Genomic DNA, 57,671 nt, shown 5'->3' on the forward strand with positions numbered 1-57,671 from the left:
GATCATCCAATAAATTGATACTCTCTTTTGTGGGATAAAAGCACGGAATCCCCAAATAATATCAGTCGCATTATCCCAAATCAAACATCGTTTAACAGGTAAAAAGTTGTCCTATGTTATAAGTCCCATTGTTGATCTGATCCATTAATTTTTCTTTCAATTCATAATTAATTGAACTCAGACCATAGTTGTAAGGAAGTAAACTCTTCAAGTTATCTAGTAAAATCGAGTTCTAATAAATATCTTTATCCGTCCTTACCACAAATTCATGATTATGCTGCTTCGCCCACAACTTAATAGAATTCACTTTCTCAAGAATGCTGGTACTCAATTCTTTATTGTGGGGATCAATTTAATTGTAGTAAGTAAGATTAACAAATTCTTCGCCAGTAGTTTTCTGCACCCACATATCGATCAGTGACTTATCAGGCTTTCCGAAATAAGAGTATTCGATTTTCATTGGTCTTTCGCAATATCTAATAATCTGGGGGTCCATTTCAATTAAAATCCAATAATCATATTCTAGCTTTCTATTGTCAAGATTAGTTATCATGAAATATTACAATCTCCTCGACAGGGGCAAAGTTTTGTCATTAGATTGAGACAAAAAAATTCCCCCGAAAAAAAACCTTAATAAATCAGGTTTCTTTTCGGGTCAAACTTGTTGTCACTGTACCTTAAAAGAACTAATCATATCTACAATTTCAGATTGATTCGCTTCAGTAGCTCTTTCCAAAGGGCTACCATTATATGAACGCATTTTACCCTTAAATTTAACCGGTATAGTAAAGTCGACGCCAACTCCAAGTAACAGCTCAACAATTTCTTTGTATCCTAACCCGCAAATCCAGAACAACAATTCTGACTTCGGGGTTGTTTGACTCTTGTAATCCGCTCCGTTCTCAAGCAAATATGCGGCTATTTTCAAATTATTTCTCCAGCAAGCCCATTTAAACGCTGCAGAAAAATACTTCTGATCGATTCCATTTTCGATAAGCGTTTTTGTCGCTTCCAGATTTCCTCCGGACAGATTTGTTGTGAAGTCAAGTAACGAGCTTTTGAGGCTATCCAGTTGATTAATATCGATTCCTTGGGCTAATAGTAATTCAATCATTTCTTTATTTCCACGTTCACATGCAAAATGTATCGGCTGCAGATTGTTCGGACCTTTGGAATGGACATCTGCGCCTGCTTCAATTAAATATCGAGTTATCTCTATGTAATTGTGACTAATTGCAATTGATAAGGGCGATTGTCTTCCGACATCTTTAATTTCTTTATCTGCACCTGCTTCGATTAGAAGCTTCACTATATCCAGATTCCCTACTCTACACGCAATTTGCAATGGTGTTCCGTTTATCGGATTCGAATAATCAGTCAGCTTTTTATTTAGACTATTCGCTTTCGCATTACTTACATACTCCCGCACCAGATCCACATTTTGGTTATAACAAGCATGATGCAAGGTTTCATTATTTTTCGTTTCTGTCATCTGTAGTTACCCCTTCAACACCCAAGTCGGATTTATCGCTATCAGCTTACCCACTAACCGTTCCGTTGCAGTCGCCGTGAGGCTCAAAACTTCTCGAAGCTCCATGGTTGATTAAAGACGAACGATGCGACGATAATGAAAGTATTCGGCACGGTCCTCCCACTCCAGCTCTTCCTCATAGGGGTCGCGATAATAGGTAGCGACAGGAACATAGCCCCATGTGACGCCCATACCGCCACAGATAAGCGCACCGCCGTCCCCGCCTTTACCGCGCACGAGTCCTTCAGGCGATACGGTCAGCTCCTGTTTGTAAGGATCGCCAAGGAATTGTAGCCCCATGCCGCTACTCTCCTCCAGATCGAAAGCTCTGTCGCTCACTGCCGGTTCGCCCTGCTCTTTCTGTTCCGGATTCAGTTCTCCGAAGTGCCTGACCTTCATGCGGTAGTCGAAGCTGTCGCCCCAAGGAAATAACGTTCGACGACCTCCGCCGTACACATATTCCCATTCCTCTTCTGTTAACAAATCGAAGCCATCGGGCAGTTCATCTTTCGCCCAAGCCTTCTGGCTGGGACTATCGGCAAAGAACCAAATGCGGATACGCCCATCCTCTTTGTCCAATCGAAAAGACTGATGCTGCTCATAGGAGCCGTAATTCGAGGACTTGACGAGCTCGAGCGCCTCCAGCACATCGCTGTCTTCCTCCGGATCCAAGTCATCCAGTTCCACCTCATACCAGGCAACAAGGCGGGTTTGGCGCTCAATTAACAACGGACCTATGTCCGCCTCTCGCACAGGCGACATTTGCTCTCGTAGTACATGCTCCAACTCCGCAGGCTCTCTGCTCAAATCCTCCAAGCCGCTCTCAAGCTCTCCTTTCGTCTCTTCATCCGGTCCGATTGCCCATTGCTCCTATCCGAGTGTAACTCGGTCACCGGGCACATATACGAATTCGCAGCCTTCATACACAAAGATACCCGTTTCCAGCTCAAGCCCGAACCGCTCGAAGCGTTCCATTTTCAGAAACGTGAAACCGGCAGGCAGGCGTGCATTTAACTCGCGCAACAGCTCCTCCTTATATTCACTTGTTTGTTTATTCCAAGTCGCCCGATCCCTTATCACGATTGTCTCCCCTTTTGTGTATAGACTACAATTCCTCCGCAAAACAGCAAATTACAAATTCCCTTCGATAGCAATTTCGTTCACATGCTCTAGCGTTGCTACCACCCACCGACCTACGTAATCAATAAATTCAGCGCTGGATGGGTTATTGATTGCTAGTATAGACCAATGGTCCAGGATCACTTGCCATTCCGATTTACTAATGGAATTCATGCCGGTATGATCAAAATTCTCAAAACCTTTCCCCTTAAGTGGATATACCTGCGTGATTCCTTCGTATAAAAGATGAAAATCCTCGCGATATATCCATAAGCCGATACCCAAACTATCCCGCCAATGCCCCTTCTCATCTTCAGCATAAGGGTACAGCCCGTAGCCGATATTCCCATCACCACGACGATGAAATTGCCGTACATCGATGAGATTATCTTTTTCGGTGATATGGAGTGTCAAAGTGGGATGATCCAAATGCTCTTTGATTTGCAAAACGATTTTCTCGAATTGCTTCTGTCGGCTGTTATCTTCCAAACGGTTAAAAAAGCTGCATTTCAATAAGAAATGCCCACCCCAGCTCTCTTGCTCTGTCCATTCAAAAAGAAACAATTCTTTAGCCGTTCGGTCCGGTCTGCCCGCATTAACCCATTCAAACAAAATCGTTTCGTCCTCTACGGCTGTAATAGATGAACCTGTCTCAACAAGAGAAAAGCGCACCGTGCCAAAATACTCTATTAGAAACGACTTGATCCGCAGTTTTTGTTCGTGAAGTGTCAGATAAGAAGTGCAAGCAATATCAAGGTCATAACGCAATAGGATAACTCCCTTTAAATCGGGGTGCTTGGTTAATCTATACTTGTAACTGGATTATTCTGCCCGATCGTCATCAGACTGTCTTTCGTGACGGTAGCCTGTTATATCATTGTACTATTGTTTCCACTTTTCACCACTACTTTTACAACGCTTTCCCACTTCAGAACATCCCGTTTTATATTTAAAATTTAGGTATCCCAAATCCGCCCCGTAAAATAATTAAACGTCTCCGCATGCAGCTTGTCCAATTCCAGCGCTTGTTCAGCGCGTGCAGCTCAGCAAGGTGAACGCCTGGCATGATAGATGTCCAAGCAACTCATGTTGTATGCCAATATACTATGCTGAAACATCACGATGCCCTGAATTTTAACTGAATTCAATTGGAGGACGGTGATGAAGTGCCCATCAAGACAAAACATACGTCAATTCACAAAGCGTGCAAAAAGAAAGTAAAAATTGTGTGCTGCGTAAAGAAACGGAAACGCCGCAGAATCCGGGTCTCCAGAATGCGGTTCGGCGGGATACAGCGGATTCTGGAAGCTTTGGAACAACGGCTGCATCAGGGGCTAACTCCTCTGAACGGTGAGCAGATCAAAGCGCTTCGCAAAGAATTGATCGCTTTGAGAGCGCAATTTGACGAATTGGGCGTTAACATTCCCATTCGGACGGCATTGCAAGAATTGACATTGGCGGAAACCAAACCGGAGGATTTCTCATTGCTAGCGCTGAGCCTCGCATTAAAAGAGATTTTCAATCGAGTCGAAACGTTCATTCTCCGGTTTGAGCTTTCGGAAGCGTCTATTTCCAGGTTAGAGAGAGAAATTTTGCAGATCCAGATCGATCTCAATCTAGCCTTACAAACCAGTCAGGGTCCTCCCGGCCCTCCGGGACCGATCGGATTGCAAGAACGGATTACGACATCATATGTCGGCAAGACCGAATCCGCTATCCATCGCTCCCGCGAAAAACAAGGCGGCCGTCCATCTGCAGATCAGAAGGAGAACCGCCTTGGCATTTTGATAGGTTAGCAACTTAGCCTACCACAGTCGCGCGTCTAGCTTAACCTCGAAGTCGTCCCATCACTACAGTATTATAGTAAAGTCCGTCTCCCAAAAGCTTGTCGTTTCTCAGCAAGCCTTCCTCCTCGAAACCGAGCCTCTTGTACAAAGCAATTGCCTTGTCGTTCGTTTCCAGCACCTGCAAAGCAACCTTAGCGACGCCTTGGCCGTCGGCCTACGCCAACGATTGCTTTAATAAGTTTGTACCGATTCCGCAGCCCCAGTAGTCTTTCAATACGCATACCCCGAAATCTACTTTATGGGCAAGTCTCTTAAGGGCACTGCCCTCGCATCTGGAGAAACCGACCAAACGTCCCCCAGCTTCGGCAACAAGAAATAGATTTCTTGGGCTTTCGCTATCCGTCAGAATAAGCCGCTCGAATGCGGAAGAGTCCAAAAAGTTTTCCCCCCGCTCCCGATCCATATTCTCAGTTTCCCCGTCGATCTGAAGCCTTAGATCGGACAAAGCCGCCGCATCGTTGGCAATCGCCGAGCGAATGCTCCTCCAGATTTGACCAAACGCAAAAGAAACGCCGACTCACATCATTTCTCACGACATGTTCGGCGATTCCTGATTTTATGTTAGGCGATGTTCACTTAAGTTTACATAATATTAATTATGTAACCGCACTGACTTCACATATCTCAAGAATGGTAAGAGGCTCCTTGGCCGGCCCCTCGACCACCTCGCCCGTAAACGAGAAACGCGATCCATGGCAAGGGCAATCCCATGTTAGGTCCCCGTCGTTCCAATTCGTCTCGCAGCCCATATGCGTGCAAGTCGTATCCACCACATGCAGCTTTCCTTCCGGATCGCGATAAGCGCCTGCTCGCTTGCCGTTAATGCGGACAGTTGCGCCTTCGCCTGGGATCAGGCTGCTTGGTAACCGATACACGATATCCATTTTACCGGCGATAAGCTGCTTAGCGACGTCCAAATTGTCGGTTACGAAGCTTTTGATATCGGGATTTGCATGCAACCGAGACGGATCGAACAATTCGCGATACCGATCCTCTTGACCCAGCACCAGATTGGTCAACAGACGTGCGGCAGCCGTTCCGTTCGTCATTCCCCATTTCCGATATCCGGTCGCGACGAAAATGCGATCCGAACCGGAAGTAATCCGCCCGATGTAGGGCATTTTGTCCAATGTAACGAGATCTTGAGCAGACCAGCGATAAGCGATCTCCCTCACGCGGTACAGAGAATCGGCAAATGTCTTCAGCGCATCGTAATGGCGGATCGTGCAGGGACTCTGCCCGGCTTTATGACCTTCGCCGCCGATCAGCACGAGCGGTTCCTGACCGTCGGCTGCAAGCCGAATCGACCGTTTCGGATTGTCCGCATTGATGTACATTCCGCCGCCATAGCTCTCCTCGATTTTAACCCCTAGAACATAGGAACGCTCCGCATGCATGCGCGCGAAATAAAACCCTTTCCAATCGGCGAACGGAAAGTGTGAGGCGCAAATCACATGGCCGCAGCGAATGCGGGCTCCCGCTTCCGTAAGTACGACCGTCGCGTCTCCATCCTCCACCTTCATCGCTGTCGTCTGCTCAAAAATCCGAGCCCCCGCCTCCACTGCTTTGTTTGTTAATGCCATTAAATAGGACAGCGGATGAAATCTGGCTTGACTAGGCATCAGCAGAGCTGCCTTGATTTCAATCGGTAGCGCAATATGATCCGTCAGCTCTCCGGAGATGCCGAGCTTCTCGTAGGCGCGGAGCTCGTTCTCGAGATTTTCGATCGCCAAATCGGACTCGGTGTAAATATAGGAAGGCTCGTCCGCCAAATCGCAGTCGATGCTTTCCGTGGCGATCGTCTCGCGCATAAAATTCATGGCCTCAAGATTGGCCTCATAGTACAGACGCGTTTTGTCCTCGCCAAAGTGGTTGATGAACTCGTCGTAGATCAGATCGTGCTGGGTGGTGATTTTGGCGGTCGTATGTCCGGTCGTTCCGTTAAGAATGCGACCCGCTTCCAGGAGAATGGTCTTTTTCCCGGCGCGGGACAGCAAATAAGCGGCAGTAATTCCGGTAATTCCGGCGCCGACGATGACGACATCGGCCTCCGTATCGCTCGTTAACGGAGGAAATTCGGGCAGACGGACAGACGACGTCCAGTATGACTGCGGAAATTCGGGAAGCTGCTTCATCCTGTGCGCTCCTTTGCTGTTCGGTTAAGAATTGGAAGCTCTGGCTTAGCTTCTCACAAACGGCAGCCACCAATTCCATTTTCCGAAACATTTCATCAGCGCCGGGACAAGGAGCATCCGCACGATAGTCGCATCCAGGAGCACAACGGCCGCAATGCCGATGCCAAGCTGCTTAACCCCCGAGACATCGGCTAGCGCGAACGGAGCCGTTACCGCGATCATGATCGCGGCCGCCGATGCGATGATGCTTCCCGAAGCCGTCAATCCTTCGCGGATCGCCCTGTCGTTGTCGCGCGTCTCCCCGTAGCCCTCATATATTCGCGATAATAGAAAAATGCCGTAATCCATACTGATGCCGAACGTCAGGCCAAAAATAAACACCGGAATCATAATCGCAATGTCGGTCGCTTCGATACCGAAACGGCCTCCTTGAAACAGCCAGGACAGCAGACCGAAGGAAGCCGCTATGGACATCAGATTCATCGCAATCGCCTTCACCGGAATGAACAAAGAGCGGAAGGCTGCCGCGAGAACGAGAAAATTGGACAGGACAACGAAGAGCAGCACGTGCTTCATACGGCCGAATACCTCGTCATGTACCTCCTGATCGTATTTCGGTTCTCCTCCAATCTTCACGTCAAGATCGGCATATTGCCTGTCCCGCTCCCGCAACCATTGCATCGTCGTATTCGCTGCTTTATCCCCCTGCAGCCATACCGAAATCCAGCGATGCCCCTGACCGCCGACCAGATGACCTTCCTTAATATCCGCTTGCACCACGTACGGATCGCGAAGCAGCTCATGACGAATGCTTTCAACAGCTTGTCTGCTGCCGGGACCCTCCTTCACCGCAAGCCACACCTGCGATACGGACGACGGTTGAAAATGAAGAGCGAACGCCTCGGCGGCCAGTCGCGATTCCTGAGACTGCGGCAGCGATTGCGGTCCCGGCACGCCAACCTCCAACGAGCGGATCGGGAACATGCAGATGAGCAGAAAGCCCATGGCAAAAGTTACAGCAGCAGCCGGCCGTCTCATAACGGCATTCGCGAGCGTCCGCCATAGCCTGCCAGAAGGGTGCGGTCTCTCCCTGCGTGAAGCCAATCTTCCGCGAAGCGCATATAGCAGCGCCGGAACGAAAGTCAGGTTCACAAGCATCGAAACGGCCAAAACGACGAGCGTCCCCAGCGCGACGGTATTGAAAATGGGCATGCGAACGTAGAGTGTGCCGAGTAGCGCGAATGCAACGCAGCCTGCGGATATTGTCACCGCTCTTCCTGAGGTGATCATCGTCCTGCGCAGCGCTTCGTCCGCCTTCTGCCCCCGGCGCTCTTCCCGGAAACGACTCACCATCAGCAGCGCGAAATCGATACATACGGCCATGCCGACCATCGGGATGACGTTGTACACGAACACGGATAGCGACAGTCCGCTGTATTGCCCGATCAAGCACATCATTCCCATGGAGACGATAACCGTGATGCCGCCCGCTGCAAGCGGAAGAACGGCGGGCAGCAACCCTCCGAGCGCGAAGACGAGCAGTCCGAACGCGATCGGCAGACCGACGGCTTCGGCTGCTTGCAAATCCGTTCGGCTCAAGCGGTTAACGTCCTGCTGCACAACCGGCTTGCCGGTCAGCGTCGCTTTGACTTCGCCGCTGCTTGTCAGTACGCCGCGAATTCGTTCCAACGCGAGCTGCTTGTCCTCCATCGAGCCGGGGAGAATGGCAAGCGTGGCGTAGGCGTATTCTCTCTGCAGCATTTCCGGCCGCTCAAGCGGAGACGATGCGACAAGCGTTCCGGATATTTGACCGATCCGGCTCATCATGATCGCAATCGACTGGCCAAAACTTCGAGAGGATCTGCCGTCGTGGTTATGGAACAAGACGATTACCGGCTCCTCCGGCATCCGCAGCTCCTGCGACAGCAGTCTTTGAACGTCCGCATATTGGCCGTCCGTCTCCAGCCCGTGATCCCCAAGCACGTCCGGCAGCTTGGCAGCAAGCGGAGTGAAACAAGCGGCCAGAATAAGCCAGAAGCCGATAATCCACAAGCGCCGTCGGATCGCTGTGTTCGTCAAGCGCTGCAGAGTCATCTGCCGAACACAAGCACAGCGTTATGGCCGCCGAAAGCGAACGTGTTGGACATCGCCGCGACCAACCTCTTAGGCTTGGCCATATTGGGCGTATAGTCCAAATCCAGGTCGCCGTCCCGCTCCTGATAGTTGACCGTCGGAGGGATAATTCCGTCTCTTAGCGCGAGCGCGGTCAATACCGCCTCCACCGCTCCCGATGCGCCCAGCAAATGTCCGGTCATCGATTTGGTCGAGCTGATCGAGACGTCATAGGCGCGGGAGCCGAACGCCGATTTGATCGCAAGCGTCTCCGTCGCGTCGTTCAAAGGCGTGCTCGTCCCATGAGCGTTGACGTAGCCGATGCTGCCTCTGGACAGGGCGGCATCCTCCAGCGCGAGGTTCATCGCCCTGGCCCAATCACTCCCGTCGGGACGCGGCGCCGCGATATGATAGCCTTCGCCGCAAGCTCCGTATCCGAGCAGCTCGGCATAAATCGGGGCGCGGCGCGCCTTCGCATGCTCCCATGCCTCCAGGACGAGCATCCCCGCTCCTTCGCCCATGACGAAGCCGTCGCGCCTTTTATCGAACGGGCGACTGCCTTGCGACGGGTCGGTCTGCAGCGACAGCGCCCGCATAGCGGCGAACGAAGCCAGTCCGATTCGGCAAATCGGAGCCTCCGCGCCTCCGGCGATCATCGCGTCGGCATCTCCTCTGCGGATGGCCCGAAAAGCCTCTCCGATCGATTGCGAGCCGGAAGCGCAAGCCGTCGTCATACACGCCGTTATCCCCTTCGCTCCGAAACGAATCGCTACGCGGCTGGCCGCCATATTGGGCAGAAACATCGGCAGCGCAAACGGAGATACGCGATCGTATCCATTTTTGACCGCTCCCGTCATTCCCGCTTCGAACGTCGCAATGCCGCCGACTCCGCTTCCGATCCATACGCCCGTCCGATGCGGATCGATGTTGTCTCCCAACACCAATCCGCTATCCCGCACCGCTTCGTCGGCCGCCGCGATCGCCAACTGCATGAAACGGTCGGTTTTTCTCGTTTCCTTGGCCTCCATCGTTTGCAGCGGATCGAATTCGTCTATTGTCGCAGCCAGCTTCACCGGTAATTGCGCCGTCAGCTCATCGGATAACCGACGAATACCCGTAACGCCATTTAACGCATTGCGCCACATTTCCGACTTATCCGTTCCGATCGGAGTCACGCAGCCCATCCCCGTTATTGCTACCCGCCTGCTCATGTGCTACCTCCCTTCGGCTAATGCCGCAGTCTCGTCGCCCGTACAAGTCTCTCCGCGATTCCCGGTATGACCGCGCCGGCTCGAAGCGCCCACGATGCCAGCGCCGGTCGAGTCAACAGTCGCTCTAGCCATCCGCCCCATCGGAGCGGACCGGCAAACTCCTCCCGGATTTGCGCCGTGTACGTCTCTTCCCATTGCTCGTAAGTACTCAATCCGTGCAAATAAGCGTCTGCCATCGGTACGCACAGCTCCGCCGAACGCAGCGCCATCGCCATTCCGTCTCCGCAAAAAGGAGGAATCGCCGCCATGGCGTCGCCCACGCACGGAAGCCCGTTCCAACCGCTCGGCTTCGCCCGCGTTCGCACCGGAGCGGCAGCGGCTTGGGTTCCGGGCACTTGCTCTGCTTTCTCCAATCTTCTGCGCAGGAGGGGGATGCGCGCCGAGGCTTCGTCCAGTATATGGGCGACCGCATTCATCGAGCCATACCGGCGATAAGCAGACGGCGTGATGATCGCGGCTGCGTTCAGTCGCCCTCCCTCGATCGGCGCAAGTCCGATATATCCGTCCCTGAAAAAATAAAGATCGACCGCCTCGTCCGTGTCGATAGTAGAGTAGTGGGTTTTGATACCCATATACGTTTCTCCGCTCGATGGCTCCGTTGTCTTGGCGCGATCATAGGAGCGTAGCGGATGCCGTCCCCAAGCCGCAATGACAGCTCGCGCCCGCACAAGCTCGCCGCCGTCCTTCGCCGAGAGCGTCACGAAGCGATCGTCGCCAATGTCCGATATTCCCGCTACCGTCACCCCGGTGTAGACGCTGGCGCCCTCGGCCCGGGCTGACTGCTGCAAGACAGAGTCCAGCGCCAGACGGCTTAACCCGATAGCCGGTCCCGGAAGCGGAATCTGCAACGATGCGCCGCCGCGATCCGTATGGAGTCGCACCGTTCGGATCGTCGCCGGCCCTAAAGCTGCGATCGCTCGACTTAGGCCCAGCTTCTTCAGCGTCCCAAGCGACTCCGGGGACAGGAACTCGCCGCACGCCTTATGTCGGGGAAACTTGTCTTTGTCGATCAGCGCGACTTCCCAGCCCCGTCTGGCCAGCGCGCAGGCGGCAGCGCTTCCGGCGATTCCCGCGCCGATGACGACGGCGTCAAATTCCGTTCTCATGGCTTTCGTCCTCCCGCAATTGAGGTACGATAACGCTATAGCGAAACAGCGGCCGCCATCGATACGACAGCTCGGGCCGATCGATCTGCTCGGCAAGCTCGCGAAAATCGCTGCCCCTGAACCCCTTTGCTACAGAAAGCGGACCGTCATGCCGGATATAGCGATTGCGCGACAACAGCCGCGTCGCCAGCCACACCGCCGCCCACGGAAGCCAGTGACGGTGAATGTCGCCCAAGACAACGCCGATTCGGGCAGCTTTACGCATTTTTCCCACCACCTCCGGCAGACGTTCCGACGGAAAATGATGCGCGAACTGCGACGCGGTCACGATATCGGCCGCTCCGTCCTTCAGCTCAAACAAATCCTGCCTCACAAAGGTCACGCGTCGTTCATAGCGGAACAGGTACTCGGCCTCTCTTCCGGCTTCCTCCGTGAGATCGGTCAAAATAACGTTCAGGTTCACGCCTCTTCGGTCGGCCCACTTCAACACGGCTCGGTTGATGTCTCCTGAACCGGAGCCGACGTCGAGGACGGTCAGCGCGGCTGGCTTGCCGGCGCCCCTCCACAATTGATTAATGCCATAAACTATCGGCCCGCTTGCTCCGAACAACCGATTCAACCGATGCAGATGCCGCAGCGCTTCGCGAAGCGGTTCTCCGCCGAAAGTAAAATCGTCCATCAGCTCCGGCTCCGAAGAGCGCCGCCTCAGTCCCTGTTCGCCTAGCATGGTTGATAGGAGAAGCGAAGCATTTCGGCGACCATTCCAGGTCCGAACGCCAGGGCGATGCCTTGCTTCGCTTGTTCATTCGCTTGGCGCTGCCGTTCTCGCAACCGATCCAGCACAAACAGAATGGTTGCCGAAGACATGTTGCCGTACTCGCGAAGCACCGAGCGGCTGGCCTCGACCTGACCGTCCGTTAGCCGAAACGCGGAGGCGACTGCGTCGATGATGCCTCTCCCTCCCGGATGGATCGCCCATAGCTCCGGAATTTCCTCACCGGCCCCGAACGTTCGGACCGCTTGGGGAACCTGCTCTGCAATCAGCGCCGGAATTTCCGGAGAAAGCCGCAGTCGGAAGCCGTAATTGCCGATCGTCCATTGCATAAGCTCTGCGCTGCGAGGAATCGTCGCCGCTTGCGCCTCATGGATCGCCAGGATCCCCCGCTGTCCGGGAACCGGCGCCGCCACCACGCAAGCCGACGCTCCATCGCCGAACAAGGCGGAAGTGAAGAGCTCCTCGCGATCGAAGGAAGGTTGGATATGTAGGCTGCACAGCTCCGTCATAACGACAAGCACCTGAGCTTCGCGATCGGCGCGAACCGTTTCCAGCGCCAGCCGCAATGCAGTCAGACCGGCCGCGCATCCCAGAAACGTAAGCGGCGTCCTGTTCACGTCCGCACGCAAGTCGAGCCTTCCGCTTAGCTCCGTATCCAGCCCGGGAAGAAACATCCCCGTGCAGCTCGCCGCAATGAGATGAGTAATGTCGCCGGGACGGATCCCGCTATCGGCCAACGCTTTCCTTGAAGCTTCCTCGGCGAGCGGAACGGATGCTTCGCGATAGAGCCCCATCCGTTCCGCTGTCGTGGGAATGCGAACTTCCGCCGAAGCGGGAATGTACCGGCAGCTGTCCGCCGGCTTCAACAATTCAGGCTCGCAGGTATAGCGACTCTCTACCCCGCAGCTTGCGAAAATCCGCTGGACCCATCTCGCGTCTGTCGGTCGATCCCTTAACGCTTCCTTTAATCGCCGCGAAGCGTCCTCTTGCTCCAGACGATAGGACGGAACGGCCGTGCCGATCCCCCTTATGGCGATATACTCCACAACGCTAAGCCCCCTTACTGAAAAATCGGACAAGAAGTCGTATTTTCAACATATGAGCGAACGAGCGAATGCATGCCAAGTACGCCAAAAAGCGCCCGCAAGAGAATAGATTCGCGGACGCTTAATTGAACAAGAATTAGACGGGGGCAGGCTCATAAGTCAACCAAGTTGATCTGAAATACATTCGATAATAAAAATGCAAGGTGTATGTATCTCCCGGAGACTGCCTCATACGCTCCTGAAATTACATTATAACGGGTTTATCTATTCAGATTTCAGGAGTGTATAGCATCGGAGGGAGATACATACACCTTACTTTAAATCGATTGTCTTAAGCAACTTTACTTATGAGACTGCCATCGTCAAGCGCAAACTATGCGAGCACCGAGCGAATAAAGCTCTCGAGCGCCGTCGTATCGGTCATGTTGGCGTTGCAGTCATGGCCGCTCGCGCACAGGTAGTTTCCCACCGCCTTGTAGTAATCGGGCGAGCTGTTTGGCGGCCTTTTCTTCGATACCGCGGAGAAAAGCGCCAGTTCGTCGTACTTACGGCAAATAAAGCAGTAGTTCTTCTTGTTCATTGGCGTATATCTGCCTTCGACGCCTATCAGCTTTCCGTCCAGCGGATAAACGATGAACAGCTTGTTCGAAGCGACGTCCAGCCAGCTTAAATACGTGATATAACGATAATCGATCGCGGCCAGGTCGGGCAGCTTCAGCTTCTTGTTTTTCGGAAACAGCTTAACGATCTGCTCTTTCGTCACTCGCGGGAACTCGGTCAGATAAGGCTCCAAGGCGTGCGTGAATTTCGCGTAATCCTCGGCCGTCTGAACGTTAACGATCTCTCCGAGCAGCTTGAGCCGCTCCCCTGTCGCTAGCGGAAACATCGCCGCAACTTCGGCTTCCGCACTCGACTTGACCGATTCGATGACCTTGCGGTCGGAAGCGGTACGTACCGCGTTTAAGACATTCTCCGCATGTTTCTTAATGGCATTAAATTGATGGTTTGCAATAAAAGTTTCGCACATTCGGACTTCAGCTCCTTATTTGTATTCGTTACAAACAAGTGCAAAGCCAAATGACGGAAACGAAGCTATGTTTGCTTATTAGGCGATAGGATGAATCAACATGCACCCCATGCAAAGTATCGCCTCCGTATCGGGCTTTGCATGAGTTCGGCTAGTCCGACAATCTTTGATTGTCAATTTCATCCTCCTCCTCTCAAGGGAGATGCGTTAATTATACAATAACCTTACGGCAAAATGTTGCCCGCTGCACGGAAAATCTCGTACCATTCCTGACGCGTCAAATGAACGTCGCTCGCTTTGCAGCAATCGATCAGCCGCTCGATGTTCATCGTGCCGGTTACCGGCTGCATGCCGGCCGGATGACGCAGCAGCCATGCGATAGCGATCGTCGTATTGCTTACGCCATAGTTGGCGGCGATCTCGTCTATCTTCGCGTTCAGCTCGGGGAACTTATCGTTGTTCAGGAACACGCCCTCGAAAAATCCGTACTGGAACGGAGACCAAGGCTGAACCGTAATGTCGTGGAGGCGGCAATAATCCAAGATGCTGCCGTCGCGATCGATCGCCGATTCATTCTCCATATTCACGTTAACGCCGTTGGAGATCATAGTCGCGTTCGTGATGCTCAGCTGCAGCTGATTGGCTACGATCGGCTGCTTCACGTGCTTCTTGAGCAGCTCGATCTGCATCGGCTTCTGGTTGGATACGCCGAAATGGCGAACCTTGCCCGAGCTTTCCAGCAGGTCGAACGCTTCGGCCACTTCTTCCGGCTCGACTAGCGCATCCGGACGATGCAGCAGCAAAATGTCCAAATAGTCGGTTTTCAATCTTTGCAGAATACCGTCCACCGACGCCAAAATATGCTCCTTGGAGAAGTCGAACATGCCCGGACGAATGCCGCATTTCGACTGCAAAATCATCTGCTCGCGAATAGAGGCGTTCATCCCGACCGCGTCCGCGAAAATTTCTTCGCAAACGCCTTTGCCATAGATGTCGGCATGATCGAAGAAATTCGCGCCCTGATCCATCGCCGTCCGCACGAAGCGCTCCGCCTCGCCCTTCTCCAGCGAATTGATTCTCATGCAGCCTATCGCGACGACAGGCACGTCTAGTTGACTCGTTCCCAGCTTGATCGTTCTCATCCCGAATCCATCCTCTCCTGCGCTTAAAGTATGTAGATGAGGCTGCCGCGAAAAAAACAGCCTCATTACATTTTCCCACAGAGGAGGAGCCGTTTCAAGATTGCCGGTTATGCGACGACTTCCCTGACGTAACGTCCGCGGATCAGCAGGAAGTAGACAGCCTGGATCAACATAAACGTGCCCAGTACCGTCATCGACGTCGTCATCAAGGAGTAGCCGAACATGTTCTGCATCGAGGTGAGCGCGACTACGCCATGCACAAAGGCAACGACGATCGGCACGAAGAATAGAATCATCAATTGTTTCGTGACGATGCCGGATAGCTCCCGATCGGTCAAACCGAGCTTGGCGATCGACTTGAATTTCGCTTTATCGTCAGGCAAGTCCGCGTATAAACGGAAGTACAGGAAGCTGCCCGAGGCGACGAAAAATACAGCTCCGATAAACAAGCCGATGAACAGCACGATGCCGTAAGCCTGGTTCATCCTATGCAGATCGTAGGCGATGGAGAAAAATCTACTATCGCTTGCCGCCAGCTTCTCTTCAAGCGCCTGCCCGACCTCCTTCGTCTTCTTCCATTCCTTTACGTCAAACGCGTAGAAGTACCTAACGGACGAATGCACCAGTTGATCGTACTGCGCGTCCGTCACCACATAAAAGTCGCCATAGCCCCGGAACGTCACAGACGGCTTTGATCCGATCGGGTCAAGCTCGACTCCTTCCGCTTGCAGAACGGCTTTCTTGGGAGCGGTCGCCTGATTGCCGGCCATCGTATTCGTATAATAGATCATCATCGATTCGTTTTCTTTCAGCTCGACCGGCTTCTCTCCTGCCGCTTCCGCAATTGCGTTGAATTCGGACGCTCTCAGGACCATTACGCTATGCTTCGCTTGCGCAAGCTTCTGGTCCGACATCGAAGCTCCTAGCTTCCGATAGTCGAAGCCTGCCTCTCTAAGCGAGCGTTCGATCTCCGCAACCTCCGTCTGCACGCGCTCCGTCTCGCCCTTGCCGGACGTATATTCGAATGCGAACGGATTTTCGTCCACTAGAACGTTCGTCGACATCGTTTTAAAGCCGACCAACGAACCAATTGCCGAGAACGCCACCGTCGATAAAATCGCGACCATGAAAAAAGTCCGGGCGTTATCCTTCATCCGATAAGCCAGGTCGGACAGAAAGAGCAGATTCGTTTTGCGCCAGAAGAATGAACGGTTGCTCCGACACTTATGAATGATGTACACGCTAAGCTGCGTGAACAGGAAGTAGGTTCCGACAATCACCATCACCGTCACCGGGATCATCACCATGAACACGACCAGACCTTTAGCCATCAAGGCGATGACATAACCACCGACGAGAAGCACGACCGCCAGCAGGGACAGCAGGACGGACGCCTTCGGCTCCTTCTTCGGTTTTGCGCTCCCTTTGAGCAGGTCGATCAGATGATTGCCGCGCAGAATGACTACCGTGAACGCCGAGATGACGACGAAGAGCGCTAGGAAAGCGGCCAGCGTTAGCCCGAGTGCCTCCCATGGCAAGTAGAACTTCAGCGTATCGTCCAGTCCGAGCAGGTTTTCGGCCATCAGCAGCATGACCTTGGCCATCACGAGCCCCATACCGATTCCCGTCGCTGTCGCTCCCAGTCCAATCAGCACATTTTCCAGAAACACCATCGTCTTTAGCTGCGAATCGCTCATCCCGAGCATGACCAGCAAGCCGAATTCCTTCTTGCGCGTCTTCAGAAACGCGCTCATCGAGTACAGCACAAAGAAAAACGAGAAGACGTAGATCAGCCCTTCGGCAAAATGCATCGCGGTAGACACGTTGCTGTGTACCGTACCTCCGGACACGTCGGGGTGAAACGCAAACACCGCATAGACAAAAAACGCCATCACGGAAAATGCGCTGCTCAGAAAATAGGCGGCGTACGTGCGCTTGTTGCGCATGACGTTGTTAAACGCGAATCGTCGAAAGGTCATGCGCGTTCCCTCCCAGCAGCGACAGCACGTCGATAATTTTCTGGAAGAACGCCTGTCTGCTCTCCCCGCAATGAATCTCATTGAACAGTTGGCCGTCCTTGATGAATACGACCCGATGGCAGTAGCTCGCGGCGACCGCATCGTGCGTGACGAGCATCATCGCCGTCCGTTCCGAACGATTCAGCGCGACGAGAATGTCCATGACGTCCTTGGCCGCTTTCGAATCGAGGTTGCCCGTCGGCTCGTCCGCGAACAGGAACTTCGGCTTGTGAATCATCGCCCGCGCGATCGCCGTCCGCTGTGCCTGTCCGCCGGAAATTTCGTAAGTGCGCTTGTTCAGAATCGACTCGATGCCGAGCTTGGCGGCAATGTCGCGTACCTTGCTTTCCATCGCTTTAACCGATTCGCCCTCCAGCGTCAGCGGCAGCACGATGTTCTCCTCCACGGTCAGCGTGTTCAGCAGATTGAAATCCTGGAACACGAAGCCGAGCTCGCGCCGCCGGAACTTCGCCAGCTCCCCCTTCTTCAGCTTGTGCGGATTGCGGCCGCCGATCAGCACCTCTCCCGTCGTCGGCGCATCGATCGCGGCTACGAGATTCAGCAGCGTCGTTTTGCCGCTGCCGGACGGGCCCATAATGCCGACGAATTCTCCCTCCTCGATCGACAGGTTAATGTCGCTCAGCGCCCGCGAAGGCACCTTGCCCCCGTAAATTTTGCTTAATTGACGTACGCTTAGCATTTCCATCGCGTTTTCTCTCCTTTCCTTGTCGGCAGGCGGCCTAAAGCTAAAGCCGCCGTCCGTCTCATAATGCCATTGTAGCCGGAGAGAAAAAGGCGGCCTATCGATTTGCCTTTCACTTACCTTACACGGTTGTAAGGTAAGAGATAAAGACGATACGAACGCGCGTGCCTGTGCCCGGTTCCGACTCCAGCTCGATCCGATGCCCCAGTCGCTCGGCGATCTCGCGGGCGAAGTACAGTCCCATTCCGGTCGACTCGCGGAACTTGCGTCCGTTGTCCCCGGTGAAGAAGGGCTGGAATACGCGCTTGATGTCCTCTGGCGGGATGCCGATGCCACGGTCGCGAATTTCCAGCACCGCCTCGGAGCCGCGCACGAACGAGAAGAAAGTCACCTTCTCGTGGGATTCGGCCGAATATTTCACTGCATTCGTCACGATCTGTCCGATAAGAAAGCCAAGCCATTTCGCATCGCTCTCGACGAGCAAAGCGGGATCGACCTGCAGGTCCGGATACACCTTGCTGCCGATGAACAGCCGTTTATTATCGCGGATCGCGTTTTCGCAAATGGTCTTCAGCGAGACCGACTCGACCCGAAAGTCGCGATCGAACGTTTCCAGGCGGGCGGCGTACAGCACCGTTTCCAGTCCTTTCTCCATCCGGTCGGCCTCCTCCAGCACGCTGGCCGAGCGCGGATCGTCTTCTTGCTCCATCGTGAGCCGGATGACCGACAACGGCGTTTTCATCTGATGCACCCATTGATTCATGAACGCCAGATGGTCCTTGCGGGCTTTCTCGGTCAGCTTGATGCGTTCCTGGTAATGCCCATATTGCGATTGCAGCAGCGCATCGACCGCCTCTGGCAGCGGACCTTGGCCAAGCCCTTGAATGGAATCGTCCAGTTCGGCCATCGGCTCGCTTAATGTCCGATACAGCCGGCGCTCCGCCTGATAGCGGTATACCAAATAGCCCGTCAGCGCGACGAGCCCGATAAACACGGAATAAAGTCCGGTTAGAAAATGGCGATAGCCGTCCAGCCAGTAAATCATCAGGACGAGAAACAGCTGCGCGATCTGCATGAAGATTAATGGCCGGTGCTCGCGGATAAACAGTCTCATGAAAGCTCCTCCGCTTCCCACGACGGCAACAATCGGTAGCCGGCGCCGCGCACCGTTTCCAGACTGGCGTCGATGCCGAACTCCTGAAGCTTCTTACGCAGGCGCGTAATATTTACATTTAACGTGTTCTCGTCGACGAACGCCTGGTCGTCCCACAGCTCCTCCAGCAGCGCCTCGCGGCTGACGATCCGCGGCGACCGCCTCATCAGCATTTCCAGCAGAACGGCTTCCTTCTTCGTAAGCGTGCTGTTGACGCCATGGAGTGCCAGCTCCAGTCGCTCCGGATAGAGCTGCAGCCCTGCCAGCTTTACGATTCTTTCCTCTGTCCGCTCCGCATATTCTCCGTAGGCTCTTCTTAACTGACTGCGAATTTTGGCCATGACGACTTCCATATGGAAGGGCTTCGTTATGTAGTCGTCCGCGCCGTATTCTAGCGCCATTACCTGATCCATCTCTCCGTCGCGAGCGGAAATAAACAGGATCTGACATTTGGACAACGCGCGGATTTGGCGGCACCAGTAGAAGCCGTCGAACTTCGGCAGGTTAACGTCCATCAGCACAAGATGAGGATCGTATCGGCGGAAGAAATCCGTCACCCCGGAGAAATCTTCGACGACCCCGGTATCGTATCCGTATTTTTCGATATTCGCTTGCAGCAAAGCCGCCAACTTCGGATCGTCCTCGCAAATCATAATTCGCTGCAATGCGCTCATCCTTTCATCGATTCAGCCTTAAGTCGGGGGGCGGGCCAGCCCAATGTCCGATTCGTCAACACTACCCATGGACGTGATCGGCCTTTGCTGCTTTCTATAAAATAATAGTAACAGATGCCGCACGGAAGGAGTTTTCGTTTATGCCCGCTAACGATGAAGTATATATCGTCTTGACCGCCACCGGAACCTGGCTCAGCGAAGCGATCAGGTGGGTAACGAAGGCTCCGCTTAGCCATGCCTCCCTGAGCTTCGATCGGGAACTTAAGGAAGTCTACAGCTTCGGCCGTAAAAAGCTCAGCAACCCGATTCTGGCCGGGTTCGTTCAAGAAAATTTCAACGACCCGTTCTTCGAGGACGCGCCATGCGCCGTATACCGCTTGCGGGTCGGAGAGCGGGAACGTGCGAAGATGCAGCTCCTCGTGCACGAAATGAAACGGCAGCCGGATCGTTACCGCTACGATCTGCTCGGCCTGATCGGCGTGCTCGTCCGTCGCAGAATTCCTCGCGAGAACGCCTATTTCTGCTCGCACTTCGTCGCCTCCGTATTGGAACGCGGCGAATGCCGTCCAGTCAATAAGCCCGCCTACTTCGTCACGCCGGCAGACTTCGAGCACGCACTCGAAGCTCAGCAGATTTATCGCGGAACGGTGTCCGGCTACTTGTCCCGGTTCAGTGCGACTTATCCGGCGTCCGTATTCGGGGCCTCTCTTGCAACCGCTACCGCTTAAGCTTCTCTTCCACCGAGAGAAGCTTCTGCTCCATCGTCCCCTGCTTATCCCGGCGATCGTCGATCGTTAACGTCGTCGACACCCTTGCCGCTCCATTGGCGAACGGAACCTCGTGCATCCTGCGAACGATCGCGATCAGCTCGTCCAGCTCTCCTTCAATAATCGTGCTCATCGGAGTTAATTGGTATTTGATCCGACCGGAGACCGCGGATTGCTCCAGCACCTGATGAACCTCCGCCACATACTCGCTCAAGCTCGGTGTACCCGTTCCGAGCGGTACGATGGTTACCTGTACAATAGCCATCCTCTATCCCTCCTCGTTATAACTCTCGAAGCCGATTCTGTCAGCTTGCAGCTTCATCATACTGCGCTTTCTCGCTCTTAGCCGACACAATCTGCTTATCGCACCTTCATCCCGCAATTTCTCGCTTTGGCCCATCACATTCTGCTTTAGCACCATTACCTCGGAATATCTCGCTCAAGTCCGACACATTCTGCTTACGGCACAATATCGCCGCGTATTCTCGTTCTAGCCTGCATATAAGACCGCGTGGCGGCCTTATCGGTTGCCCTGTAGTGCCTGGATGGAATTTAAGCCTTGTTCGGGATAAATGATCGCGGAATAGATAAATTTTGGTTTAAAATTAGGATTTCCAATTATTGGTACCCTTATAGATCATCATTTAGCTCAAGCGTAGGACTCAACCGGCCTCTCCCTCTCCGACACCTTGTTCGAATCGCTCAGCTAGTAAGGCCTTTTCTGCGCGGCATAGTCCGGGTCGATCTCCCGTTCATGGAGCTCGCTTTGATGCCATACGGGAGTTGCTGCGGGTGACATCGGCGGAATAAGCCACGACCAACGCGCGTTCACGTCCCGACCTTGCTCCTGTTCGCGCTTCATAAACCGCATAAACTGCTCCGCCGCCGTATGATGGTCGACGATACTTACGCCGTTCGCCTTAAAGGAATGGATAACCGCTACATTCAGTTCAACCAGCGCCCGATCCTTCCACAGCGACGTATTCGTAGAACGGTCGAGGCCGAGCAGATCGGCGATTGCCGGCAGCTCGTCGTAGCGTTCCGTATCTGCCAGATTACGCGCCCCGATCTCCGTTCCCATATACCACCCGTTAAACGGAGCCGCCGTATAACGCACACCGCCTATATCGAGCGCCATATCCGACAAAATCGGCACTGCATACCACTTCAGCCCAAGCTCCGCAAACCCGGCGATGCTCGGGTGCTCGAACGGAACCTCCTTAACGGCGCCTTCTGGAAGCGGAAACCATATCGGCTCGCGGTCGCCGATCTGGATCACGAGCGGCAGCACGTCGTATTTCGTTCCCTGCCCGGTCCAGCCTAGACGCTGAATGGCCTCCGTCAGTTCAACGGAAGCGGGATCGCCGACGATCCCCGTCGACGTCCGGTATCCTGCGTAACGAACGAGCTGGTGATTCCAGATGCGAATGGTCCGACCGTCCGCTGTCGAAGGAGCGAATGCGGTCAGCGTCGGGCGAATACGTCCTTCATTCGTCGCATATGCGATATGCCGCAGTAACGCCGCCGCGATGTCCTCCTCATTCTTCGCTCCTCTTTCGTCGAACACCTCAAGCGAGTCCCAAAACAGTCGCCCGATACATTTGGCGTTGTTGCGCCAAGCGATTTTCGCCCCGAATGTCAGCTCCTGCTTCGTATGCGTATACGTGCCCGTCTCGCGAATTTCCCGCGCAACCTCGCTTAGCCGCGACTCGCACTCTTGAGCGATTCCCTTCATTTCTGCGTAGTAAGATCGGATAAACGTTTCGGCTTGGCTTTCTAACTTTGCATTTACATTAATGGCATTAATCATTTTGCATCCTCTAGTTTACATAATTTTTGTTATGTTCCCTTAAAACGAAGTTTGACAATCACATCATCAAAATGGAATTTATATTCTTAATTGATTAAACTCTGAACAATTCCCATCACAACACATTTACCCCTTGTTTTTACGACGATGACGCTCGACGATGGCCTGAATGATCCACACGATCGAGCCAATCAAATAAAGCGGGATTACGAATACAAGCATGGTCGCAAAGTCGCCCAGATCGTCCCAATCTCCCGTGTCACGCAGCTGCGCTTGCAGCATAATGATGAACCCGATCGCATAGATGCCCAGCGGCCACCATTTTCTCCTGACCCCGGCCATGATCGGCAATACGACGAATACGATCCAAACCGCAATATACACCGGTCCGTGCATACGGTCTCCCCCTCGAAATCGGCGTCGAATTCAACTCCATTGTAACAAAATCCGCCACGCATGCGAAATGACAGTTCTGGTAACTTAAGCCCCGCGGCTCTTGAATTCAGCGCCTTGTCCGATTACAGTGGAGTTATTCCTAACGAGGTGAGCGCATGAATCTGCAAAAACGCAAAGACCGCGAAGAGCTTGATCGGCGTATTCCGGCCATGCCCTGGTACGTCGATAAATTCATCAACTACAAGCTGCCTGATCTCTCTCCGTCCTCCCTGCTCGAATACGTCAGAGATTATGAGGTTTTTCTCTCGTGGCTCATGGCGGAAGGGCTGACCTCGGCCCCGAAAATGTCGGAGGTGCCGCTGGAGGACCTGGAACGTCTACATATGGACAGCGTCGATCATTTTCGCATGCATCTGGCGACAAAGCGGGATCACGCCAATACGAAAACGACGATCTCGCGCAAGCTGTCTTCGCTCCGATCGCTGTTCCATTATTTAAGCCAAATCGCCGAAGACGATAACTTCTACCCGCTGCTGAAGCGCAACGTCATGGCAAAGGTATCGGTTAAACGCACGCACAAGCCGAAGGATACCGCCGCCAAGCTGGAAGGCAAACTGCTGCAGGAGCAGGAAATCATCGAATTCATTAACTACATTAAAGAAGATTACGGCCACGACGTCGCGACCAACAAGCAGGCGATTTACGCGCATGAGCTTAACCGGATTCGCGATTGCTGCATCGTCAGCCTCATCCTTAATTCCGGCTTGCGCGTATCCGAACTCGTCAACCTGAACCTCGATGACGTCGATATTAAGAAGCGTCTCATTTACGTCTATCGCAAAGGTAAAAACGACGATACATTCAAGACGCCCGTCTATTTTCGCCAAGACACCATTCCCGATCTCGAGCAGTACTTGGCCCAGCGGGATACGAGATACAAAGCGCCCAAGCGCGAGAAAGCGATGTTCCTTGCGATCGCCAACGGCAAAAAGGAAGGCTCGCGCATGACCAAGCGGGCCATTCAGGCGATGGTGCTCAAATACGCCAAACGTTTCGGCAAGCCTTATTTGTCCGTACATAAGCTGCGGCACTCCTTCGCCACCGACTACTACTTGAGCAACGACTTGTACAAAACGCAGGAGCAGCTTGGTCATGCCTCTCCCGAGACGACGCAGATTTACGCCCATCTCACCGACAAGACGATGGCCGAAGCGATCGACCGCCGCCGGGAAGAAGCCTAACGCGAGAAGGGACTGCCCACAATGCTGTTGCGCATCTATCTCCTTCCGATGCTATAGGCCTTCCTTTATTCTCTGCGACGTTTTCCTCCTTTTTACATCACATTTACATCCGTACACTGTAACCTGTCAAAAAATATGGTAAACTGGTGTAGTTGAGTTTCATTTTCATTTTCATTTCGACGGCCATGATTAATTTTCTTCCATAAGTTAGATGCTACAATCGTGGCCCTAGGGCTTGTATGCAAACCCGCTTGGGGGCATCTTTCATCCCCTGCTTCGTCACTTTTGCTTGACGTACCCCCGGTACGCCTTTACAAAAGTTCCTTGCATGGAACGAAAATTCGGCCGTATCTGCTGTCCTCGGAGTATGCATACACGCCCTAGCAGTTTCTGACTAATTTATAAGGAAGTTGAGGTGTTTTCAGATGGATTACCGGATTGAAAAAGATTCGCTTGGAGAGGTCCAGGTACCTGTGGAGAAGCTGTGGGGAGCGCAGACGCAGCGAAGCTTGGGCAACTTTAAGATCGGCACGGAGAAAATGCCGCTAGAGCTCATTCGCGTGTTCGCCCTGCTCAAGAAAAGCGCGGCACTCGTCAATGCGGAGCTTGGCAAGCTCCCGGCCGATAAAACGCAAGCGATCGTGGATGCCGCCGACGAGATCGTCCGAGGCGACTGGGACGAACACTTCCCGCTCGCGGTATGGCAGACGGGCAGCGGCACGCAGTCGAATATGAACGTTAACGAAGTGATCGCCAATCGAGCCAATACGCTGTTGACCGAGCGGGGCGCCGAGCAGCGCGTCCACCCGAACGACGATGTCAACAAGTCGCAAAGCTCGAACGACACGTTCCCGACCGCGATGCATATCGCTGCGCTAGTCGCTGTGGAAGATCTTGTTCTGCCTGCGATCGACAAGCTGAAAGCGACGCTTCAAGCGAAGAGCGAGCAGTTTGCGGACGTGATCAAAATCGGCCGAACGCATTTACAGGACGCTACTCCGCTTACGCTAGGTCAAGAGATTAGCGGCTGGGTCGCGATGCTGGACAAGTCCGCCAGGATGATCCGCGACAGCGCCGAATATTTGCGCGAGCTGGCGATCGGCGGAACCGCCGTCGGAACGGGTATTAACGCCCACCCGCAGTTCGGGGACAAAGTCGCGGAGAAGCTAAGCGAACTAAGCGGCAAGTCGTTCCGCTCGGCCGTCAATAAGTTCCACGCGCTGACAAGCCATGACGAGCTTGTTCATGTCCACGGCGCGTTCAAAGCGCTGGCCGCCGATCTGATGAAGATCGCCAACGACGTGCGCTGGCTGGCGAGCGGCCCGCGCAGCGGCATCGGCGAGATTACGATTCCCGCCAACGAACCGGGAAGCTCGATTATGCCGGGCAAGGTGAACCCGACCCAATCGGAAGCGATGACGATGGTCATCGCCCAGGTGATGGGCAACGATGTCACGATCGGGTTTGCGGCCAGCCAAGGCAACTTCGAGCTGAACGTGTTTAAGCCGGTTATTATCCTCAACTTCCTGCAATCGGCCCGTTTGCTGGCGGATGCGATCCATTCGTGGAACGACAACTGCGCCGTCGGCCTTGAGGCCAATATCCCCGTCATTCAGGGCCATCTCGAACGGTCGCTCATGCTCGTAACGGCGCTGAATCCGCATATCGGCTACGAGAATGCGGCGTCGATCGCCAAGACGGCGCATGCGCAGGGATTGACATTGAAGGAAGCCGCCTTGCGAAGCGGCTTGCTGACGGAGGAACAATTCGACGAGATCGTCCGTCCCGAGCACATGATCCGTCCCCAATAAGATAAAGAGCAGGAAACAAGGCGCCCCCGCCCTACTTCCTGCTCTTCTTGCTTGCGATCCAGAAAGCCAAAATGATGACAGGAATAAGAATAATCCACGGGATATTGATCGTGCTTCCCACAACCGCCGACAAGATCAAGACCAGTACGACAAAGCCGATTAAATAAAGACAGCCTCTTCCGAACGTCTCCAAGCCCTCTCTCCTTTCCGGGAGATATTCCAAGGAAAACAGGTGACTGTATGAACCGTTCTTTCCGTCAAGCCTTCCTATTGCTCGCGCTTTGCCTGCTCTCCCCAATCGCGCTTCATCCTTCGGCTGCTTACGGGCAGACAGCCCAGCCGGAATACGCCAAGTGGGGAATTGTCGCGATGGAGGCGGCCAAAGCCAAGTACGGCGTTCCCATCGTCGATTACCTTCACCTCGGCAGATTCCCCGCCGCCCCTGGCGCGGCCGAGGAAAAATTCAAGCTATGGCTTAAAGACGGCAGCCGGGAATTCGGCGTTATCGTCTCCGTTCAATTTTATACGGCGAACGATCGGCTGATTACCGTCAAGTTTCAGGAGACAGACCGTCCAATCTCTCGAAGAAGGTAAGACGGTTGCCGAACGGATCGGCGATTCGAACCTCCAGACAGCCGAAAGCCTGTTCCAGACCGGGTCTGGCGTAACCGTACTTTTTGGCGGTCAATATTTCATGGTATTCCGTCAAGTTCGACGCTTCGATGCGTATCGCCGAACCCGGCGTACAGTCGCCATGATGCTCCGTCAAATGCAACGCACAGCGCCCCAGCGACACTTGCGCGTACAAAGGCATATCGGGCTCATAGCGGTGCTCCCAATCCAGTGCAAATCCCAAGAAATCGACGTAAAACTCCTTTGCCTTCGCTACGTCGAAAATGCGCAGCAGCGGAGTCACGGTCGTTAGCTCAAACCTCGTATTTTCCAACGTCCACCCTCCCTTTTCTTCGAATATAATCGACTTGCGCTTAGATGCCCATCGTATCACGAGGGTGCCGACAGATCAACGCTTACGACTGCGATACAGCAAATAGATGAAAAACGGAGCGCCGACCCCTGCCGTAAACACTCCCACGGGCAGATCGTAAGGCAGGAAAGCGGTGCGAGCGACAAAATCTGCGGCAACGACGATCAAGCTGCCGCAAATCGCCGCCATCGGAATCAGCTTGCGCGCTCCCGGGCCGACGAGACGGCGCGCGATATGCGGGCCGATCAGCCCGACGAAGCCGATGACGCCGCCGATCGCGACGGCCGATCCGGCCAGCCCGACGCTGATCGCGATCAGCGTAAACCGGCTGCGGCCAACGTTGTTGCCTACGCTAATGGCCGAATCGTCGGTCAGCGCCAGCACGTTCATGTTTCTCCCTTGGTAGACCGCCAGCAGCAGAAACACGACCGTCCATGGCGCAAGCATGAGCACATGCTTCCACGAGCTGGCGTAGATCGTGCCGGTCAACCACAGGTAAGCGTCGGCGGCAGTATATTCGTTGCCGAACACGAGCAGAGCGTTCGTGTAGGCGCCGGTCAATGCGCCGATTCCGATGCCGACGAGAATAAGCCGGCTTGGGGCGACGCCCTTCTTCCATGCGAACAGATAGATGAGCATGGAGACGAAACCCGCCCCGCACATCGCCGCTGCCGGCAGCCACCCGATGCTTACCGCGGCGGGTCGGAACGTCAGGAACGACGCGGCTGCTGCGGCCGCTCCTCCGGTAATGCCGACCAGATCGGGCGCTGCCAGCGGATTGCGGAAGACGCCTTGCAGAATTGCGCCGGCTACCGCCAAGGAAGCGCCGGTCAGCACGGCCACGACAAGGCGCGGCGCACGCAGCTCGCGTACGACAAGCGTCTCTTCGGCCAAACCTTCGCCAAACAATGCCTGTACGACTCGTTTCACGGGAATCGACATATCTCCAAAAGCGATATAAATAACGGCGAAGGCGATCAAAGCGCCGCTAAGCGCCGCAAACCATCCGGCGGAGCGGATCATGCCTTCACCTTCCCTCTGCGCGCGATGTAGATGAAGAACGGCGTGCCGACCGCCGCCGTCATCACGCCGACGGGCAGCTCCTGCGGCGAGATCACGAATCGGGCCGCGAGATCCGCCAGCAGCAGCAACGTCGCGCCAAGCACGGCGGAGTACGGAATGAGCCAGCGATGATCGAGGCCGGCCAAGTAGCGCGCCACATGCGGAATGACGATGCCGATGAAGCCGATCGGCCCCGCCACGGCAACGGAGCTGCCTGCAAGCAGCACGATGCACAGGCCGCCGACGAGCTTAACGAGCGACGTTCGCATGCCGACGCCGACCGCCGTCTCTTCCCCGGCGGCAAGCACGTTCAGATGGCGGGACAGCAGCCACGCCCCGAGCCAGCTAACCGCCATATAAGGAATGACGGTGACAAGCAGCTCCAGCGGCCTGCCCGCAATCGATCCGGCCAGCCAGAACAGCACGTCCTGCAGAGAGCTTTGATTGCGGACAAGCAAGCCTTGCGTAGCGGACATGAAGAGCGCGGACATCGCCGCGCCTGCAAGCACGATCCGCATCGGCGTCATGCCTTCGTAGCCGAGCGCGCTCAGCGCGTACACGGTAGCAGCCGCGATGGCCGCCCCGCCGAACGCAAACCAGACGAGCGTGCTCTGGCTCTGGATCGCCAGCGCCGTCACGCCAAGGACAACTCCGAGGGCCGCGCCCGAGTTAATGCCAAGAATCGAAGGCGAGGCCAGCGGGTTACGCGTAATTGCCTGCATAATGACGCCCGCCACCGCCAAGCTCGCTCCGACCGCGGCGGCGATCAGCGCTCTCGGCAATCTTGTTAACTTCACGATCACCTGATTCATCGAAGTTTCGTCGTAATGAAACAGCGCGGCGATCGTATCGCTCCAGCTCACACTCGTAAATCCCCAGCGGATATTGGCGACAAAACCGAATGCAAGCAGGACCGCTCCCGCGAGCAGCCCTGCCAGCTTGTACGAAAATCTCGACAAATCTTGTTCTCTCATTGCTTAAGCTCCTGTTCGTCGATAGAGGGCAAGACGCCGAAGAACGAGCGCATTCGCGTCTCGTTCCCCGGCGTTCCATAGGGTGGATCAAGCTTTATTCCAGATTGAAGTAGAAGTACAGATCGTCCAGCATTTTTTGCGCTGCGAGCGGTCCGCCGGACAAGTTCCAGTTGACGGCGTTCACTTTGTAATACTTTTTGTTTTTGACCGCCTTCAAGTTTTTCCAGAGCGGGTTATCGATCCACTCCTTCTGCAGCTTGTAGACGGCTCCGTCTCCATCCCAGTCCACGGTGAAGTCGAAAATGTAATCGGCGTCCAGCAGCGGAGTTTGCTCCTTCGTTGCCAGGTTCATAATGTCTTGCGTCAAATCCGTCTGGGTTTTCGGGAATTTGAAGCCGAGGTCCAGCAGGATGTTCGGTGCAAAGCCTTCTACGTAGAAGCGGGCTGTGCCGTTCGGGTTCGTGCGGATAACCGACACTTCGGTCTGGGACAATTTGGCGCCCATTTTCTTCTTGAATTCGGCTACGCGTTTGTTCCAGTTGGCCAAGTAAGCGTCGGCCTGCGGCTGCTTGTTCAGCACATCCGCCGCAAACTTAAGGTTCGTCTGCCAGCTAAATACGTCTTCTGTATGTACGGTAGGCGCGATTTTGTTCAGTTGATCGTTGATTTTCTCGTGTCTCATTTTCGAAGCGATGATGAGATCCGGCTTCAGGGCGGCGATGCCTTCAAGGTTCGGCTGCGTTTCGTCGCCAAGGTCTTTAACCCCAATCAGGCTAGGGCGCAAGTATTCGTAAAAAGGCTGCTGCAAGTACGATTCGACCGCGCCTACCGGCTTCACGCCCAGCAGAACGCTCGTATCGACCATACCGTTGAACAAAATGACGACGCGCTGCGGAACGCCGTTTAGCTTCGTTTCGCCAAGAGCGTGTTTAACCGTTTTCGTCCGGTTCAGGCTTACCGTTTTGGTCGAGCCGTTCCACGACACCCAGATGCCGAATGCGTCGCCGATCGCACGAGCCGGGACGAGCACGGCTTTGTCCTTCGAGACCGGTGCGCCTTCCAGTTTAACGGCTTTGCCGTTAATCGTCGCATTGACTGTGCCCGTAGTGAAGGCGAGCGATTTGCCGTTCAGGGTAATCGTCGTTTTCTTCGCTTCCGTCTTCACTGTCGCTTTCAGCTGAGAAGCGAGCGTAGCGTAAGGAACGTAGATTTTGCCGCTGATCAGTTGCGGCTGAGCTCCGGAGAAGGAAACTTTCTTGCCGTCCAGGTTAAGCGTAACGCTCTGCACCGGCGCAGCCGAGGCAGCCGTAAACGGAAGAAGACCAATAATCAGGGCCAGCGACAAGGCAAAGCCCAACAAACGTTTGTTCATGCGAATCATAATGCAAACTCACCTTTCCTACGGGTAGATTTCCGAATCTTCGGCTTCGGTGGCCGTGTCTTCGTTCAAGAGACTGCCTTCCGCTTTTTCTTTAAGATCGCGGATCGTCTGGTAGAGGCTGTACGAAATATCGACGAGTTGATCCCGGTTCTTAGCGTCGCCGGATTGCTCCAGCAATAAGACCAGATTCTCGCGAACCGCAACGGCGCGTTGGCCGTCCAGCTTCGCCGCCTCCTCTTCGAACGCCTTCCAAGTGCCGGCAAGATCCTGCGCCGCTTGCTGGGCGGCGGCCGTATCGTCCGACTCGATCGCTTGCTTGTACGTCTTGACGAGGTCGTTCATCTTCGCCAAGCCATCTGCTGCGTCCGCTGCTGGCAGCGGCGTTATCGCCTCGTATAAATCTCCGCCCCCGGAAGAGGACTCGGATGTCGGAATCGCGGTCTCACCGTTTTCCTTCGCGCTGCCGCCGGACGATGCGCAACCGACAGCCAATCCTGCGAAGGCGATCGCAAGAACAACCGCGCATAACAGTCGATACTTTCGTGCCAAACGCTAACCTCCGTCTCCGATTGATAATGATTTTCAATATCATTTTATAGAGTGAGCGTCTGTATTTGTATACACGAATTTGTCAGTTTAACATGGACAAAATTTCCGAAGCTTGGAGGGTAACGATTGATTGCCATCGCTCGTCTTGGTAGAATGTAAATGATAACGATTCTCAAGTGTGCAAGCACTTGTTGATCTACCGTTCTGCTTATTTTTCGTTCTCTCTCATTCGTCGCTATGAAAGGAGTCCCTCTCATGAAGCGTATCGTCGATTTCGTTCAGGCTTATCCGCTCTCCTTGAAAACGCATGAGCTTGCCCTACGCGCCAGACGAAGAACGGTTAAGCTCGGGCATAGCTCCATCCTCTACATCCATAACGGAGCCGGAAATCTGCGCACCGCAGATGGCGCGGAGTTCCGGCTTGAGCCCGGCGCTTGCTTATCGTTCGGAGGCTCCGTCGCTTTCGACTGGAGCAACGACGACGAACTGCCTTTGCGACTGACCCTGCTGCAATACCGCACGATGAGAATCGCGGGAGACTCCTCCGGCCTGCATGCCCGCTGGCAAGAGGCGGACGACTCACCGATTGCGGACCGGCTCCCGCCTCCGTTGGCCGCTCAGGTCGGCAAATTGCTGGAGAACGGCAAGCTCGCTCCCGGGCACGAATCGCGTTTGCAGGTTTTGATGGCGGAGCTGACGATGCTGCTCCGCGAAACCGAATCGCTTCCCTCTTCCCCATCCGAGGATCAGGGAATGCTTCGCAAGACGATGGCGTATATGAGAACGAATTATATGAAGCCGCTGCCCATCGCGTCGCTAGCCGGAATGAGCGGACTGACGCCCAGCTCGTTCAGCCGCGGCTTTAAGCAGCTTGCCGGCAAAACTCCCGGCGCGTTCTTGACGCAGCTAAGAATCGATCGCGCCAAGTCGCTGATGCTTGAGCCGGATATGAACTTTAAGCAAATCGCCGGCATTGTCGGCTTTCAGGACGAGCTCTATTTCAGCAGGGTGTTCAAAAAACAGGAGGGCGTATCCCCAACGATCTATATCAAACGCAACCAGCAGCGCGTTGCGATTGTCAGCGGCTTGAATTTGCAGGATCAGATGCTCGCTCTCGGCATTCGTCCGATTGCCGCTCCCGGCTTTCCGAACTTCTACGGCACCGCTTCCGGCTTTCCCGTCTACTTGGATAAACAACTGTCGCTGACAATGCCGATTAACGCCGAGCGAACGATTGCCGCCGAAGAGGTCACCGGCCTCTCGCCCGACTTGATTTTAAAAGCCGATTTCATTCGCAACGAGAACGACGCGCAATGGCAAAGCGCCGCCAACCTGGTGCGTCTGAAGGAGCGGGATAGCTGGGAAAGCTATTTACGGGATATCGCGCAGCAATTGAATAAAGAGCGGGAACTGCAGCGAATTGAACGACAGGTCAAAAAAGCCGAGCGCGCCGGAGCCCGCGCGCTGTCTACCTTCTCGCGGCAGGGCACTTGGACGATTGTCCGTCTGCTGCCTGGGGATTGCCGCGTCTACGGCCGAACCGGGCATGCGTTCACGGATCTGTTTTACCGCGATTTGCATTTTCAGCCCGACGCCGGGCTTGACTATCGCTCCTACAAGAGTTGTTCGCTGGAGGAGTTGGCGGCGATGAACCCGGAACGACTGCTTATTATCTGGAGCGATCCGGAGACGGTGGCTGCTTTCGCCTCGCAGCCGTTATGGAAGGAGCTGCAGGCGGCGCGCGAGCAGCGCGTCTATTACCCGAACAGCAAACAATGGGACCCGTGGGGTCCCATTGGCCGACAATATATGATTAAAGAGATGACGGACTATTTTTTGTCGCGTGCGTAGTGTACGCGCCTTCCTCGTAGATGAGGCAGTTGAGCTGCGCTCCGTAAGCGCAGCCCCCGTCGATCGCGATCTTGCCTTCGTGGAACCACACTTCGGAGACTCCGTGTATTTCCGCAGCCCGCGTATGTCCGAACACGACGGTTCGGTCAACCTTCGTTTTCGCACGGTAGAAGTCTTTCTTGATATACATAAAATCGCGTGCCGGCTGGTCCTTCCAATTCGGGTAAGCGGGATTCAGCCCCGCATGCACGCAAATATGCCGATCGTCCTCATAGTAGAGCGGAAGCTTGCCAAGAAAATCGATATGATGCCCGTAATTATGTTCGATATAAGCGACCGCTTCGCGAAGAATATCCTCGTTCATCTTCTCCCGGCCCCGCTCCCAATAGCTGTTGATGGTCATCTTGCCGCCGTGCTCCATAAACTTCGAGCGCACGTACGGATCGTTGGAACGAATCAGGTCGACCAGCCTCTGATCGTGATTCCCCCTAAGAGCGATCGCCCCATACTGCTCAACCAGCTCCATTACCTTCGCGACGACATCCTTGCTCTTCGGGCCTCTATCCACGTAATCGCCCAACAGAACGAGTCGGTCCCGTCCCGGCACGAAACGAACTTCCTCCAACAATCGTTCGAATGGCTCCAGACAACCGTGAATGTCGCTAATCATCAGCGTCCTCGTCATAGGGTTACCTGCCCTTCGACCGCTCCCGAGCCTCTGCTCGAAGGGGGAACGATGACATTGCCGATCCAGCAATCTTCGGCCAAGCGAAGCTGCTCCGCAGTCAATGGATAAGTCGATTTCGGATACATGTAGAAGGCCTCGTCCTCGTTTTGCGGAAAAGATGCAATCACCGGGAAATCCGCGTCTGTGGCGTCACGGTACTGGAACATAGCGGCCTCTCCCTTCTATTAACGTTATTAACTTCCACACTATAACATTCTGCGCGTATCTTCTTTTTTCCTTTTTCAATATTCAGCCTAATATAGCGCTTCAACTGCGGTAGCCAGCCATTCGCTCTCTTCGTTAAGCTTGCGTAAATTGCTCGATGCCGAAGTCGTCTGTTCTTTCAGCACGGCAATGCCGTCCACTCCGTCGAAATAGCGATTCAGAAAATGGAGAAATACATCGAGCGTCCGAAGCCGGATCAAGTGGGGGATCGCTTCCGCTTCTTCAGGGCTCAGCCGTACCCGGCTGCCTGCGCCGCGAAGAAACGCATGAATCATCTCCCGACCATTGTCCGCATCAAGGAAGCCGGATACGACAACGGCGATCTCCATTGCCCGAAGATCCCGAGTGCAGAACTCGAAGTCGAGGATCGAGCCGATTCGATCGGTATTGTCCGGCGCCGAGAGGCAGTTGGAGAAATTGATATCCCCGTGGATCAGTTGGTGAGGAAGAGTGCGAAAACGCGGCAAAAAGGCGCGAAAAGCGTTCAGCTCCTCGCCGATGAATCTCAGCGCTTTCGCCTCCTCCGCGAGCTCCACGGGCGCTTCCTCGCAGAACCTCGCCACCTTGTCCGGCGTACACCAAGGATACGACGACTCCATCTCGTAATAGGGCGCGTAAGCCGCCGCTTCCGTCAAATTCAGCTTCCCCAGGGCGTAAATAAGCTCTGCGGTCGCTTCTCCCAAGCTATGCGCAGCGGCCGCGTTTCCCTCTGCCGGACGTTCTCCTTCGAGGTAAGCGAATAGACAAGCCAGCCGCTCCGTCCCGTCCTCCAGCCGAACGATCGTATTCCTATCGCTGCAGGCTGCAGGCCTCGGCACGCGGAACGAAAGATTAACCTCATTAAGTTTCTCCAGCAGCCGATGCTCAAAACGGACTTTATCTTCATCTTTATGCGTTTCGTATATTCTCAGCACCCACCTGCGCCCGTTTGCGCGCACAAAGCGAGTCGTATTGTTCCAGCCCGAATGGCCCTGCTCGATCTCCCAGCACCCGCTGGGGAAAAACCGCTGTAAAATGAAATCGAATGGCACCGTCTTTCCTACTTTCCTGCTTTTCATCGGTCCGTCCAGCCGGATCGTATGCCTGCCCCTCAGTTACTCTCCCACTTCGCCCGCTTCGCCCGAAGGCTCTTGAAGCAGCGGCGAGTACATCATCAGCGCGTGGTTTTCGGCGATTTCTTCGGCTAGCAGCCATTCCCCGTCCGCCGTATAGACATCGCGGTAAAGCTCGTTGTGCCGAACATAACCGCCCCAGGGCTCTTGCGTCATGCGATGATTCCGCTCCCGCACCTCGTAGCGGTAACGCTCGGGCTGCTCTGCATGCCATGCCCCGTACAAATATTCGTCGTCCATACTCAAGCGCAGCTGATAGATCGAAGATGTGCGATTCTTAATCCGTAAATCCAAATAATTATAAGAGCATGTGGCGCCGCTCCCGAATGGCTGAGTCCGCCGCGCATCGGGAAATACGTCATAGCTGTGCCGATGCCTCTCGGTCACGGTCAGCCCGGTATGCAGCGTCATCCAGTAGATGAGATTGGACAGCTGGCACAAGCCGCCCGCCAGGCCTTTCCTCACCTCGCCGCAGAACAGCACCATACCGTCTACGTAGCCCTTACGCCGCGTCGGCTTGCCGAGCAACCGCCAGTAGCTCAGCGTTTCTCCAGGATGCAATAAAATCCCGTCCAGCCGCGGCAGCGCCGCTTGCAGATTAACAATCTTATTGCGCTGCAGCTGCATGTCCGAATCGCCAAGCTTGCGCAGGAGCGGGGTTCGATGCTTCGCGACGATGCTCGGTAACGGATCCGCGGTTCTCCTCTTGGCGAAATTGACTCCTCCGAACATCCATTCCCCATAGCGCCGCGTTAGATAGTACCATTTGCCGACTTTCAGCCGCAGCGCCGAACGCGCAATCGGGCGAAGCTCCGGACTCACGGCGCGTCCTTCCCTTTTTTCCAGTCGGATTTCAGCAGCCCCATCTGAATGACGTCGAAGTAGCGGCCGTTCTTGTACTGACGCTCGCGCAAGCGCCCCTCCTGCACGAATCCGCAGCTTGCGTAACAGCGGATGGCCCGCTCGTTAAAGTCGTACACCTCTAGCTCCAGACGATTCAGATTCAGCTCGCGGAACGCAAAGTCGACCAGCAGGAGCATCGCCTCCGTGCCGAAGCCGTGCCCCATATGCTCCGTCGACCCGATGACGATGCCGATTTTGCCGACGCGGTTTTTCCAATCGATCGCATCCAAATTCACCTGTCCGATGTAGGCTTCCGTCGCGAGATCGGCGATGACGAACCCTCTTCCGTCCGACTTGCCCTCCAGCATCGCTTCCAGATAAGCTTCCGTCGCTTCCTGCGCATGCGGATACAGAAAAATATCGGACAGATGGAGGACGATAGCCGGATCGTTCACCCATTGCCGAATCCAAGGCAAGTCGTCTCTTCGATATTCTCTTAGCATCACGTTCGTTCCCGGCAATCGCGGCATTGTCAGCCCTCCCCTTCCTTCGGATCGTCCAGCAGAATGCCCTGATCGATCGACTTTTGCAAAATTTCCTGCGTAAACGCCCATAATGTCTCCGATACCTGCTTAACCGGGTCCAGCCGCTTCAACACCTGCGAGCGTACGATGCCGTTTTTGCGCCAGCTCACGCCGCCGGTGTAATGGTTGTGAATAATCGGCTGCAGGCGATCAAGCGCCGCAGCGTACTTCGCCTCGGCCGTCTCGCCGTCCTCGAATTCGCGCCACAGCGTTATCCATTCCTCGCGCTGATCGTCCGGCAGCAGACCGAACAGTCTGGCCGCCGCGGCATTTTCCCGCTCCTCCTTGTCCTCGTAGCCTTGCGTGTCGTAAGCGAACGTATCGCCCGCATCGATTTCCACGAGGTCGTGCAGCAGCAGCATGCGAACGACGCGATGCAAATCCAGCGACGGATCGTTGGCGTGCTCCAGCATCAGCATCGACCACAGGGCCACATGCCAGCTATGCTCGGCCGAATTTTCGAGGCGGCTCTTATCGATTAAGTAGGTTTTGCGAAGCACCGATTTCAGCTTGTCGATTTCCACCAGAAAAGCGAGCTGAGCGCTCAGCCGGTCGTTGCCGATCCATACATCCTTCGTCATGTCTTTCCCTCCGATTTCTATTGCCCCATTGTACCATGGACGCGGGCGCGCTTCCTATCCCGGAGTTCATATTCCGTTCATATTCGCAGCGCACAATAGAAGAATGGATTTCCGGCTTTATAAAGCGGATAATGTAAAAATAATGCGATTCCGGCACGATAACCGACTGAAAGGAGCTATGACGATGACCCGAATACTAATTGTCGACGACGATCCGCACATTCGCGAATTGGTTGAAGTGTTCCTCGTTCAGGAGGGCTTTGAGGTAGTAGCCGCAAACGACGGCATACATGCGCTTGAGCTGCTTGAGTCTGTCAAGGTCGATCTGGCCGTTCTGGATATAATGATGCCGCGCATGGACGGCTGGGAGCTGTGCAAGGAGCTGCGCGAGCATTACGATATGCCGCTGTTGATGCTTACCGCCAAAGGAGAGACGATGCAGAAGGTCAAAGGATTCCAGCTCGGAACGGACGATTATATGGTCAAGCCGTTCGAGCCCGTCGAGCTGGTCGCGCGAATCAAAGCGCTGCTTAAGCGATACCGGATCTCGATCTCGCAGAACGTGACGGTTGGAGCCGTAACGTTGAATAAGCAAACCTATACGGTGCAAGTAGGCGATCAGTCGCTTTCCCTTCCTCTGAAGGAGTTCGAGCTGCTGTTCAAGTTGGCCAGCTATGCAGGCAAAACCTTCTCCAGGGAGCAGTTGATCGAGCAAATATGGGGATTCGATTACGAGGGGGACGAACGTACGGTAGACGTCCACATTAAGCGGTTGCGGGAGAAATTTCCGGACGATCGGTGCGCCTTTCGGATCGCCACGATCCGCGGCTTGGGCTATCGGCTTGAGGTGTCTTCATGACCCCGCGCGGCCGGCCGCGGAGCTTCTCGGAACATAAGGAACGCAGGCGCGGACGACCCTTTAACGTGTTCCGGGACAACCTGGAGCACAGACAGCGGATGAGAGAGCTGGGGAAGGATTTCCGGCCCTCCCGCAAATGGGTCTTTCTCTTCTTCGCGCTGATGCATCTCGGACTGGCAGCCTGTTGGCTGCTCGCGCATCTCGTGCTGGACGCCGTCTACGCCAAATGGTTTTCACAGTACGAGGATACGCTGCTGCGACAGTATTTTACTTTTCTGCTGACCATGACCTTCCTGTTTCTAGGAATGAGCATTTTACGTATCTTCGTTGCTCCCATGCGACGTCAGATGGAATGGTTTATGCAGATGCTCAGCGCCATGAAGCAGCTGTCCAAGGGCAACTTCAACGTAAATCTGGACGCCAACCCGCGATTTATGGGACAATTCGGCCCGCTTATCCAAGGCTTCAACGAGATGGCTACCCAATTGAACCATATGGAGCAGCTTCGCCAGGAGTTCATTTCCAACGTCTCGCACGAGATGCAGTCTCCGCTTACGTCGATTGCCGGATTTGCCCGCGCGCTGCAGCGCGACGACCTGGCTCCCGAGACGCGCAAGCATTATCAGAACATTATTGAAATCGAGAGCAAGCGGCTGTCCCGTATGAGCGACAATTTACTCAAGCTGACATCGCTCGAGTCCCGTCAACATCCGTTCGAGAAAAAGAGTTATCGGCTGGACCGACAGCTTCGCCATCTCATTCTCAGTTGCGAGCCCCAGTGGCAGCAAAAAAACGTCGAGATGGACGTCGACTTGCCGGAATGCACGATTACCGCGGATGAGGATCTGATGAGCCAGGTATGGGTTAATCTGCTGCACAACGGCATCAAGTTCGCGCCCGAGAACGGCACGATCGGCGTCCGTATAACGAAAATCAACGATCGGGTTCGCGTACTGATTACCGACGACGGGCCGGGCGTATCCGAAGAGGCTCTCCCCTATATTTTCGAGCGATTTTACAAGGAGGACAAAGCGCGTTCGCGCTCGGGAGGAGGCAGCGGTCTCGGGTTGTCGATCGTCAAAAAAATTGTAGACATGCATGAAGGAGAAACGTTCGCCTACAATCGCTCCCCTTCCGGCGCCGCCTTCATCGTCGACCTCCCCGCTTCCTGATCTCGATCATTGCACGGGCACACACAGGCTTTCGGCGTCTATTGCGTCGGAAGCCTGTGCAGCATATACCGAAGAAACAAGGCCTGAAGCTCGCGCGATGTATGCGTTCTTGTCTTGCCCATTATACAATCGAGCCGGGCCCTTAGTTGCTGGGGCTCTGTTTTCGTATACAGAACGATCTCCTCGTCCGACAATCCGTACAAAAGACACAGCTTTAACGTTGTCGTCTCACAAGCCGTAAAGCCGTACCGATCGCCGAATTCCTCGCACAATCGGACGGTTCGGGCGTCATCCGTCGTTACGACCTCCCAATTCGTCATCATGGTTGCCACGATACCGAATCTCCTCTCGGTGTTGCAAGTTGGGTCTGTCGAAATCGATCTCTATTAGATATGATAGAAGAAGTGTATTAGAAGATTTATACAGGATGTATTTGTTTTGTATGAAAATGTCTAATATTTTGCCAAAAGTTGTTTGGGGGGTTCGACATGTTCCGCTCTCTTCGCTTCAAAATCGCCGTCATTCTTATTGCGCTCAATACGCTCGCGTTTATCGCAATGAACTTCATCAATTACGAAACCTCCAACAAACAAATGAACGATCAGCTCGAGCGTCACCGGCTGGCTAGCTTAAGCGGAACCGTAACGAGCCTGCGCGCGATGCTCTCTCTGCGAATGAAGGAAGCGCAGCTGCTCAGCCGCTCGATTCCGATGCGCTACCGCACCACCGGAGAACGTCTTGCCTATCTCAGCGCCTCCGTAGCCAAAACCGATCTCCCGGCCAGACATATCGGCATCGCCTCGTTGGCCGGTAATATGACCTTAACGACGGGAGAAATTATTCAAATCGCAGATTTTCCCTCCTTCAACGAAGCGCTGGAAGGCAAAAGCTCCATGGCGGAGATGATGCTGGACTCGACGGGCTACCCCGTGCTCTGGCATATGGTTCCGTTCTACGATCCGGAAGCCCGGCTGATCGGCGTCATCGGCTTTGCGCTGGATGCGCCCCTCTTGTTCTCCCGGCATCTGAACGTGCAGTCCGACAATTTTAAAGACAGCTCGACCATTCTAATCGATAATCGCACGAACCTGCTGCATTCTACCGACATCTCTCTTATCCTGAAGCGCAACTTCAGCGAGGAGGAGCCGGCTATCGCCGCATTCGTCAAGCAGCTGCAGGGCAGCGAGCAAGGCTATGGCGAGTCGATGGTGTTCGGACGCGTACTTAAGCTGTTTTACATAAAAGTGCCGGACACGCAGTGGTATGCGGTTTACTCGGTGTCGAAGAGCGAGTTCGAAGCGCCGCTGCGGCGTTCACTATGGCTGAATGCCGCTCTGATAGCCGTCACGCAAATTTTTCTGGGACTGTTCCTATACATCGTAATGAATCGTTCGGTTCTAAGCCGACTGAAACAGGTCGTAGCCGTGACGCAAAAAGTGGCGGCAGGAAATTTCTACCCCCGCCCGGTGACCCTTAAGAGTGAAGACGAAATGGGCATGCTGGCCAGTTCCGTTAACGGCATGATCGATAACCTGCAGGAGCTGTTCGAGCCCTATCAAGCTTTCATCCGGCACAATCAATATGCTATGATCGTAACGGATTCCCATTTTGTCATTACCTCTTTTAACCAGCGCGCGGAGGAGATGCTGGGCTACGGCGAACGGGAAGTGATCGGAAGAAAAGCGCTGCTGGTCTGGCACGATCAGCAACAGCTGTATGAACGCGCGACCTATTATTCGAACAAGCTGCAGACTCATGTGAATCCGGACGAATCCGTGCTGTTCCTGATGCCGAGCAAGGGCTTCTTGCCGGACTGGGAATGGATATGGATTAACCGCGACGGCGAACGCATGCTCGTATCGTTGAACACGAGCATTATCCGCCATCCGAACGGAGCCGCCAAAGGTTATGTTCTCATTGCCAGAGATATTAGCGAGATCAAACAAGCGGTCGCGACGAATACAAGGCTCTTCGAAATTACCGACAGCGCGCACGATATGATCGCATCCTTCGACGTGCGCGGTCAAATCTTCTATTTGAATAAAGCCGGTCTCGCCTTTCTCGATATCGCGGAGTTAAGCGAGGATAACAATGGTCTTAATCGGTATATGACCATCTCGATGACGGTTCGGTTTGCGGAAGGCTTGTCGGAGGCCCGGACCCACGGATATTGGCAGGGAGAAATCGACTTTACAACCGCAAGCGGCTCTATTCTGACCACCTCTATTACCGTCGTGGCCCACCAAGCCGATAACGAGAAAGAAATCTACTATTCGGCGATCGCACGGGACATTTCACAACAGAAGGAAATTCAGCAACAGTTGCTGGGCGCCAAGGAAGAAGCCGACCGGGCTAACGAAGCGAAGAGCTCCTTCCTTGCGAGGATGAGCCACGAGATTCGCACGCCTCTTAACGGCATTATCGGTTTGACCCATCTGCTTCAGCGTTTGGAGCATACCGATTTGCAGGCGAACTACTTAAAGCAGATTGCGGTCTCTTCCGATAACCTCCTTAGACTGCTTAACGACATTTTAGACTTCTCGAAGCTGGAGGCGGATAAGCTGACTCTCGAGAACGTGCCTTTCGAGCTCGAAGATTTGCTGCATAAGCTGAGCGGGCTGTTTTCCGTGCTAATCGGGCCGAAGCCGGTCGATATCATTATTCGCGCGAACCCGAGCATTCCCGACGGGCTGATCGGGGACCCTACCCGGCTAAAGCAGATCTTGCTTAATTTGGGCAGCAATGCGATCAAGTTTACGAACAGCGGCTTGATTGAGCTTTCCGTCTCCCTCCTCGAGCTCGACGATCGGAAAGCAAAGCTTAAATTCTCCGTGAAAGATACCGGCATCGGCATGACGGAGGATCAGCGCGAACGCTTGTTCAAGCCTTTCATGCAAGCCGATGAGAAAACAAGCCGCAAATACGGAGGAACCGGACTCGGTCTGGCGATCTCCCACACGCTTGTCGAGCGGATGGGCGGAACGTTCTCCGTCGCAAGCGAGTATCAGGTCGGGAGCGAATTCGGCTTCGAGCTGACGTTTCCTGTCAATCCGGAGCAGCCAACTGCGATGAAGCCGCAATTTCCGGGATTAAAAGTGATCGTTCTTGAGGATCACGACCAAGTCGCCGAGCATTGGCGCGTACTGCTCACTTCATTCGGATGCGAGACGGTCGCTTTGTCTTCTTGGCGGCAGGCTCTGCTGCTGCTGCAGGAATCTCGCTGGGATGCGATCGTCATCGACATGGAGTGCGGAGACATGCACGGAGAAGAGACGTGGATGGAATGGAAAGATACGCTTAACGCAGCCGGAGTAAAGGCGATCGCATCGACAACGCTTTCCGGGCGCGACGCCCTCTACCAGCTTGCCGACGTCTACCGTCCCGAAGTCGTGCTGGTCAAGCCATGCTCCGCTGTGCCGATTCGCCAAGCGCTTCAAGTGATAACGAACGCCTCGCGAATGCCGTCTATGAGCGTTTTCCCTCCTCCGAGCTTTGACGGCGGTAAACCTGGGAAGACCGCCGCGGCTGTGGAAACGCGCTCGCGCATCTGGGTCGTCGACGATCAGGAAATCAACCGCATCGTCGTAAACCAGCTGCTGAACTCGCAAGGCTATGGCACTTTATTGCTGGAAAGCGGAGCAGAGGCGGTTGCGCTCATCGAATCGGGACAGACTCAAGCAGATTTGATTTTAATGGATTTGCATATGCCGGACATGGACGGGATCGAGGCTACGGCTCGCATCCGACAGCTTCGCGGTGAAGAGAGTCTTCCGATTATCGCGGTCACGGCAGACGTAACGCCCGAGATGCATGTCCGCTGCCGCGAAGCAGGCATGAACGATATTGTGACCAAGCCGATCGAGCCCGTCCTTCTCTATTCCGTTATTGCCAAATGGCTGCCCGGCGCGCCCGTGTCCTTCTCAGAGTCGGCCAACATCGCTTCGATCGCCGGTGCGGAATCATGGCCCAATGCGCCCGATTTGGAAGCAGGCGTAGCCCTGCAGCGAGTCGGCGGCAAGGAGCAGCTATACATGAGACTGCTGGATAAATTTATCGCGCAATATTCCGATTTTCACGACCAGCTCGATCGGCTGCGCGAGGACGGCAAGACGAACGACGCGATCCGCCTTGCGCATTCGCTGAGCGGTTCGGCCGGGCATCTCGGAGCTTTGGCCATTCAGGAAGCGGCTGCGGGTTTGGAGCGTTCGCTGCGCAGCGACGAACAGGTCGCGGAGGCGGAGCGGCAGCTCCATCGTTCGCTTGAGACCGGATTGGAGACGATAAATCGCCTGCTTGAACAAAAAAGGAGTTAGACGAACGACAAACCTCGTTATATAATAAGTAGGCGAGGCAAATGTTAGCAAAATATGAATATTCCTAACATTTCATTTAAAAGGGTGTGACATGACGTTGACGAGAGTGCTTGTAATTGAAGATGATCCTATCATCGGAGAGATGCTCACCCTCTACCTCACCGAAGAAAATTTCGACGTTCAGCGCGTTGAAACCGCACGAGACGGCAAGCACGCGCTCGACACCTTTAAACCGGATATTTTGCTGCTCGATCTGATGCTTCCCGACGCGAGCGGAACAGAGCTTTGCGCCGAATTCAGACATCTGACCGCTGTGCCGATCATCGTCATTTCCATGAAGCCGTCCGTTACCGTGCGGATTCAGGCGATCAGCTACGGAGCGGACGACTTTCTCGTCAAGCCGTTCAGCATGCAAGAGCTCAAGGTGCGTATGGAAGCCGTGTTAAGGCGAACGATGAACTTAATCCCTGGCGGCGTCAAAGCTCCCGCTTCACTGCCGCAGCACGATTCGCACCATGCCCCGCCCTCCTCTAGCGGCGGCTTGACTCTGGATTTGGAGCGGCGCACGATCGTGCTCGACGGCGAGCATATCGAGACGACGTTCTCCGAATACGAAATTATGAAGCTCTTCTATCAGCATCCGAACCGCGTTTTCAGCCGTGAAGAATTGATTAACGCCGTTCGTGGTATCGATTCCTTCATTAACGACAGGGCCATTGACGTTCATGTCACGAACCTGAGACGCAAACTGGAGAAAAACCCTAAAGAACCGCAATTTATTAAAACGGTCTGGGGCGTCGGTTACAAATTCATGAATCCATGAACTTATCGACTACATAACGAAATGAGAAGAACTTCCTTATTCCGCTTACCGGCGCGAACAGGAAGTTCTTTTCATTTGTTAACGACACACATTTTTTCCTAACACTTTCCTTAATACTTTTCCCGTAATCCCCTTAACGCTTAACAGTCAAACTGTAGAGGGGGTTTCTAAAGCTCGCGGTCCCCCACCTTTCCGATATGACCGACAACTGCGAATGCCGTTTATGCTTGGGGAGTGAGAACTGTTAATGAATTGGCTTAGCCTAATCGATCTCATGCAGCATATGGCTGTCGTCATCTTATTTCTCGTCATTGGTTATCGCCTGGTTCCTGCCGGAATTCACCGGAGAATCGCTCTTAGAAACGGAATATACGGTTTGTTGTTCGGAGCCGCCGGCATATCGACAATGCTGTTTCCGCTGCATGAACAAGCCGGCACGCTTGCTCCGATGTATTTCATTGTCGCCGGACTGGCCGCTTGGCTTGGAGGTCCGTTGTCCGCACTCGTATCCGATGCCGGAATGATCGGCGTGCGGATCGTTATTGGCGGGGCGGGTTTGGAGACCGGAATTGCGACCATTCTGCTCGCCACTGCCATCGGGCTCGCCTTTTGGCGATACCGTCCGCAGGATCGCAATCGCCGCCTTTACTTTATACATCCCGTGCTGTTTGGCGTCCTCGTCTCTATCATGGGCTTTGGAGTAGCCGCCGTCATTTTGCCCGAAGAGGTGCGCTCAAGCTGGTTGCAGCGTTACACGCCCAGCATGTTTCTTCTATTTCCCGTCTTCTCCGTCCTCGTCCATTACTTCATCAGCTCGGAATGGACAAGAAAGCGGCGCAACGGAATCGAAGATATGAATAAGGTGATGTCGCCCAAGCTCTTTCGAGAGCAACTGAGCGGCTGGATTCAAGCGCGTACGCCTTTTTGCCTGGCCCTGCTCGATATCGACGGAGAGACCGTGCAGCGCTTGAACCGCGAGCTGTCCAGGACCCATCTGCGCCATCAGGTCGTTCAGCGCCTGCAGATCTGGCTGCCGAGTCACTCTGCGGCGTGCTGGCTTGAAGGCGAGCAACTGTTGATTGCGATGACCGGTTCCCCCACCCGGAAGCTGCCCTACGTACCGCCGGGAACGTGGGACGAATTGCAAACCTTGTTATCGTCGCCTTATTGGATTAATAAGAGGCTATATCACTTGACTCCCCGTATCGCGGTGACGACGTGTGCCGAGGAGGACATTGCCGTAGACGAGCTGCTTCAGCGAATCTACGCGGCGCTGCAGCATGCCACAGCTCCGGGTCTTCAGCAAGCCGTACACGATCACGATTGGTTGACCTTGCAGATTCGTCGCCGCACGATGATCGAAGTCCATATCCGTACCGCGCTGCAGCAGAAGCAATTGTATTTGCAGTATCAGCCTCAGTACGAGGTTCGCTCGGGGAGATTGCGCGGCTTTGAAGCGCTGCTTCGTTGGCAGCATCCGGAGCTGGGGAGCGTTGAACCGGAAGAGTTCATCCCGATCGCCGACCAGACGGGAGCGCTGCTTCCGATCGGCGCATGGGTGATCCGCCAAGCTTGCATGACAGTTGCGCAAGCAATCCCTGCGCCCTCCTCCATGACGATCTCCGTGAACCTGTCGGCTTCGCAGCTGCTGGACCCGGGGTTAGCCGCAATCGTCGAGCAGGCGCTCGCCGATACTGGAATAGAGCCGCATCGGCTGGAATTCGAAATCGCGGAGCAAGCACTTTCCGGGCTTCTCGAGCAAGCCGAGCTGCCGATGAAGCGCCTTCAGGCTTTGGGCGTCAGGCTGACGATTGACGATTACAAGATGGAAGCGGACACGCTAATCCATTGGCGTAAGCTGCCTATTCAGTCCGTCAAAATCGACAACACTCTGCTGCAGGAAAAGCTAGCTTCCTCCAATGAAGAGCTGAGCGATTCCTTGTTCGAAGCGATCAAGCAGCTGCAATGCGATATCGTCGCCATGAGGCTGGAGACTTACGAGCAGCTCGCCTTCTACAAGAAAAACGATTGTCAGTTCGCCCAGGGCAACCTGCTGGGACGACCGATGGACAGCGACCGGCTCCAAGCTCTGGTCGTCGCCGCTCAGTCTGTCGACGCTTCGTCCGAGGCAGAGCCCTTCTCCCATTCGTAGGTTTAACATTACAGGGGCTGTCCCTTAAGCAACTCTGCTTACGGGACAGCCCCTGTTCCTGTAATCAATAGATAAATCAGTTCCCGTCTTTTAAACGGAGATGTCCCGCAGCATGTCCAACAAAGCGTCCATTTCTTCGTCTGTGCCGATGCTTACGCGTAAATACCGGTCGATCCTCGGCTTGTTGAAATACCGCACCAGAATTCCCCGTTCCTTCAACAGCGCAAACAGCTCGCGAGCTTCCTTCTGCGGATGCATAACAAAGACGAAATTCGCCAACGAATCGATAACCTCGAAGCCGAGCTCCCGCAGCGCCGCGGTCGTTCTGTCCCTTGTCGCTACGACTTTCCGGTTCTTCTCCTCGAAATAGTCCCGATCCTTGATTGCGGCGACCGCTCCCGCCAATGCCAGCCTGTCCAACGTATAGGAGTTAAACGAGTTTTTGATCCGGTTCAGCCCTTCGATCAGGTCGGGATGACCTAGCGCCATGCCTACTCGCAATCCCGCCAGCGATCTAGACTTCGACAGCGTCTGAACGACGAGCAAATTCGGATATTCGGCAATGAGGGGCGCAACCGATTCTCCGCCGAAGTCAATGTAAGCTTCATCGACAATGACGACTTGTTCTTTGTTTGCTTCGAGAATTTCTTTAATGCCATTAACAAGTAAAAAACGTGCGGTCGGCGCGTTCGGATTCGGCAGAATAACGCCTCCGTTCTCTACCGCATACGTCTTCGGATCGATTCTGAATTGTTCATCTGTCGGTACCGTCTCATAAGGAATGCCATACAGCTGCGCATAGACCGGGTAAAATGAATAGGTAATGTCCGGGAATAGAATCTTGCGATTGGCCGAGAAGAAGGCCGGAAAAGCAAACGCCAAAATTTCGTCCGAGCCGTTGCCGACGAACACTTGCTCCTTCGCAAAGCCGTAATAGGCTGCAATCGTCTCGCGCAAAGCATCGCAGGACGGATCGGGATACAGACGCAAGTCCGCTCCGGCCGCTTCTCGGATCGCTTCCAACGCTTTCGGGGACGGAGGGTACGGGTTCTCGTTCGTGTTCAGCTTGATGTATGTCCGATCCTTCGGCTGCTCCCCGGGCACATAAGGCTCCAAGGATGTCGTTAATTCGCTCCAGTATGTACTCAATGTCAGAACCTCCACTGTTTTTCTCCTGATTATACCTTCGGCCGCTATCCGGGTCTATATCCGCGTCTTCCGTCCGCTCCGGCCCCAGCCCATCTTCATTGACTGAAGGCAAACATTGTTGTATATTGTCTATTATAAATACAGACATTATTGGGATGTGTTTGCTAAATGAGCATTACGGATGTTTTCTGGAGCAGCTCTGTGGAAGAGCTGAAGCAAGGCTATGTACGCGAGGGAGAATATTTTACCTGCCTGCTGTGCGGCATACGGACCGAGCTTGGCGTTATCTATCCGGATGACGGCGGCTATTACGATGCGGAGAAAGCGATGCGGCGTCATATCGGCAAGGACCACGGCTCGGTATTCGACTGTTTGATTGACCTGGACAAGAAGCTTACCGGGTTGACCGACCACCAGAACAGCCTGCTGCGTCTGTTCTATCAAGGCAAATCGGACGACGAGGTCCGCACGGAGCTGGGAATCGGCAGCGCTTCTACGATTCGCAATCATCGATTCGTACTGAAGGAGAAGGAACGTCAGGCGAAGGTATATCTGGCTCTGATGGAGCTGTTGAAGGAAAAGGACCGCCATGCCCCTGACATTGTCAATGTCCACAAAACCGCGCGCATGGTCGACGAACGCTATCATATTACGGCGGACGAAGCGGCGGGCGTGCTCGATGCCTATTTTCCCGATGGCCGCGACGGCAAGCTGAGCAAGTTCTCTATTAAAGAGAAGCACAAGGTGATCGTCCTGACCGAGCTGGCCAAGCGGTTCGAGAACGGTCGGGTTTACTCGGAGAAAGAAGTGAACGAAATTTTGCTGACGGCTTACGAGGATTACGCCGTCCTCAGAAGGTACTTGATCGAATACGGATTTATGGATCGCGAGCTGGACGGCAGCGCCTACTGGCTCAAAGTTTAAAGAATGGAGCGAACTGCAATGAACAAATTAAGCAAAGAAGAACGCGCCCGGCTGTTGGAGCAATATAAAGAAATTAAGATCGAAGCCGGGGTTTACCAAATTCGCAATAAAATCAACGGCAAAGTGCTGGTCGACACAACCCCGAACCTGAAGTCCCTGAACGGAAGAGCCGGCAGCTTAAGCCTTGGCACTTATCCGAACAAGGAGCTCCAGCGGGAATGGACCGAATACGGCGCGGACGCCTTCGCCATGGAAGTGTTGGAAGTACTGGAGCCGAGCGACAATCCGTTCGTGAATATCAAGGACGAATTAAAGCAGCTCGAGACCAAATGGATCGAGCGGCTTCAACCGTTCGGCGACAAGGGCTACCATAAGCTCAAATAGGCGACAAATAACGGCCGCCGGAGATGCCGCTCTTCTCGAAGCGATCGCCCGAAGAACTTAGAATGCTCAGATTTTCTCCTTCCGCTCCCATCCATTGCACGCCGAGAACAATGCCGTCGTCGGCGCTTCGAGCGGCGAAGAGGAAGCGGAACATATCCGGAGAAATCTCTCCTCCGTCATCGACCCGCCAAGCAGAATTATCGTTATAGGTCGCCGGATAGTCCATAAAGACGAGTCGTTCTCCCTCCTGCCATACGAGGCTGGCCAGCATGTTCTCGCCCTGACGTTCAAACTGAACGACGTAGATTCGTTGACCGTCCTGGGCGTGAGAGAGCAGCCAGCCTTGTTCGATTGCCCGTTCCTTCTCTTCCGCGATTTTCTTGGCGATATCGTCGGGCAGCGCGCGATCGGCAGCCGGCTTGAGCGGAATGAGCGCATCGATGTCGAACTGCTCCGGGGATACGAGAATGTAGCTCTCGTTCGGCGTCGCCTTCCCCTCTTCTATCGCATAGATATCTCCAGCCATATTGTCAAAGTTGTACATGGACTGACGGCCGTTATCCTGCTCCGATCTGTCTTGGTGATTCGCATAACGGATGCTAAGCACTTGACCGCCCCCTTCACCGATAGCCAGCTTGTAGCCTTTCAGATCGTTCTTCTCAGCCGCTCCCGGTTCCATTTCGTCGGTCAGCGCCATCAGCTTTGTTCCCTGTTCGTCGGCAAAACCGAACAGCGCGTTCAGCCCCTCCATATTTAGCATCGCTTTCGCTTTCGACGGCTCAGGCGTCTCCGAAGCGCTTGGCGTCGCGGATGGCGATTCCGTCTCCGCCACGGAGGCTGGCGGCGACTCCTGATTAACAGCGCTTGGGCTGGCCTGCGGCGAGCCGGAATCGTTGTTTCCCCCCGAGCAACCGGCAACGGTCAATGCCAGCAAAGCAATTAACGCTCTCAGCTTCAAAGGTAACTCCCCCTTAATATTTTACTCTATTATAACAGTTCGACAGCCGACAATCGAAATCGTTGAGTTTTCCTCCGTTCACCGCTTATAATGGAAGTTAGTGTGTCAATAAAGGAAAAGGTGTCTGATTAATGAGCATATTAACCGTTACGAACTTATCCCATGGCTTCGGAGACCGGGCCATCTTTAACGACGTCAGCTTTCGCCTGCTCAAAGGCGAACACGTCGGACTCGTCGGCGCCAACGGCGAAGGCAAATCGACGTTTATGAACATTATTACGGGCAGTCTGGAGCCGGACGCCGGCAAAGTCGAATGGGCGAAAAAAGTGCGCGTAGGCTACCTCGACCAGCATTCCGTATTGGAGAAAGGAATGACGATTCGCGATGTGCTGCGCGGGGCGTTCCGCTATCTGGTCGACCTGGAAGCCGAAATGAACGGGATGTATGAGAAAATGGGCTCCGTGGAGCCGGACGAGCTGGAGCTGCTGCTGGAGGAAGTCGGCACGATTCAGGACATTTTGACGAACAACGACTTTTATCTGATCGACGCTAAAGTGGAGGAGATCGCCCGCGGCCTCGGACTGGGCGACATCGGCCTTGACCGCGACGTGCACGATCTAAGCGGCGGTCAGCGCACGAAGGTGCTGCTTGCCAAGCTGCTGCTGGAGAAACCGGACATTTTGCTGCTTGACGAGCCGACCAACTACTTGGACGAACAGCATATCACTTGGCTGACGCGTTTCCTGCAAAACTACGAGAACGCCTTTATTCTCGTTTCCCACGACATTCCGTTCCTCAACAGCGTCATTAACCTGGTATACCACATGGGCAACCAGGAGCTGAACCGCTACGTTGGAGATTACGACAACTTCGTGCAACTGCATGAAGCGAAGAAGCAGCAATTGGAGTCGGCCTACAAGCGTCAACAGCAGGAGATCGAGGATCTGAAGGATTTTGTCGCCCGCAACAAGGCGCGTGTCTCTACGCGCAATATGGCGATGTCCCGCCAGAAGAAGCTCGACAATATGGACGTCATCGAGCTCGCCCGCGAGAAGCCGAAGCCGGAATTTAACTTCAAGGAAGCGCGCACTTCGGGACGCCTGATCTTCGAAGCGAAAAACCTCGTCATCGGCTACGACGAGCCACTGTGCCGTCCGATCGACCTGCTCATGGAGCGCGGCCAGAAGATTGCTCTCGTCGGCGCCAACGGCATCGGCAAGACGACGCTGCTGCGCAGCCTGCTCGGCGAACTGCCGGCTCTGTCGGGAGAAGCGAAGCGGGGCGATAACCTGTTCGTCGGCTATTTCGAGCAGGAGATCAAAAACGTGGCCGATGAAACCTGTATCGAAGCAGTGTGGCAAAACTTCCCGGCGATGACCCAGTTCGAGGTTCGCGCGGCGCTCGCCAAGTGCGGTCTGACGACCAAGCATATCGAGAGCAAGGTGGCCGTGCTGAGCGGCGGCGAGAAAGCGAAAGTTCGGCTGTGCAACCTGATCAACAAGCAGACCAACCTGCTTGTGCTCGACGAACCGACCAACCATCTGGACGTCGACGCCAAGGACGAGCTGAAGCGCGCTCTGAAGGCTTATAAAGGCAGTATCCTGCTCATCAGCCACGAACCGGAGTTTTATCGCGAAGTCGCGACCGATGTGTGGAACTGCGAGACCTGGACAACTAAAGTATTCTAAATTTGTCCGTATTAACCGACAAGGACCGAGCGATTGGGATATGGAGATGAGTCTCCCTCCCGTCGCTCGGTCCTTGTTTGGCTAAGCCGGCCGTTCAACCGTTCTTCCCGCGCAGCTCGTCGCGGATTTCCTCCAGCGTCTTCTGCATCTGCGTCATTCTTTGCAAGCCGGAATATTGATTGCCGATGATGCCCGCAAAACCGATAATCAGCACGATGGCAATAAACAGCGTCACTTCGTTACCTCCTTGATCAAGGAGCCGCCACCTTCCGTCCCATATAGACGACGTCCCGGTCGATGCCGTCCAGCGTAGTTACGCCAGGTAGCAGCCCCCATTGCTCGAAACCGAACTTCCGCAGCAGCGCAAGACTCGCCTCGTTATGTCCGAACACCAGTGCGATAATATTGCGAATGCCCAGACGCGGGCACTCCTCGATCGCTTTACGCAAAAACAAGCTTCCGATCCCCTTGGATCGATATTCGGGATCGATGTAAATGCTAATCTCCGCCGTGCTGTCGTAAGCGGCTCGGCTGTTGAACTTGGAGAAGCTGAGCCAGGCGACGGTCGTACCGCCCTCCTTCATCACCCAGATCGGACGATGCCCGGGCGAATGCTCTTCAAACCATGCTATTCTGTCCTCCAACGTCACCGGCTCAAGATCGGCGGTCACGCTGCGGCTGGCGATCGTTGTATTGTAGATGGCGACGATTCGTTCAAGATCGTCTCTAGCGGCATTTACGATTTCAAAGATTTGCTGCATGGAACTTCCCCCAAGCGGAAATGTCTCGATGTAATGCGATCTGCTTCATGGCTTGATTATACCGCTCGGAATGCCTGTCGCCAATAATTACAACGCGTCGATCGATACTTCCCTAACTGAACGAACGATCCGGTCGGCAGCGGACAAATCCTGGTTGCCCGAGTTTTCATTGAGGTAGCCGATACACGCCATCCCTGCCGTTTTCGCCGCAATGATGCCGTTCCGGGAGTCTTCAAGCACAACGCAGCGGCTCGGATCCGCTCCTAGCTGTCTGGCGGCTTCCAGATAGACGTCCGGCGCCGGCTTGCCTTGGTCCACCTCTTCCCCACTGACGACGCAGGAGAAATAAGACGCTATCCCGAACTTCGCCAGCACGGCAAGAATAAAATCCTTTGCAGACGAAGAAGCGATTCCTACCGGAATGCCGCGCCGCTTTAACTCTTCCAGCAGCTCCGGAATGCCGTCGATCGGCTCATAGGCGCTTTCCTCAAGCGCCTTGATTTTTCCTGCGAGCTGATACGCGATAATTTCATCCACCGTTTGCACTAGCGCTCGCTCGGCGCGGATGATCTTCCACATTTCCGGATTAGTCATGCCGACAAACCGTTCCAGCTCCTCCTGCGTAATTTCTCCGCCCAAATGCCGCATCGTATCGATATCGCCTGCAAAGTGCAGAGGCTCGCTGTCGATAATGACGCCGTCCATATCGAAAATAAACGCCTGTATCATGTTGAAGCTGTCCTCCATTGCATTAGTCTTATTTTGCCGGAACTATTTAAGTTGAACCAATTAAGGGAAGCCCCTTGCATTCCATTGGGTCATCTCTTCGAGGTATTATAAAATAAAGTCCCCAATCGTCCGGTACAGCAGCTCTTTCTCCACATGCTGCAGATCGTGACCGGAGTGTTCGAATAAGGCAAAGCTCGCCTCGGTGCATAAGCGTTCGTATCGCCGACAGTCCTCATCGCTGAGCAAACTGTCTTCCAGCTTTCCGCGCAACACTAGCAGCTTCTTGTTGATTCCTTTAGATAGGCGAAGCTGCGTGGATTCCCGCTCGATCCCTCTAACTGCTTCGGGACGAATATGGCGCTGTCGAGAGAACTGGACCTGGTACCTGTTTATGTAATCTTTCGCCCAGCCTTCCGGCATCGCCCTATGCTCGGCTGGATACTCCTGAAGGATGACAGACATGACTCCCGAGGAATGCTTCTCCATGTAGCCGAGCGCATAAGCCACGCCACGGGAAATCCCGTACAGATGAAATCGGTTAAGCTGCGCGTCCCCGACGACGGCCGCGATATCCGAAACGTGGTGCTGCAAGTCGTACCCGTTCTCCGGAGTATCGCTCTGACCGCGTCCTCGAAACGACAGCACTACGCATTTCCGGGGAGACAAATAGGTCATCAGCTCTACGTATTCCTCGGCGGTCTCCGATAAACCCGGACAGATAAGCAGAGGAACCGACGTATCCTGGCCGTTCGAGATGAGATAATGGATTTCAATCTTGCCATTGCTAGCTCGATGCGAACTTATATCCATGCCGCCCCTCCGCCCATCCGATAGATTAGATAGACGGCATTACATTGCCGCCGTTGACCGGAAGATATGCCCCTGTTGTAAAGCTTGCAAGATCGGATGCCAGAAAAGCGACCGCATTGGCGATTTCCTGGTCCGTGCCCCTGCGCTTTAGTGGAACGCTCTGCTCATACGATTGTTGGCGCTCGGTATGGTTCTCCCGATCTCTATCGCTGATCGTCCAGCCCGGAGCGACTTGATTCACCGTAATGCCGTGCTCGCCGATTTCCTTGGCCAGCACGCGATAGATGCCGTCCATTCCACGTTTGCCCGCCACGTACGCCGATTGCGTCGGAAAATTTTGCATCGCGCATTCCGTGTTGATACCGACAAATCTGCCCCACTTCCGCTCGATCATGCCGGGCGCGAACGCTTTGGCCAAGTAGACGCTTTGCATAACGCAAGAGTCGAACTGGCTGGCATAATCCTCCGGGGCCTGTTCTAATATGCTTGTCCACTCGTATTGGACAACCGCGTTGGCGACCACGATGTCAATCGGCGCAAGCTTGGCTTCAATCTCCCACTTCATGTCGATAATCGACTGCAGATCGGTAATGTCCGCCTTTACGATTGCCGATCTCACGCCCAAGCCGGTCAATTCCTCCTGCAGAGCAACCGCTTGAGCCTCGCTGCTGCGGTAATGAATCGCGACGTTCGCGCCGCACTGCGCCAGCGTTCGTGCCATTACCCTTCCCAATTGCCCGGTTGCTCCGGTTACGAGCGCGGTTCGTTTGCCAAGATCGATTTTCATCGTTTGTCCCCCTTCTTCATTCCACTTCATCATAGGCAACATCCTTCGCGTTGACAACAAAAAAATGGGTTTAAATATATCGATTAATCCTAATCATTCGTTTTCCGACGTTGCTCTTTTTTTCTCATATTACGTTTCCCGCTCTTCTCCAGCTAACTGTTGAAGTTCGCGGTAATATTCGAACTTGCCAGCAAGCAGCAACTGTTCGGCCAACCTCATCTGTTCTTCCTTAAGCTGCAACTCACGATAGGCGGCATATCTGATTTCTTGCCATTTTAATATCCGCCCGGCATGACCCTTGTCCAGCTCCTCACCTTCCAAAGCCAATTGTACAACACGATCGAAATCATTCTCTTGCTTATACTTGGTTATGAGCGATTCCCTGAAGGAGCTGTAGTGGAGATTAGCTACGATAAACTGCTCCGTTTCCTCCGCAGAACCATATTCCCGAAGAATACCAAGCCATATTCCGTGTAAAGCTTCACTCGTATACTTCTGATATTCTTGGCTTGCGTATGCGTGTACGAGATCTTCTATATTCGCTTTTAGCGCATTTCTTAAGGTTTCAACATCGGCAAACTGAGCACACATGCCCAGAAGAGCAACTCTGTAATCCTCCCAGTCATCGAAAGTCGTTCTTTCGCTCTCCTGCAACAGTTTCCGAAATAACCGCTCTCTCAATTCCGGCTCCCAGTTGGCATTGTCTGCTAGCGCCTCATGTAGTTGATCCACCGCTTCGTCCGCCAGCCAGCCGATGTCACCGTCGGAATCGTCCGCATACTGGAAAGCTTCTACAGCCTCAACCAGCACAAGGCACGCTATATCCGTCGTCAAAAGTACGTTTTCGGTTTCCCAGGCCTTCTCCAGCACCTCAGCTATCTCTTTCGCAAAACTGCCGACTTTCCGGTATTCTATAAAACCGCCCCTGCCCGTATATTTTTTGACGATAGCTGCGATCAATTTCTTGCATCTATCAAGCTCTTCGGCATCGCTGCCTTGAGAATATTTTAAAATGTGGCTATTTTTCAAGACGCCATCCTGCTGTGCCATCTCTACGATATCCTCAATTAATTGCTCCTTGGAGAGCGCGCTTAAGACCTCTGCCAATTTCGGATGCGTGACTGCCGGTCCTTGTATAACCTCTATGTCGCTATCGTCGTCAAGAATGTCGCGCAATTCATAATAAGCCGCAACCTCATGTTTGCAAACCGAGCCCAGGTCATACGGACAATCGCAAACAGAGCGCTCAATCCTTCCGCTCTCGTCGATTGTTATCTCTACCTCGTATACTTCGCTGCCTTCAACCTGCACAAAGTATTGATTCTTTCCCTGGCAGAGAACCTCCAGTATATTCCCTTCTATGTAGTAACCATAGCCTCTTTCCAAAATCGTGCGATCTATCTCGTTCTCAAAATGACGAATATTCATTTTTTATCACCGCTATCCTATATTAGGTTCAGTATCAACACCATGATATCACAGGCTCCGGCATGCTGTATCGCAAAAAACCTACCCCAAGTTTTTACACCAAGGGTAGGTTCTCATTTCATTTTTGAAGCCCAGCTTTTTCAAACATATTTCGCGAGCAAATTCTCGTACGCCGATTTCGGTCTGAAGCCGACCAGTTTCTCGACCGGTTGTCCGTCGCGAAACAGCAGCACCGTCGGCATCGACATGACGACATACGTCGAAGCCGTTTCCGGCGATTCGTCGCAATCGACTTCCAGCACGGTGACTTTCTCCCCGTATTCGGCCCCGATCTCGTTCATAATCGGCTTAAGCATTTTGCAGGGCGGGCACCAGACCGCTCCAAAATCGACGAGCGCCAAGCCCTGGCTCGGAAGATTTTCCGTTAAGTTCGCATCGTTAACTCGAATCATATCGCCGCTTTGCCTCCTTTGCTTGCTAATCTTTTTTCCGAATCGATCGGATTCTGTCCAGCAGGTTGGCGCGAATCTGACTAAGCTCGGCAATTTGGGCATCGATTTCCCGCAGCTTGCTTTCGTATACCGGAAGCACTTCCCGGCAGAAGGCTTCTTCATTTTTAAGCACGCAATGAAGAAAGCTCGCAATCTGCTCCGTCGTCAGCCCCAAAGCCAAATAAAGCCGGATCGTTTGTACTTGCTCCACGGCAAGGGGCGAGTATTCCCGGTAACCGTTGCTGCCGCGGACCGAGGTCAGCAGCTTCCGTTCCTCATAGTACCGGAGCGAACGTATGCTGACTCCGGTTTTAGCGGACAATTCCCCGATTTGCATGGCTGCTCCCCCTTGGCGGTCGATTCCTAACAAGCATAAACCCTGACATTGATGTCAGGGTCAAGGAAAATTTTAATCGCGTTCGTAGATCGAGCCGGAGCGGCTGGCGTAAAATTCGGCGTACACCTTCTCCGCATAAGCGTCCGTCATGCCGGAGATGTAGTCGGCGGCAAGCCGCTCCCACGGCCATTTCGCCTTCTGCGCCTCGTAGCTGGAGAGCCAATCCGGGGGAATAATCAACCGCCCGGTGTCGTAGTTTTTGAAGCTGCCCCACAGTCGTTCGATCATAACCTCGCTCCGCTTATGCAGCCTCTGCACGCGAAAATCTTTGATCAAGGTCACCCAAGCGAGCTTCTTCAATATTTCCATCGTCCGCAGCAGTCCCCAATCCCGCTGCCCCTCGCGCACGAACGTCACCTTTTTCCAGCCGCTCGCCGCATCGTCGATAATGCCGACCTCGCTGGCAAACTTTCGTACCCAGCGCGCTTTCATTTCCCGGCGGGTTCGCGACGGCTCGCGCTCGCATTCCACGTAGATCTGCGCCCATTGCTCGTAGAACTCGATCAGCACGCGCTTAACCATCGCCTCCTGATCGACGCCCTGCCAGTTGCCGGCGGAGTAGTTCGGGTCTTCCGTAATCTCCTGCAGCACGTGAGCGACAACCCGATCATCCTCGAAGAAGGCGCGATCCATCAAAATTTTCCCGGCTCGAATGCCGTCCTCCAGATCGTGGGTCGAATAAGCGATATCGTCGCACAGATCCATCAGTTGGGCTTCCAGCGTCGCGCAGCTTTCAGGCATTCCCCACGTCTGTCGAAGAAACTCGATGCCTTCCCATTCCTTGCGGTAGACGCCTTTGTTCCTCCCCGGATCGTCGATGCAGTACGGGTATTTGTTGATCGCCAGCAGCACCGCCGCTGTCAGATCCAGGCCGCTGTCGCTGCCCGCCCGCTTCTCCAGGAACATGAGGATGCGAAAATTTTGCGCGTTCCCCTCGTACTTCAGGCCGTGCTCCGCGCGGAGAAGGCGATCCAGCACCTCTTCTCCTTTATGTCCGAACGGCGGATGGCCCAGGTCATGGGCAAGCGATGCGCATTCCACGACCTCGGGATCGATCGTCAAGCCGGGATGCTCCTTCACCGCCAGGAACGGATACGACTTGCCAAGCCGCCTAGCCACTTCTCGGGCAATTTGCGACACTTCCAGGGAATGGGTCAGCCGCGTCCGGTAGTAGTCTCCCGAGCCGGCGCCGAACACTTGGGACTTTCCTTGCAGTCTACGAAAAGCCGGAGACTGAATCAGCCTCGCGTAATCTTTCTCAAACTCGTCGCGGTCGTCCCCGGAATGG

The 57,671-nt window shown here is 54.2% G+C and carries 57 protein-coding genes and 1 pseudogene (1 of these 58 running past the window's edge); 14 read left to right on the top strand and 44 right to left on the bottom strand.

What is annotated here, in order from left to right; genetic code table 11:
* Positions 1-667 precede the first annotated feature (667 nt).
* The 4 genes from J4772_RS13860 to J4772_RS13875 form a co-directional block, all read right to left on the bottom strand.
* A complete protein-coding gene (locus J4772_RS13860) occupies positions 668-1,492 on the bottom strand; it encodes an ankyrin repeat domain-containing protein (protein ID WP_209075663.1) in 825 nt (274 codons plus the stop codon).
* Positions 1,493-1,603: 111 nt separating this feature from the next.
* The gene (locus J4772_RS13865; protein ID WP_209075664.1) at positions 1,604-2,347 is read right to left on the bottom strand and encodes a hypothetical protein; all 744 of its coding nucleotides are present in this window, start codon (positions 2,345-2,347) and stop codon (positions 1,604-1,606) included.
* Positions 2,348-2,401: 54 nt separating this feature from the next.
* Positions 2,402-2,554: a hypothetical protein gene (locus J4772_RS13870; protein WP_209075665.1), complete on the bottom strand. Its 153-nt coding sequence runs from the start codon at positions 2,552-2,554 to the stop codon at positions 2,402-2,404.
* Positions 2,555-2,662: 108 nt separating this feature from the next.
* Positions 2,663-3,418, bottom strand: coding sequence for a hypothetical protein (locus tag J4772_RS13875; RefSeq protein WP_209075666.1), 756 nt, complete (start codon positions 3,416-3,418; stop codon positions 2,663-2,665).
* 542 nt (positions 3,419-3,960) lie between these two features.
* Here J4772_RS13875 and J4772_RS13880 point away from each other — a divergent pair.
* Positions 3,961-4,446, top strand: a complete 486-nt coding sequence (locus J4772_RS13880; protein WP_209075667.1) for a hypothetical protein — start codon at positions 3,961-3,963, stop codon at positions 4,444-4,446.
* 31 nt (positions 4,447-4,477) lie between these two features.
* Here the strand turns inward: J4772_RS13880 and J4772_RS13885 are convergent.
* The 13 genes and pseudogenes from J4772_RS13885 to J4772_RS13945 all read right to left on the bottom strand — a co-directional run bounded on the left by J4772_RS13885 (position 4,478) and on the right by J4772_RS13945 (position 19,650).
* Positions 4,478-4,987 (bottom strand): annotated as a pseudogene (locus J4772_RS13885) (N-acetyltransferase family protein).
* Between the two features lie 106 nt (positions 4,988-5,093).
* A complete protein-coding gene (locus J4772_RS13890) occupies positions 5,094-6,632 on the bottom strand; it encodes an FAD-dependent oxidoreductase (RefSeq protein ID WP_209075668.1) in 1,539 nt (512 codons plus the stop codon).
* 45 nt (positions 6,633-6,677) lie between these two features.
* Positions 6,678-8,726 (bottom strand): MMPL family transporter, encoded by a 2,049-nt coding sequence (locus J4772_RS13895; RefSeq protein ID WP_209075669.1) that lies wholly within the window; start codon positions 8,724-8,726, stop codon positions 6,678-6,680.
* Positions 8,723-9,955 carry a beta-ketoacyl-ACP synthase II gene (fabF, locus tag J4772_RS13900; RefSeq protein WP_209075670.1) on the bottom strand — a complete coding sequence of 411 codons (1,233 nt, stop codon included), beginning with the start codon at positions 9,953-9,955 and terminating at the stop codon, positions 8,723-8,725. The genes J4772_RS13895 and fabF overlap by 4 nt, the downstream gene beginning before the upstream one ends.
* A 17-nt stretch (positions 9,956-9,972) precedes the next feature.
* On the bottom strand, positions 9,973-11,121 hold the full coding sequence (locus J4772_RS13905; protein WP_209075671.1) for an NAD(P)/FAD-dependent oxidoreductase: 1,149 nt from the start codon (positions 11,119-11,121) through the stop codon (positions 9,973-9,975).
* Positions 11,105-11,800, bottom strand: a complete 696-nt coding sequence (locus J4772_RS13910) for a methyltransferase domain-containing protein (RefSeq protein ID WP_247741092.1) — start codon at positions 11,798-11,800, stop codon at positions 11,105-11,107. Before J4772_RS13910 ends, J4772_RS13905 begins: the two co-directional genes overlap by 17 nt.
* Positions 11,801-11,841: 41 nt before the next feature.
* On the bottom strand, positions 11,842-12,942 hold the full coding sequence (locus J4772_RS13915; RefSeq protein WP_209075673.1) for a type III polyketide synthase: 1,101 nt from the start codon (positions 12,940-12,942) through the stop codon (positions 11,842-11,844).
* A gap of 373 nt (positions 12,943-13,315) precedes the next feature.
* Positions 13,316-13,969, bottom strand: coding sequence for a FusB/FusC family EF-G-binding protein (locus J4772_RS13920; RefSeq protein ID WP_209075674.1), 654 nt, complete (start codon positions 13,967-13,969; stop codon positions 13,316-13,318).
* 224 nt (positions 13,970-14,193) lie between these two features.
* Positions 14,194-15,111 (bottom strand): aldo/keto reductase, encoded by a 918-nt coding sequence (locus tag J4772_RS13925; RefSeq protein WP_209075675.1) that lies wholly within the window; start codon positions 15,109-15,111, stop codon positions 14,194-14,196.
* Positions 15,112-15,218: 107 nt separating this feature from the next.
* Positions 15,219-17,090: an FtsX-like permease family protein gene (locus J4772_RS13930; protein WP_209075676.1), complete on the bottom strand. Its 1,872-nt coding sequence runs from the start codon at positions 17,088-17,090 to the stop codon at positions 15,219-15,221.
* On the bottom strand, positions 17,065-17,829 hold the full coding sequence (locus J4772_RS13935) for an ABC transporter ATP-binding protein (protein ID WP_116064140.1): 765 nt from the start codon (positions 17,827-17,829) through the stop codon (positions 17,065-17,067). Before J4772_RS13935 ends, J4772_RS13930 begins: the two co-directional genes overlap by 26 nt.
* A gap of 124 nt (positions 17,830-17,953) precedes the next feature.
* Positions 17,954-18,946 (bottom strand): sensor histidine kinase, encoded by a 993-nt coding sequence (locus J4772_RS13940; RefSeq protein WP_209075677.1) that lies wholly within the window; start codon positions 18,944-18,946, stop codon positions 17,954-17,956.
* Positions 18,943-19,650, bottom strand: coding sequence for a response regulator transcription factor (locus J4772_RS13945; RefSeq protein ID WP_209075678.1), 708 nt, complete (start codon positions 19,648-19,650; stop codon positions 18,943-18,945). Before J4772_RS13945 ends, J4772_RS13940 begins: the two co-directional genes overlap by 4 nt.
* A 149-nt stretch (positions 19,651-19,799) precedes the next feature.
* Here J4772_RS13945 and J4772_RS13950 point away from each other — a divergent pair, with 149 nt between their 5' ends.
* Complete coding sequence (locus J4772_RS13950; protein WP_209075679.1) at positions 19,800-20,387, top strand: hypothetical protein; 588 nt, start codon at positions 19,800-19,802, stop codon at positions 20,385-20,387.
* Here J4772_RS13950 and J4772_RS13955 read toward each other — a convergent pair.
* The 3 genes from J4772_RS13955 to J4772_RS13965 form a co-directional block, all read right to left on the bottom strand.
* Positions 20,377-20,691, bottom strand: a complete 315-nt coding sequence (locus tag J4772_RS13955; protein WP_209075680.1) for an MTH1187 family thiamine-binding protein — start codon at positions 20,689-20,691, stop codon at positions 20,377-20,379. The genes J4772_RS13950 and J4772_RS13955 overlap by 11 nt on opposite strands.
* Before the next feature lie 441 nt (positions 20,692-21,132).
* Positions 21,133-22,236: a nitric oxide synthase oxygenase gene (locus J4772_RS13960; protein ID WP_209075681.1), complete on the bottom strand. Its 1,104-nt coding sequence runs from the start codon at positions 22,234-22,236 to the stop codon at positions 21,133-21,135.
* A gap of 126 nt (positions 22,237-22,362) precedes the next feature.
* Complete coding sequence (locus J4772_RS13965; protein ID WP_209075682.1) at positions 22,363-22,632, bottom strand: hypothetical protein; 270 nt, start codon at positions 22,630-22,632, stop codon at positions 22,363-22,365.
* A 155-nt stretch (positions 22,633-22,787) separates the two neighbouring features.
* On the opposite strand from J4772_RS13965, the gene xerS reads away from it, so the two are divergent.
* Both xerS and fumC read left to right on the top strand, forming a co-directional pair.
* Positions 22,788-23,873, top strand: a complete 1,086-nt coding sequence (gene xerS / locus J4772_RS13970) for a tyrosine recombinase XerS (protein WP_209075683.1) — start codon at positions 22,788-22,790, stop codon at positions 23,871-23,873.
* 425 nt (positions 23,874-24,298) lie between these two features.
* Entirely contained in the window at positions 24,299-25,684 is a 1,386-nt protein-coding gene (fumC, locus tag J4772_RS13975; protein ID WP_209075684.1) for a class II fumarate hydratase, read from the top strand.
* Between the two features lie 31 nt (positions 25,685-25,715).
* Here the strand turns inward: fumC and J4772_RS13980 are convergent, their stop codons facing one another.
* Complete coding sequence (locus J4772_RS13980) at positions 25,716-25,877, bottom strand: hypothetical protein (RefSeq protein WP_181917996.1); 162 nt, start codon at positions 25,875-25,877, stop codon at positions 25,716-25,718.
* 47 nt (positions 25,878-25,924) lie between these two features.
* Here J4772_RS13980 and J4772_RS13985 point away from each other — a divergent pair, with 47 nt between their 5' ends.
* Positions 25,925-26,278, top strand: a complete 354-nt coding sequence (locus J4772_RS13985) for a DUF3889 domain-containing protein (protein WP_209075685.1) — start codon at positions 25,925-25,927, stop codon at positions 26,276-26,278.
* Here J4772_RS13985 and J4772_RS13990 read toward each other — a convergent pair.
* From J4772_RS13990 to J4772_RS14010, 5 genes are all read right to left on the bottom strand, one after another.
* Positions 26,235-26,630 carry a glyoxalase superfamily protein gene (locus J4772_RS13990; RefSeq protein WP_116064059.1) on the bottom strand — a complete coding sequence of 132 codons (396 nt, stop codon included), beginning with the start codon at positions 26,628-26,630 and terminating at the stop codon, positions 26,235-26,237. The genes J4772_RS13985 and J4772_RS13990 overlap by 44 nt on opposite strands.
* A 75-nt stretch (positions 26,631-26,705) precedes the next feature.
* On the bottom strand, positions 26,706-27,692 hold the full coding sequence (locus J4772_RS13995; RefSeq protein WP_209075686.1) for a FecCD family ABC transporter permease: 987 nt from the start codon (positions 27,690-27,692) through the stop codon (positions 26,706-26,708).
* Positions 27,689-28,705: a FecCD family ABC transporter permease gene (locus tag J4772_RS14000; RefSeq protein ID WP_209075687.1), complete on the bottom strand. Its 1,017-nt coding sequence runs from the start codon at positions 28,703-28,705 to the stop codon at positions 27,689-27,691. Before J4772_RS14000 ends, J4772_RS13995 begins: the two co-directional genes overlap by 4 nt.
* Before the next feature lie 94 nt (positions 28,706-28,799).
* Positions 28,800-30,086, bottom strand: a complete 1,287-nt coding sequence (locus J4772_RS14005; RefSeq protein ID WP_209075688.1) for a stalk domain-containing protein — start codon at positions 30,084-30,086, stop codon at positions 28,800-28,802.
* Between the two features lie 18 nt (positions 30,087-30,104).
* Complete coding sequence (locus J4772_RS14010) at positions 30,105-30,635, bottom strand: hypothetical protein (protein ID WP_209075689.1); 531 nt, start codon at positions 30,633-30,635, stop codon at positions 30,105-30,107.
* Positions 30,636-30,890: 255 nt separating this feature from the next.
* Here J4772_RS14010 and J4772_RS14015 point away from each other — a divergent pair, with 255 nt between their 5' ends.
* Positions 30,891-32,486 (top strand): AraC family transcriptional regulator, encoded by a 1,596-nt coding sequence (locus J4772_RS14015; protein WP_209075690.1) that lies wholly within the window; start codon positions 30,891-30,893, stop codon positions 32,484-32,486.
* Here J4772_RS14015 and J4772_RS14020 read toward each other — a convergent pair.
* The 6 genes from J4772_RS14020 to J4772_RS14045 all read right to left on the bottom strand — a co-directional run bounded on the left by J4772_RS14020 (position 32,449) and on the right by J4772_RS14045 (position 36,558).
* A complete protein-coding gene (locus tag J4772_RS14020; protein ID WP_209075691.1) occupies positions 32,449-33,171 on the bottom strand; it encodes a metallophosphoesterase family protein in 723 nt (240 codons plus the stop codon). The two genes, J4772_RS14015 and J4772_RS14020, sit on opposite strands and share 38 nt — an antisense overlap.
* On the bottom strand, positions 33,168-33,380 hold the full coding sequence (locus J4772_RS14025; protein ID WP_209075692.1) for a hypothetical protein: 213 nt from the start codon (positions 33,378-33,380) through the stop codon (positions 33,168-33,170). The genes J4772_RS14020 and J4772_RS14025 overlap by 4 nt, the downstream gene beginning before the upstream one ends.
* Positions 33,381-33,467: 87 nt before the next feature.
* The gene (locus J4772_RS14030; protein ID WP_209075693.1) at positions 33,468-34,496 is read right to left on the bottom strand and encodes a phosphotransferase; all 1,029 of its coding nucleotides are present in this window, start codon (positions 34,494-34,496) and stop codon (positions 33,468-33,470) included.
* A 36-nt stretch (positions 34,497-34,532) separates the two neighbouring features.
* Positions 34,533-35,372 carry a VanW family protein gene (locus J4772_RS14035; protein ID WP_247741093.1) on the bottom strand — a complete coding sequence of 280 codons (840 nt, stop codon included), beginning with the start codon at positions 35,370-35,372 and terminating at the stop codon, positions 34,533-34,535.
* Positions 35,369-35,923, bottom strand: a complete 555-nt coding sequence (locus tag J4772_RS14040) for a GNAT family N-acetyltransferase (protein WP_209075694.1) — start codon at positions 35,921-35,923, stop codon at positions 35,369-35,371. The genes J4772_RS14035 and J4772_RS14040 overlap by 4 nt, the downstream gene beginning before the upstream one ends.
* A 2-nt stretch (positions 35,924-35,925) precedes the next feature.
* Complete coding sequence (locus tag J4772_RS14045) at positions 35,926-36,558, bottom strand: HD domain-containing protein (RefSeq protein WP_209075695.1); 633 nt, start codon at positions 36,556-36,558, stop codon at positions 35,926-35,928.
* Positions 36,559-36,742: 184 nt separating this feature from the next.
* On the opposite strand from J4772_RS14045, the gene J4772_RS14050 reads away from it, so the two are divergent.
* Both J4772_RS14050 and J4772_RS14055 read left to right on the top strand, forming a co-directional pair.
* Entirely contained in the window at positions 36,743-37,417 is a 675-nt protein-coding gene (locus J4772_RS14050) for a response regulator transcription factor (RefSeq protein ID WP_209075696.1), read from the top strand.
* Positions 37,414-38,589: a HAMP domain-containing sensor histidine kinase gene (locus J4772_RS14055; protein ID WP_247741094.1), complete on the top strand. Its 1,176-nt coding sequence runs from the start codon at positions 37,414-37,416 to the stop codon at positions 38,587-38,589. The genes J4772_RS14050 and J4772_RS14055 overlap by 4 nt, the downstream gene beginning before the upstream one ends.
* A gap of 38 nt (positions 38,590-38,627) precedes the next feature.
* Here J4772_RS14055 and J4772_RS14060 read toward each other — a convergent pair whose 3' ends face one another.
* Positions 38,628-38,921, bottom strand: a complete 294-nt coding sequence (locus J4772_RS14060) for a hypothetical protein (protein ID WP_116064070.1) — start codon at positions 38,919-38,921, stop codon at positions 38,628-38,630.
* 156 nt (positions 38,922-39,077) lie between these two features.
* Between J4772_RS14060 and J4772_RS14065 the strand changes: the two genes are divergently transcribed.
* From J4772_RS14065 to J4772_RS14075, 3 genes are all read left to right on the top strand, one after another.
* A complete protein-coding gene (locus tag J4772_RS14065) occupies positions 39,078-42,902 on the top strand; it encodes a response regulator (RefSeq protein ID WP_209075697.1) in 3,825 nt (1,274 codons plus the stop codon).
* A gap of 91 nt (positions 42,903-42,993) precedes the next feature.
* Positions 42,994-43,725, top strand: a complete 732-nt coding sequence (locus J4772_RS14070; RefSeq protein ID WP_342772515.1) for a response regulator transcription factor — start codon at positions 42,994-42,996, stop codon at positions 43,723-43,725.
* 247 nt (positions 43,726-43,972) lie between these two features.
* The gene (locus J4772_RS14075) at positions 43,973-45,877 is read left to right on the top strand and encodes an EAL domain-containing protein (RefSeq protein ID WP_209075698.1); all 1,905 of its coding nucleotides are present in this window, start codon (positions 43,973-43,975) and stop codon (positions 45,875-45,877) included.
* 90 nt (positions 45,878-45,967) lie between these two features.
* Here the strand turns inward: J4772_RS14075 and hisC are convergent, their stop codons facing one another.
* Positions 45,968-47,026 (bottom strand): histidinol-phosphate transaminase, encoded by a 1,059-nt coding sequence (gene hisC / locus J4772_RS14080; RefSeq protein WP_209075699.1) that lies wholly within the window; start codon positions 47,024-47,026, stop codon positions 45,968-45,970.
* Between the two features lie 168 nt (positions 47,027-47,194).
* On the opposite strand from hisC, the gene J4772_RS14085 reads away from it, so the two are divergent.
* Positions 47,195-47,950: a DUF2087 domain-containing protein gene (locus J4772_RS14085; protein WP_116064073.1), complete on the top strand. Its 756-nt coding sequence runs from the start codon at positions 47,195-47,197 to the stop codon at positions 47,948-47,950.
* A gap of 18 nt (positions 47,951-47,968) precedes the next feature.
* Complete coding sequence (locus J4772_RS14090) at positions 47,969-48,334, top strand: GIY-YIG nuclease family protein (RefSeq protein WP_116064074.1); 366 nt, start codon at positions 47,969-47,971, stop codon at positions 48,332-48,334.
* On the opposite strand, the gene J4772_RS14095 is transcribed toward J4772_RS14090, so the two are convergent.
* The gene (locus J4772_RS14095) at positions 48,327-49,292 is read right to left on the bottom strand and encodes a hypothetical protein (protein ID WP_209075700.1); all 966 of its coding nucleotides are present in this window, start codon (positions 49,290-49,292) and stop codon (positions 48,327-48,329) included. The genes J4772_RS14090 and J4772_RS14095 overlap by 8 nt on opposite strands.
* 131 nt (positions 49,293-49,423) lie before the next feature.
* Between J4772_RS14095 and J4772_RS14100 the strand changes: the two genes are divergently transcribed.
* Positions 49,424-50,980, top strand: a complete 1,557-nt coding sequence (locus J4772_RS14100) for an ABC-F family ATP-binding cassette domain-containing protein (protein WP_209075701.1) — start codon at positions 49,424-49,426, stop codon at positions 50,978-50,980.
* A gap of 94 nt (positions 50,981-51,074) precedes the next feature.
* Here the strand turns inward: J4772_RS14100 and J4772_RS14105 are convergent, their stop codons facing one another.
* The 9 genes from J4772_RS14105 to J4772_RS14145 form a co-directional block, all read right to left on the bottom strand.
* Entirely contained in the window at positions 51,075-51,215 is a 141-nt protein-coding gene (locus J4772_RS14105) for a hypothetical protein (RefSeq protein ID WP_181917999.1), read from the bottom strand.
* Between the two features lie 16 nt (positions 51,216-51,231).
* Positions 51,232-51,741 (bottom strand): GNAT family N-acetyltransferase, encoded by a 510-nt coding sequence (locus tag J4772_RS14110; protein WP_209075702.1) that lies wholly within the window; start codon positions 51,739-51,741, stop codon positions 51,232-51,234.
* A gap of 87 nt (positions 51,742-51,828) precedes the next feature.
* Positions 51,829-52,470: an HAD family hydrolase gene (locus J4772_RS14115; protein WP_209075703.1), complete on the bottom strand. Its 642-nt coding sequence runs from the start codon at positions 52,468-52,470 to the stop codon at positions 51,829-51,831.
* Positions 52,471-52,575: 105 nt separating this feature from the next.
* Positions 52,576-53,280, bottom strand: a complete 705-nt coding sequence (locus tag J4772_RS14120; protein ID WP_209075704.1) for an alpha/beta fold hydrolase — start codon at positions 53,278-53,280, stop codon at positions 52,576-52,578.
* A 25-nt stretch (positions 53,281-53,305) separates the two neighbouring features.
* Positions 53,306-54,067, bottom strand: a complete 762-nt coding sequence (locus tag J4772_RS14125) for an SDR family NAD(P)-dependent oxidoreductase (RefSeq protein WP_209077147.1) — start codon at positions 54,065-54,067, stop codon at positions 53,306-53,308.
* 129 nt (positions 54,068-54,196) lie between these two features.
* A complete protein-coding gene (locus J4772_RS14130; protein ID WP_209075705.1) occupies positions 54,197-55,495 on the bottom strand; it encodes an SWIM zinc finger family protein in 1,299 nt (432 codons plus the stop codon).
* 140 nt (positions 55,496-55,635) lie between these two features.
* Entirely contained in the window at positions 55,636-55,947 is a 312-nt protein-coding gene (trxA, locus tag J4772_RS14135; RefSeq protein ID WP_209075706.1) for a thioredoxin, read from the bottom strand.
* A gap of 25 nt (positions 55,948-55,972) precedes the next feature.
* Positions 55,973-56,323 carry a MerR family transcriptional regulator gene (locus J4772_RS14140; protein ID WP_116064082.1) on the bottom strand — a complete coding sequence of 117 codons (351 nt, stop codon included), beginning with the start codon at positions 56,321-56,323 and terminating at the stop codon, positions 55,973-55,975.
* A 72-nt stretch (positions 56,324-56,395) separates the two neighbouring features.
* Positions 56,396-57,671, bottom strand: partial view of a deoxyguanosinetriphosphate triphosphohydrolase family protein gene (locus tag J4772_RS14145; protein WP_116064083.1) — the 3' portion only. The gene runs 41 nt beyond the window's last position; only the last 1,276 of its 1,317 coding nucleotides appear in the window; the start codon falls outside the window, past its right edge — the gene reads right to left on this strand; it ends in the stop codon at positions 56,396-56,398.

Source organism: Cohnella sp. LGH (genome assembly GCF_017671885.1).
Lineage (GTDB): Bacteria > Bacillota > Bacilli > Paenibacillales > Paenibacillaceae > Cohnella > Cohnella phaseoli.

Excerpts from the sequence above, each read along its gene's own strand:
- J4772_RS14065 (WP_209075697.1), top strand. The coding sequence starts at position 39,078 with ATGTTCCGCTCTCTTCGCTTCAAAATCGCCGTCATTCTTATTGCGCTC.
- trxA (WP_209075706.1), bottom strand. The coding sequence starts at position 55,947 with ATGATTCGAGTTAACGATGCGAACTTAACGGAAAATCTTCCGAGCCAG.
- J4772_RS14050 (WP_209075696.1), top strand. The coding sequence starts at position 36,743 with ATGACCCGAATACTAATTGTCGACGACGATCCGCACATTCGCGAATTG.
- J4772_RS13955 (WP_209075680.1), bottom strand. The coding sequence starts at position 20,691 with ATGGCTATTGTACAGGTAACCATCGTACCGCTCGGAACGGGTACACCG.
- J4772_RS14025 (WP_209075692.1), bottom strand. The coding sequence starts at position 33,380 with ATGTTCCAGTACCGTGACGCCACAGACGCGGATTTCCCGGTGATTGCA.
- J4772_RS14115 (WP_209075703.1), bottom strand. The coding sequence starts at position 52,470 with ATGATACAGGCGTTTATTTTCGATATGGACGGCGTCATTATCGACAGC.
- J4772_RS13995 (WP_209075686.1), bottom strand. The coding sequence starts at position 27,692 with ATGATCCGCTCCGCCGGATGGTTTGCGGCGCTTAGCGGCGCTTTGATC.
- J4772_RS14125 (WP_209077147.1), bottom strand. The coding sequence starts at position 54,067 with ATGAAAATCGATCTTGGCAAACGAACCGCGCTCGTAACCGGAGCAACC.
- fabF (WP_209075670.1), bottom strand. The coding sequence starts at position 9,955 with ATGAGCAGGCGGGTAGCAATAACGGGGATGGGCTGCGTGACTCCGATC.
- J4772_RS13910 (WP_247741092.1), bottom strand. The coding sequence starts at position 11,800 with ATGGACGATTTTACTTTCGGCGGAGAACCGCTTCGCGAAGCGCTGCGG.
- J4772_RS13950 (WP_209075679.1), top strand. The coding sequence starts at position 19,800 with ATGCCCGCTAACGATGAAGTATATATCGTCTTGACCGCCACCGGAACC.
- J4772_RS13965 (WP_209075682.1), bottom strand. The coding sequence starts at position 22,632 with ATGCACGGACCGGTGTATATTGCGGTTTGGATCGTATTCGTCGTATTG.
- J4772_RS14070 (WP_342772515.1), top strand. The coding sequence starts at position 42,994 with ATGACGTTGACGAGAGTGCTTGTAATTGAAGATGATCCTATCATCGGA.
- J4772_RS13930 (WP_209075676.1), bottom strand. The coding sequence starts at position 17,090 with ATGACCTTTCGACGATTCGCGTTTAACAACGTCATGCGCAACAAGCGC.
- J4772_RS14140 (WP_116064082.1), bottom strand. The coding sequence starts at position 56,323 with ATGCAAATCGGGGAATTGTCCGCTAAAACCGGAGTCAGCATACGTTCG.
- J4772_RS13905 (WP_209075671.1), bottom strand. The coding sequence starts at position 11,121 with ATGAGAACGGAATTTGACGCCGTCGTCATCGGCGCGGGAATCGCCGGA.
- J4772_RS14030 (WP_209075693.1), bottom strand. The coding sequence starts at position 34,496 with ATGAAAAGCAGGAAAGTAGGAAAGACGGTGCCATTCGATTTCATTTTA.
- J4772_RS14045 (WP_209075695.1), bottom strand. The coding sequence starts at position 36,558 with ATGACGAAGGATGTATGGATCGGCAACGACCGGCTGAGCGCTCAGCTC.
- J4772_RS13940 (WP_209075677.1), bottom strand. The coding sequence starts at position 18,946 with ATGAGACTGTTTATCCGCGAGCACCGGCCATTAATCTTCATGCAGATC.
- J4772_RS13935 (WP_116064140.1), bottom strand. The coding sequence starts at position 17,829 with ATGCTAAGCGTACGTCAATTAAGCAAAATTTACGGGGGCAAGGTGCCT.
- J4772_RS14055 (WP_247741094.1), top strand. The coding sequence starts at position 37,414 with ATGACCCCGCGCGGCCGGCCGCGGAGCTTCTCGGAACATAAGGAACGC.
- J4772_RS14020 (WP_209075691.1), bottom strand. The coding sequence starts at position 33,171 with ATGACGAGGACGCTGATGATTAGCGACATTCACGGTTGTCTGGAGCCA.
- xerS (WP_209075683.1), top strand. The coding sequence starts at position 22,788 with ATGAATCTGCAAAAACGCAAAGACCGCGAAGAGCTTGATCGGCGTATT.
- J4772_RS13890 (WP_209075668.1), bottom strand. The coding sequence starts at position 6,632 with ATGAAGCAGCTTCCCGAATTTCCGCAGTCATACTGGACGTCGTCTGTC.
- J4772_RS13920 (WP_209075674.1), bottom strand. The coding sequence starts at position 13,969 with ATGTGCGAAACTTTTATTGCAAACCATCAATTTAATGCCATTAAGAAA.
- J4772_RS14085 (WP_116064073.1), top strand. The coding sequence starts at position 47,195 with ATGAGCATTACGGATGTTTTCTGGAGCAGCTCTGTGGAAGAGCTGAAG.
- J4772_RS14120 (WP_209075704.1), bottom strand. The coding sequence starts at position 53,280 with ATGGATATAAGTTCGCATCGAGCTAGCAATGGCAAGATTGAAATCCAT.
- J4772_RS13985 (WP_209075685.1), top strand. The coding sequence starts at position 25,925 with ATGAACCGTTCTTTCCGTCAAGCCTTCCTATTGCTCGCGCTTTGCCTG.
- J4772_RS13895 (WP_209075669.1), bottom strand. The coding sequence starts at position 8,726 with ATGACTCTGCAGCGCTTGACGAACACAGCGATCCGACGGCGCTTGTGG.
- J4772_RS14090 (WP_116064074.1), top strand. The coding sequence starts at position 47,969 with ATGAACAAATTAAGCAAAGAAGAACGCGCCCGGCTGTTGGAGCAATAT.
- J4772_RS13860 (WP_209075663.1), bottom strand. The coding sequence starts at position 1,492 with ATGACAGAAACGAAAAATAATGAAACCTTGCATCATGCTTGTTATAAC.
- J4772_RS13960 (WP_209075681.1), bottom strand. The coding sequence starts at position 22,236 with ATGATTAATGCCATTAATGTAAATGCAAAGTTAGAAAGCCAAGCCGAA.
- J4772_RS14005 (WP_209075688.1), bottom strand. The coding sequence starts at position 30,086 with ATGATTCGCATGAACAAACGTTTGTTGGGCTTTGCCTTGTCGCTGGCC.
- J4772_RS14130 (WP_209075705.1), bottom strand. The coding sequence starts at position 55,495 with ATGAATATTCGTCATTTTGAGAACGAGATAGATCGCACGATTTTGGAA.
- J4772_RS14000 (WP_209075687.1), bottom strand. The coding sequence starts at position 28,705 with ATGAGAGAACAAGATTTGTCGAGATTTTCGTACAAGCTGGCAGGGCTG.
- fumC (WP_209075684.1), top strand. The coding sequence starts at position 24,299 with ATGGATTACCGGATTGAAAAAGATTCGCTTGGAGAGGTCCAGGTACCT.
- J4772_RS13925 (WP_209075675.1), bottom strand. The coding sequence starts at position 15,111 with ATGAGAACGATCAAGCTGGGAACGAGTCAACTAGACGTGCCTGTCGTC.
- J4772_RS14110 (WP_209075702.1), bottom strand. The coding sequence starts at position 51,741 with ATGCAGCAAATCTTTGAAATCGTAAATGCCGCTAGAGACGATCTTGAA.
- J4772_RS14100 (WP_209075701.1), top strand. The coding sequence starts at position 49,424 with ATGAGCATATTAACCGTTACGAACTTATCCCATGGCTTCGGAGACCGG.
- J4772_RS14040 (WP_209075694.1), bottom strand. The coding sequence starts at position 35,923 with ATGCCGCGATTGCCGGGAACGAACGTGATGCTAAGAGAATATCGAAGA.
- J4772_RS14015 (WP_209075690.1), top strand. The coding sequence starts at position 30,891 with ATGAAGCGTATCGTCGATTTCGTTCAGGCTTATCCGCTCTCCTTGAAA.
- J4772_RS14075 (WP_209075698.1), top strand. The coding sequence starts at position 43,973 with ATGAATTGGCTTAGCCTAATCGATCTCATGCAGCATATGGCTGTCGTC.